The following is a 55,692-nucleotide window of genomic DNA, read 5'->3' on the forward strand; positions in this document are numbered from 1 at the left end:
CCGGTGCTCGACGGGCCGCCGTCGACGAAAAGCTTGTCCTTGTGCGAACCGTCGGAGCGCAGCTTGGCCGTGAGGACACCGCGATCGGCGGTCGTCCCCTCGCCTTCCTGGGCTTCGAGAATGAGTGCTCCGGCGCCGTCACCGAAGAGAACGCAGGTAGTGCGGTCCTTCCAGTCGAGAATGCGCGAGAACGTCTCGGCGCCGATGACCAGTGCGCGCCTTGCCATGCCGCCGCGGATGTGCAGATCCGCCGTGGCCATGGCGTAGACGAAGCCGGTACAGACGGCCTGCATGTCGAAGGCGTAGCCATGGCTCATGCCGAGGCGTCGCTGGATGTCGACGGCCGTGGCCGGGAAGGTATTGTCCGGGGTCGAGGTGGCGACCAGGATCAGATCGATATCGTCCGGCGTCAGGCCGGCATTGTCGAGGGCGGCGCGGGCCGCCTGCTCGCCGAGCGAAGCGGTCGTCTCGCCCTCGCCAGCGATATAGCGCTGGGTGATGCCCGTGCGCTGCACGATCCACTCATCGGAGGTTTCGACGATATCTTCCATCTCGCGGTTGGTCACCACCCGCTTGGGGAGTGCGGCTCCAAAACCGCGAACGACTGATCGGATCATTTTGGGCTCATATCCTGTCATCATGCCGCTTCAGGGCCGGCCGTAGGCTGGCGCTTGGCATGGTAAATCTTCAAATCCTGGGCGATCTTGGCATTCAGGTCGTTGCGCGCCATGTCGTAGCCGACGTCGATGGCCGCCGCGAAACCTTCGGAACTGGTGCCGCCATGGCTCTTGATGACGATGCCGTTCAGGCCGAGGAAGACGCCGCCATTGACCTTGTTCGGGTCCATCTTTTCGCGCAGGCGATCGAATGCCGGCTTGGCCAGCAGATAGCCGATCCGGGCGAGCCAGGTGCGCGACATCGATTCGCGCAGCAAGGTGGCGATCTGCTTGGCGGTGCCTTCGGCGGTCTTGAGCGCGATATTGCCGGTAAAGCCTTCGGTCACGACCACGTCAACGGTGCCCCTGCCGATATCGTCGCCCTCGACGAAGCCCTGATAGGCGATCGTCGGAAGATTGGCTTCGCGAATCAGACGACCCGCTTCCTTGACCTCTTCCTGCCCCTTCACCTCTTCGACGCCGACATTGAGGAGGCCGACCGTCGGACGGTCGATCTCGAAAAGCGCGCGCGCCATGGCGCCGCCCATCAGGGCGAAGTCCAGAAGCTGCTGGGCGTCGGCGCCGATCGTTGCGCCGATATCAAGGACGATGCTCTCGCCCTTCAATGTCGGCCAGATGCCGGCGATCGCCGGGCGTTCGATGCTCGCCATGGTGCGCAGGCAGAATTTTGCCATCGCCATCAGCGCACCGGTATTGCCGGCCGACACGGCAACATCGGCCTCACCGAGCTTCACCGCTTCAATCGCGCGCCACATCGACGAGACATAGCGGCCACGGCGCAAGGCCGCGCTCGGCTTCTCGTCCATTGTGACGGCCACTTCGCACTCGTGAAAAACGGAGTGCTCGCGCAGCTTCGGGTACCGGGCGAGCAGCGGCTCGCATTCGGCCTTTAAGCCGAATATGATGAAGGTCGCGTCGGGATGACGATCGAGAGCCTTGGCGATACCGGGTATAATAACCTCGGGACCAAAGTCGCCCCCCATTGCATCCACAGAAATTCTGACCACTATTTCCTGATCCTTATCTTGGCCCAGCCGGAGCTGCTTTTGGCACACATCCGGCGGCCGCGCCGTATCTTCGGCCACGCTCATGCGCGGCCCTGCCGGCGAAATCGTGGCCAAAATATAGTTTTCGGCCCCGCTTACAACAGGGTCAGTCCTTTTTCCAGTCTTTCAAGGCCGCGAAAGGGTTCGGCTTGTCGTCCTTGGCCGTTCCGTCGCTTTCAATCCGGTCGGCAAATTCTACCCCCGATTTACGCGGATAGGGATCAATCGCCAAAGCCGCGAACTCGGAGACGGCCTCGCCGACGTCGATCGTATCGCCGACAAACGATTCCGGCAGGTCCGGTCCATCCGGATCGAGGACCATTTCGGCAGCATCTTTGGCTGCAACGCGGGCGAGCTTGGAGCCTTCCGGCACGAAGATCTGCTCGAAATCCTCGGCGATTGCAGAGGAGACCGGTTCAAGCGAGACGACGCAGGCCTGGACGATCTCGGCCGTCACCTTGCCCTTGATCTTCACGCCGTCCTTCTTCCAGCGCGAGAGGTATACCTCCGCCTTGAAGGACTTCACCTCGACAACCTGCCAGAGTTCGGCCAGCCCCTGCAATTCGCGCTCATCCGCCGCCATTTTCACGGTGACGGCGTTTGCCGAGATGTTGCCGACCTTGACGGGATAGGAAAAGGGCGGCTTTTCCTGATGAATGTTCTCGTTGCTCATACTTCCTCGCTTGCGCGGCCCGGCTGCGGAATAACCGCGCCGCCGCGGGCAATATCGTCTTCGGCAGTGGCTGCCAGATGTGTTTCGGTTTCCACCATCCAGGCAGCCAGGGCCGCCATGTCCGGGGCCGGCTCCTCGCCGGGATGGATATTGCGGGCAAGGCTTGACGCCAGTTGCGGCACGTCGCCCGTATCCAGCGCCTTCGCGTAGGTCTCCAGCCGGCCATAGAACATGCCGGCCAGCTTCTTCATCCGCTTCGGCACGCCCTGGTCGCCGATGCCGAGTTCGCGGATCGAGTGATCGAGATCCTGAAAGAACGCATCGACGATCTCCTGTGCCAGTTCCTGACCGCTGGTGCCGGAGCGCGCCGTGCGGCGGAAAAACAGGATCATCACGATCGACAGCATCTCATAGCGGCCCATCACCGTGTCCGGCACACCGAGGTCGGTGTAGAAGACGGGCAAGCGCGCGGCCGATGTCAGCGCCGCATACTGACGCTCGACAATTGCCTGATTGTGTTTTTTCTTTTTGAACAGACCGAAGATCATCGATTAGTCCCGCGAATGACCGGACCCAATGTTGCATGGAAACGAAAGCTGGTTTACCGAAGCAGGCGCGAATTGCAATGCCGTTCGGCCAGGGCCGTCGACGGGGCGACCTCTTCCGGAAAACGTATGACGTTATCGGGACCGTCCCCGGAATAGCCACAATGGTGATGAACAGCGGATGCCGGCAGATATGCCGGCCTTGTTTACGGGGGATGCAGTTGAAGAAGCGGACTGCCGAGTACGGAATGAAATTCTTGAATAAAACCGCCATCAGCCTGATGCTTCTCGCCTCTGTCTCGGCCGCAGGATGCACGTCGATGAATATCGGCGACACGATGTATAACGGCTATGTGATCGATCAGGAATCGCTGGCGCTCATCCCCGAAGGATCGAGCCGCGAACAGGTTCTCCTGACCATGGGCACGCCGTCGACGACGGCGACGTTCGATGCGGAAGTGCTCTACTACATTTCCCAGAAGCGCGAGCGCTCGGTCGCCTTCATGAAACCGCGCCTCGTCGAGCAGAACATTCTCGCCATCTACATGAACCAGGAAGGCGTGGTTGCCCGCAAGGCGAACTATGCACTGCAGGATGGCAAGGTTTTCGATACGATCTCGCGCACGACGCCGACCGGCGGCCGCGACCTGACCTTCCTGCAGCAGATGCTGTCGGGTGCCGGCGGCGCGGGTGCCGGTGCGGCTGCGATGCGCAGCATGCTCGGTGGCGGTGGCGGCGGCGGCGGACCGGGCCTTTAAACGCCCCAACCGTTCTCCTTTTTTGCAGAAGCCCGCGGATGGCTCCGCGGGCTTTTTGTTTCGGGAAGGCCTGCCCTTCAGCCCGCAAGCACCGCCAGCAGCAGCAGGGCCACGATATTGGTGATCTTGATCGCCGGATTGACGGCGGGACCGGCTGTGTCCTTGTAGGGATCGCCAACCGTATCGCCGGTGACGGAGGCCTTGTGCGCTTCCGACCCCTTCATGTGGCGCACGCCGTCCTTGTCGACGAAACCGTCTTCAAAGCTCTTCTTGGCATTGTCCCAGGCGCCGCCGCCCGAGGTCATCGAGATCGCGACGAAGAGGCCGTTGACGATGACGCCGAGAAGCGAGGCGCCGAGGGCGGCAAAGGCGGATGCCTTGTCACCGCCGGAAATCAGCAGAACGCCGAAATAGACGACGATCGGCGCCAGCACCGGCAGGAGAGATGGAATGATCATCTCGCGGATGGCGGCTCGCGTCAGGATGTCGACGGCGCGGCCGTAATCCGGCGTGTCGGTTCCCTGCATGATGCCGGGCTTTTCGCGGAACTGGCGGCGAACTTCCTCGACGATTGAGCCGGCCGCCTTGCCGACTGCCGTCATGGCGATGCCGCCGAACAGATAGGGAATGAGGCCGCCGAAGATGAGACCGGCGACGACATAGGGGTTGGCCAGACTGAAGGAGATCGGGCCGACACCCTCAAAATAAGGATACTGTTGAGCGTTGGCGGCGAAATACTGCAGGTCGTTGGAATAGGCCGCAAACAGCACCAGCGCGCCGAGCCCGGCCGAACCGATGGCATAACCCTTGGTGACGGCCTTGGTCGTGTTGCCGACCGCATCGAGCGCGTCGGTCGACTTGCGCACCTCCGGCGGCAGATGCGCCATTTCCGCGATGCCGCCGGCATTGTCGGTGACGGGACCGAAGGCATCGAGCGCGACGATCATGCCGGCCAGGCCGAGCATGGCGGTGACCGCGATGCCGGTGCCGAACAGGCCCCCGAACTGATAGGTGGCAATGATGCCGCCAACGATGACGATGGCCGGAAGTGCAGTCGATTCGAGCGAGACGGCAAGGCCCTGGATCACGTTCGTGCCGTGGCCGGTAACGGAAGCCTGGGCGATCGAGTTGACCGGCCGCTTGTTGGTGCCGGTATAATATTCGGTGATCACGACGATCAATGCCGTTACCACGAGGCCAACGAGACCGCAGACGAACAGGCTGGAACCGGTGATTTCCTGACCGGCAACCGTTCCGACGACACCCCAGCCGACCGTCATCGAGGTGGCTATGGCAAGGCCGAGGATGGACAGGATGCCGGTGGCGATCAGGCCCTTGTAGAGCGCGCCCATGATCGAGCCGTTGGAGCCGAGCTTGACGAAGAAGGTGCCGATGATCGAGGTGACGATGCAGGCGCCGCAGATGGCAAGCGGATAGAGCATCGCCGCTTCGAGCGTCGGCGCACCGGCGAAGAAGATGGCTGCGAGCACCATGGTGGCGACGACGGACACGGCATAGGTCTCGAACAGGTCGGCCGCCATGCCGGCGCAATCGCCGACATTGTCGCCGACGTTATCGGCGATGGTGGCCGGGTTGCGCGGGTCGTCTTCCGGAATGCCGGCCTCGACCTTGCCGACCAGATCGCCGCCGACATCGGCGCCCTTGGTGAAGATGCCGCCGCCGAGACGGGCGAAGATGGAGATGAGGGATGCGCCGAAACCGAGCGACACGAGTGCATCGATCACTTCACGCGAGCCGCCGGGATGCCCCAGGCCCGCGGTCAGAACCCAGTAATAGATGGAGACACCGAGCAAGGCGAGACCCGCCACCAGCATGCCGGTGATCGCACCGGACTTGAAGGCGATGTCGAGACCCGCGGCGAGGCTATGCGAGGAGGCCTGCGCCGTGCGAACATTGGCACGGACGGAGACATGCATTCCGATAAAGCCTGCGGCGCCGGAAAGCACCGCACCGATTATGAAGCCCAAGGCGGCCGTGCCGGACAGAAACAGCCATGCGAGGATGGCGACAACGACGCCGACGATGGCGATCGTCAGATACTGGCGGGCCAGATAGGCCTGCGCCCCTTCGCGGATATAGCCGGCAATCTCCTGCATGCGCTCGTTGCCCTGATCGGCGGCAAGCACGGAGCGCGTGGCCCACACGGCATAAATGATCGACAGCAGACCGCAGACGATCACACTCAAAATCACCGTCATTCGATTTTCCTCTCCCAGATGCCGGACCAATATCCGGCCGTGCAGTCCCAAGGCGGCCGCCCTCCCCTCCCAAGGAAGCGTTGCCGCCGTGCGGGCGAGATTGCGGTGGAGATGAAATGCCGTCAAGCCCTGCAACCGCAAGAGGCGAAACGACGCAGGCAGCGCAGAACCGTCAGGCGGCTCTGGACGGCGCGCGCCTGAAGAGAAGAGCGGCGATCAAGACGAGGCAGAGGATGCTCACCGGCCAGATCACCATGTTGATGAAGGACCAGCCCCAGGTGACGAAGACCTTGCCGGAGGAGAAGGACGACAGCGCCACCGTGCCGAACAGGACGATGTCGTGAAAGCCCTGCACCTTGTCGGCTTCCTGCGGCCGGTAGCTTGAGGCGACGATGGCTGTCGAGCCGATGAAGCCGAAATTCCAGCCGATGCCGAGCAGTACGAGCGCGCCCCAGAAATTCCAGAGCTCGATGCCCATATGCGCGACAATGGCACAGGCCATCATGGTGAAGAGGCCGGCCGCAACGATCTTTTCCGCGCCGAAGCGTGCAATCAGCGCGCCGGTGAAAAAGCTCGGGCCGAACATGGCAAGCACGTGCCACTGGATGCCGAGCGTCGCCATTTCGGTCGGAAAACCGCAACCGATGACCATGGCGAGCGGCGCACCGGTCATGACGAAGGTCATCAGTGCGTAGATGCAGATGCCGCAGATCATGCCCGTCATGAACCGCTGCGTCAGGACGATTTCCTTCAGCGGTCGCGCCGGCTGATCCGCATGGGCAGCTGCCTTGGCCGTCGGAAGCCTGAGGAAGGCGAGAATGCCGATCGACGCGAGGCAGAGAGGGATCAGGGCAATAAAGGCGCCGGCAAAGGTGACCGGCCAGAGCAGGTCCTTGGCCCAGATGGCGATCTGCGGACCGATGACGGCGGAAACGATACCGGCGCCGAGTATCCAGGAGATGGCTTTGGGCTTGTAGGAAGACGGGGAAGCGTCGGCAGCGGCAAAGCGGATCTTCTGGGTGAAGCCCGCACAGGTGCCGATCATCAGAAGGGCTGCGGCAAACATCCAGAAGTCACCGCGAAAGAGCGCGATCGCGGCAACAGCGCCGCCGCAAGCGCCGACGAGGCAACCGAAGATGAAGGCCTCGCGCCGCCCCAGGAACCGCGACAGAATGGCGATGACGACGGCACCACAGGCGGTGCCGACATTGAATGCCGTGATCGGCGCGGTGGCCAGCGACTTGTCGTCGCCAAGCAACTGGTAGCCGGCAAGCGAGCCGATGGAAATGGAGAGCGGCGCGGCAGCGCCCAGAATGGCCTGGGTGCCGGCAAGCAGCGCGACATTGCGGCGGGCCGAACGCATCTGCGCCTGAAGACCGTCCGCCACGCCATCCATGTGCCTACCGCCTACTTCTTGTCGCTGCGAACTTGCTTGGCAATCCGGTCGAGAACCGCGTTGACGACGCGCGGCTCGTCCTCCTCGAAGAAGGCACGGGCGATCTCGACATATTCGGTGACGATGACCGGGATCGGAACATCCTTGCGCTCGAGCAGCTCGAACGTGCCGGCACGCAGGATGGCGCGCAGCGTCGTATCGAGGCGCGACAGCGGCCAGTCTTCCTGCAGCGAGGAGCGGATGATCGGATCGATCTTCTGCTGGTCGCGCACGACGCCGGAAACGATCGAGCGGAACCACGACGGATCGGCCTTCAGGTAGGTATCGCCGTCCAGTTCCTGGCCCAGGCGATGTGCCTCGTATTCGGCCACGACTTCGAGAACGCCCGTTCCGCCGATATCCATCTGGTAGAGCGCCTGCACGGCGGCGAGACGCGCCGCGCCGCGCTGGTTGACGGTCTTGACCAGCTTTTCAGGGGTCTGCTTTTCCTGCTCGTTGGACATCAGCGTGCACCATTCAGCTTTTCGCGGAGCGCGATCATCGAAAGTGCGGCGCGGGCTGCAAAGCCGCCCTTGTCCTTGTCTGAACGGCGAACGCGCGCCCAGGCCTGCTCATCGTTCTCGACGGTCATGATGCCGTTACCGATCGCAAGCGATTCGGACACGGCAAGGTCCATCAGCGCGCGCGAGGATTCGTTCGAGACGATGTCGAAGTGATAGGTTTCGCCACGGATGACCATGCCGAGCGCGACAAAGCCCTCGTATTCGGTGCCGCCCTGCTCCGCCGCGTCGAGCGCCATGGCGATCGCCGGGGGGATTTCCAGCGCGCCGGGAACCGTGATCACGTCATAGGTCGCGCCCGCGTCCTTGAGAGCCGTCGTTGCGCCGTCGAGCAGAGCATCGGCCATATCGTCGTAAAAACGAGCTTCGACGATCAGGATGTGAGGAGCGGGTTCAGATGACATGGGTAACCTCGGGTAGTTGGCCCGACACACAAACGGGGCCATAAGCTTGGGCGCGGTCAAAACATGCCGCGCGGCCGTTGGCAAGCGATTTTGCGCGCAGGAGGCGTGTGTCTGTCACATAGACCGACAAAAGCGCCCGTCCAAATATATTAACAATGTGTTTCTATGCATCCGCCATCTATTCTGAAATGAAACATCTGCTAAACTAGTAGAAATCGCTAATGTCGCCCTTGCCACATTCGACTTATTAGACATCTTCTATATAGATCACGGACATGGACGCGGCTATGACCACTGAGAGATTTGTCCTGGATGACATGGACACCCTGCTTCTGGATATTTCCATGGCGCGAGGCCTTGATGAGATCATGGCCGTCGTCAGGGGTTCGGCGCGCCGCCTGATCGGTGCGGACGGGCTCGCCTTCATCCTGCGCGAGCGCAACGAGTGCTATTATGTCGACGAGGATGCAATCTCGCCCCTGTGGAAGGGGCAGCGCTTTCCGATGGCGTCCTGCATTTCCGGATGGGCCATGGCGCATTCGGAAGTGGTCGTCATAGACGACATCTACAATGATGCGCGCATACCGCATGACGCCTACCGCCCGACATTCGTGAAAAGCCTGGCCATGGTGCCTTTGCGTCCCGGCGATCCGCTGGGCGCGATCGGCGCCTACTGGGCCGTTCCCGGACCGCCGCCTTCGGAAAGCGTCTACCGCCTGCAGCGCATCGCCAACACGGCGGCGGTCGCCATGGCCAATGTGGCCTTGACCAATTCGCTGGCTGCGGCCCGCGACGAAGCGGCGCGCGCCCGCGACGCGATGATCCTGGCGATGGCGTCGCTTGCCGAAACCCGCGACCACGAGACGGGCGACCATATCCGCCGCACGCAGCATTATGTGCGCGCACTCGCCGAAGCGCTCAATCGCCGGCAGCCGGAAACGGAAGGGCTGGACGAGGAATTCGTCGACCTGCTCTACAAGTCGGCGCCGCTGCACGATATCGGCAAGGTCGGCATTCCGGACCGCATCCTGCAAAAGCCGGGGCGGCTCGACCTGGAAGAATTCGCCATCATGAAGACCCATGCAGATCTCGGCCGGGCGGCGATCGCCACCGCCGAGCGCTATATCGGGTCGAGCAATCCCTTTCTCAGCCTCGCCAAGGAAATCGCCCATTGCCACCACGAGCGGTGGGATGGCAGCGGCTATCCGCGTGGCCTGAAGGGGGAAGACATTCCGCTCGCCGGCCGCATCATGGCCGTTGCCGATGTGTATGACGCGCTCGTCTCGGAGCGCATCTACAAGCCGGCGATGACGCATGACGAGGCTGTCGATATCATCACCCGCGAAAGCGGAAAACATTTCGACCCGGCCGTCGTTGCCGCTTTCGACGAGATCGCACCGCAATTTGCCGCGATCCACCGGCAGTTTAATCAGGCCGTCTGATCGGCTGCAGAACCTGGCGTTAAAAAGCCCTGGCCGATCAGGCCCTTGCCGGGAATTCGGCAAGGCGGGCGGCATAGCGCGCCATCGTATCGACTTCAAAATTGATGAAATCGCCCGGCTTGCGGTCACCCCATGTGGTAACGGACAGCGTGTGACGGATCAGCAGGATATCGAAATCGGTGCCGTTCACGGCATTGACCGTCAGCGACGTGCCGTCGAGCGCCACCGATCCCTTCGGTGCGACGAAGCGGGCCAGTTCTTCCGGTGCGCGCAGGGTGATGCGGACCGCCTCGCCTTCCGGCTCGACAGCGAGAATTTCCGCCTTTCCATCCACATGGCCGGAGACGATGTGGCCGCCGAGTTCGTCGCCGATCTTCAACGCCCGCTCGAGATTGATCCGCGTACCCTTGGTCCAGGAGGCGATCGTCGTCAGACGCAGCGCCTCTTCCCAGGCCTCGACCTCGAACCAGCGCTCGTTGCTGCCATCTTCCGGCAGCGTCGTGACCGTCAGGCAGACGCCGCCATGGGCGATGGAGGCGCCGAGATCGATGGTCTTCGGATCATAGTTGGTGGCGATGCGCAGCTTGACGCCTTCATCGAGGGGGGTCAGTTCCGCAACCGTGCCGACGTCCGTGACAATACCGGTAAACATAATCAGCCTCTTTCGTATTCGATCCAGCGATCGGCGCCGAAGCGCTCGTCGCGAACGCAATGAAATCCTGCCGGAATATCGGTTGGCGTGAACGGCGCTTCAAGCCCGCCCTCGCCGACGACGAGGTCGGAGCGGGAGAAGACCAGACGGTCAACCAGATCGGCCTTGATGAAATCACGGGCGACGCGCGCGCCTCCCTCGACCATCAGCGAGGAGATGCCGCGGGTCGCAAGGTTGGCGAGCAGATCGGCAAGGTTCGCCACTTGCAGGATCTCGACACCGGCGGACATCAGGGCGCGGAGCTTTTCCTCGCTCGACGGATGCGCCTCGCAGAAGGGATCGGTCACCGCGATCACCGGAACGGTCTTGGCGGACATGACGAGTTTCGACGTCAGCGGCAGCTCCAGCCGGCGGTCGAGGACGATGCGCAGGGGCGAGCGGCCCTCAAGCCCCGGCAGGCGCACCGTCAGTTCGGGATCGTCGGTCAGCGCCGTGCCGATGCCGACGAGAATGGCATCATTCTCGGCGCGCATCATGTGGACCTGTGCACGCGATCTAGGCCCTGTGACCACGACTTCCTCACCCGGCCTGCCCATCATGCCATCGGCGGAAACCGCAAGCTTCAGAGTCACATAGGGGCGACCCTTCGTCTGACGCTCGAGATAGGCTGCCAAGACGCGACGGCCCTCCTCTTCCAGAAGCCCGGTCTCGACGACGATACCGGCCTCCCGCAGGATGCCGAAGCCGCGGCCGGAAACACGCGGATCGGGATCATTGAGACAGACGACGACGCGGGCGATGCCGGCGGCAACGAGCGCATTGGCGCAGGGGGGGGTGCGGCCGTGATGGGAGCAGGGTTCGAGCGTGACATAGGCGGTGGCGCCCTTCGCCATGTCACCGGCGACGGCAAGCGCCTGAGTTTCGGCATGCGGGCGACCACCAAGGGCCGTCACCGCCTGCCCGACGATCGCGCCATCCTTGACGACGATGCAGCCGACGGAAGGGTTGGTCGCCGTCAGACCGGAGTGCCACATGGACAGCCGCAGGGCAGCTGCCATGAAGCGCTGGTCGTCCGGCGCACCGGTCAATTGTCCAGCCCCGGATCGCGGCCGATCCTGGCATTGATCTCCTCGATCACCTTCTCGAAATCCTCCGCGTGGGAGAAATCGCGATAGACCGAGGCATAGCGGACGAAGCCGACGTCATCGAGGCTTTTCAAGGCTTCGAGTACCTGCAGGCCGATCTGTTCGGACGAGATCTCCGCTTCGCCCGAGCTTTCCAGACGACGAACGATGCCGGAGACGGCACGCTCGATGCGGTCGGCATCGACCGGGCGCTTGCGCAGCGCGATCTGGAAGGATCGCACCAGCTTGTCGCGGGCAAACGGCACCTTGCGGCCGGTCTTCTTCAGCACCATCAGCTCGCGCAGCTGTACGCGTTCGAAGGTGGTGAAACGGCCGCCGCAATCCGGGCAGATGCGCCGCCGGCGGATGGAGGTGAAATCCTCCGCCGGACGCGAATCCTTGACCTGGGTATCTTCCGAGCCGCAGAAGGGGCAGCGCATGCCGTCTCCTCGTTTTTCTTAGAGGTAAGGGTACATCGGGAAACGGTCCGTCAGGGCGACGACCTTTTCACGAACGGCGGCTTCGACAGCGGCATTGCCTTCATCCGAATTGGCCGTCTTGAGGCCATCGAGAACCTCGACGATGAGGTTGCCGATTTCCTTGAACTCGGCTTCCTTGAAGCCACGTGTCGTGCCGGCCGGCGTGCCGAGACGGACGCCGGAGGTAACGAAAGGCTTTTCAGGATCGAACGGGATGCCGTTCTTGTTGCAGGTGATGTAACCACGACCGAGAGCCGCTTCGGCGCGCTTGCCGGTGGCGTTCTTCTTGCGCAGGTCGACCAGCATCAGATGGTTGTCGGTGCCGCCCGATACGATGTCGAGACCGCCGGCCACCAGCGTTTCCGACAGCGCCTTGGCGTTCTTGACGATCTGGGCTGCATAATCCTTGAAGTCGGGCTGCAACGCCTCGCCGAAGGCAACGGCCTTAGCGGCGATGATGTGCATCAGCGGACCGCCCTGCAGGCCGGGGAAGACGGCCGAGTTGAACTTCTTCGCCAGATCCTCGTCATTGGTGAGGATAACGCCGCCGCGCGGGCCGCGCAGCGACTTGTGGGTCGTGGTCGTGGCGACGTGGCAATGCGGGAACGGCGACGGATGCTGGCCACCGGCCACGAGACCGGCGATATGCGCCATATCGACCATCAGGTATGCGCCGACTTCATCGGCAATCTCGCGGAAACGCTTCCAGTCCCAGATGCGGGAGTAAGCGGTGCCGCCGGCGATGATCAGCTTCGGCTTGTGTTCGCGTGCCTTGGCGGCAACGTCGTCCATGTCGAGCAGGTTGTCGTCTTCACGAACACCGTAGGACACGACGTTGAACCATTTACCGGACATGTTGACCGGCGAGCCGTGGGTCAGGTGACCGCCCGAGTTGAGGTCGAGGCCCATGAACGTGTCGCCCGGCTGCAGCAGCGCGAGGAAGACGGCCTGGTTCATCTGCGAACCGGAATTCGGCTGGACGTTTGCGAAGTTGACGCCGAACAGCTTCTTGGCACGTTCGATCGCAAGTTCTTCGGCGATATCGACGAACTGGCAGCCGCCGTAATAACGCTTGCCCGGATAGCCTTCGGCATACTTGTTGGTCATGATCGAGCCCTGGGCTTCGAGCACGGCGCGGGAAACGATGTTTTCCGATGCGATCAGTTCGATCTCGTGGCGCTGGCGACCGAGCTCCTTCTGGATCGAACCGAAGATTTCCGGATCGGTTTCGGCAAGCGGGCGGGAGAAGAAGACTTCGGTATTCGACATTGACGAGGCTCCACGAAAGGGATGGCAAGCAGTGTGAGGCGTCTTAGCGCCCTGCCCGCGCAAGGGCAATACGGCGCGCGACATTTGCACGTCAGGGACGGCCATGGAGAGCAGAAACACAAAGGCCGCGCCCTCTTGCAAGGACGCGGCCTGTTGAAATCGGTCGGTAGCAAAAAGATTACTGCGGCAGCATGTCGCTTTCGGTGATCGCGCCCTGACGCTGTTCGATACCGGTCGTGGTCTGCAGCGCCAGTTCCTGGTTGCCGTCCTTCTGGTAGATATCGTCGCGGAACTGCACAACCTGGTCCTTGGCCGACCATGCGGTGATGTAGACGATATAGACCGGCACTTCCTGGGAGAGCTTGATCGGCGTGTTCTGGCGCGTCGCGATGACGCGTTCCATTTCCTGACGCGACCAGCCGGGCGTATCGCGCAGCAGCCAGGCGTTCAGGTCGCGGACGTTCTGGACGCGGATACAGCCCGAGGATTCGAAACGAATAAGCTTGTTGAACAGGCCCTGCTGGGGCGTGTCGTGCATGTATTCGTTGTTCGGGTTGTGGAAGTTGATCTTCGTCGAAGCCATGGCATTGATCTTGCCCGGATCCTGACGGAACATCAGGTTCGGTGCCTTCGGCGCGTTCCAGTCGACGGTCTCCGGCGAAACTTCCTGACCACGGCCATCGAACAGGCGGATCTGGTTGCGTGTCAGATAAGTCGGGTCCTTGCGCATCAACGGCACGATATCCTTCTCGATGATCGAGCGAGGCGCCGTCCAGTAAGGGTTGAGGATAACCTCGTAGACCTTCGAGTTGATGGCATGCGTCGGGCGGTCGATACGACCGACGACGGCGGTGTTGCGCAGGGCCACTCGGTCGTTCTCGACGGCTTCCACGTAGGCGGCCGGAATGTTGACCATCATGTAGCGAGGACCGAGGTCGCCGGACATCGACTGAAGCCGCACAAGATTGGTTTCAAGCTGCATCAGACGCGTCTGGGCAGGCACGTTCATCGCTTTGAGCGAAAATTCGCCGAGAACGCCATCGGTCGGCAGGCCGTGACGGGCCTGGAAACGCTTCACGGCGCCATCGACATTGCTGTCGAAGGAGTTCGACAGACCCGCAGACTGATCGAGGTCGCCAGCGATCATCAGGCGGCGACGCAGGTTCTGAACGCCCGGATCGACCACGCCGAGTTGCAGGCGGGTGCCAGAGCCGACTTCCGGCCAGCCACCGTTGGAGACGATCTGCTGGTAGGCGAAGATCGCCTGCTGGATGTTGGCAGGGCCTTCGGAGCCGAGAACAGGATTGTTGGATGCAACGCCTGCCGCAGAGCGCGAACCGCGCGCATCGAACTGATCATCCCAGCTTCCGCGACGCGGTGCGTTGATCAGGGCATCGATCGGGCTCTGGGCCATGGCCGGCACAGCGAGAGCTGCGGCACCCGCAGACGCGGCAGTGCGCAGCAGGGAGCGGCGAGAGAGAAGTTCAGGTCCGATCTTTTTCGACATCATCCTATCCATCTGATCCCGGTCAACACACGAGGGTTACAGGGATATGGTTAAAAAGACGCAAAAGCCAAGCCGCCGCACCTCGATCCTGTGCCAGCTGCCTGCCGAATAACGCCATCTCACCAATTGCTTGAACTTGCCGGGTCCCATAGCAATATGGCCAATTCGTGTCGGTAAACGCCGGTTCACGAACCCGTGTGACCGGGGTGGCATCCCCGCCTATGCCCCTACCGATACGCCGCCCGCGACCGAAAGCGCCCAGCGAAAGCTTCATGCAAGCCGACAGGACTAATTGTAACGGCTTGTAATAAGAGGGGGAACGTCGTGACCTGGAACCCAACACATACGTTGGCGCCGAACAAGCTTGTGTTTCTGTTGTTCGATCATCTCGCGAGCGCCCAGTGGGTCGGCTATGTCAACGAGGACGGCATATGCGAATGGCCGCAGCAGGTTCGCGGCTACAAGCCGACAGCATGGCAGGACGTGATCGTCGACGTGAGCCGGATCACCGCCGTCGAGGGCTGAGCATCGCGCCAGACGCCCCATTGCGACATGGGGCAAGCGGATGGAACGTACGAAAAAGCAAAACGGAGCGCCTGAAAACGCTCCGTTTTGCTTTGTGCGTCACCGCATGACTGGAGGAAATGAGTAACGCCGGACCTTCCGGATTGCCCTCAGTGGCTTGAGGGCACGCGTCTCATTACATCCGGTAGGCGATCGAGTCGTTCCAGAAGCGGTCGAGACGCTGGAGCAGCTTGTTCATCTGCGAGAACTCGCCTTCGCCGATGCCGCCGACCTTTTCGATCGAGCCGATGTGGCGCTCATAGAGCTTGGCGACGGTTTCGGCGATCTGCTGGCCGGCCGGCGTCAGGCTGATACGGACCGAGCGACGGTCGATGCGCGAGCGGGAGTGGTTGATGAAGCCGAGATCGACCAGCTTCTTGACGTTGTAGGAAACGTTCGAGCCGAGGTAGTAACCGCGGGAGCGAAGTTCACCGGCAGTCAGTTCCGAGTTGCCGATGTTGAAGAGAAGAAGCGCCTGGACTGCGTTGACGTCGTCGCGACCCTGGCGGTCGAACTCGTCCTTGATGACGTCGAGAAGGCGGCGGTGAAGACGTTCGACCAGATGCAGCGACTCCATGTAGAGCGAGCGGATGGTGTCTTCCTGGATGTCTGCGACTGCCGGTGCCTGCGGCTTGAGCTTGGTGTTCATGATAACTGCCTCACTGTTTTGTTTGGCGGTGTGTTTGTTTGTTCCCGCCTTGAGACAGACCCTATCGAATGCTTTTAAAATTCGACTTAAAACACCTGGTTAACAAAACCTTGCCTGCATTTTCCAATTCCGGCGGCACTGTGGCGACCACCCCCGAACACCGAATTCACACCATTATTTTCAATAGGTTACGTCGAAAAATTAGATAAAATCCAACCTATTTGCCTTTAGGATCATGGTAAATCAGTCCTTACCCGTTCCTCCTTGCGGCGCTCATCCAGCCACATGGAGACCCGGAAGACGACATAAAGGGTGGCCACAAGCACGTGCAGAATGGGCACCAGCGTGTTCTCTCCGAACAGATCCGGCCAGACGACATACATCAAAATCTGGATGATCGCGGCGATTGCCCAGAGCACGGCGCCCCAGGCGGCCGTCAGCCACAGACCGAGCGCGGTGACCGGGAAAAGCACGGCGAGCGTCGGCGCGACGACACGCCAGGGAAGATTGAGCAGGTCGAAGCGTGCCTGACCATCCAGCGAATAGCCGACGAGCATCGCCCAATATTGCAGACCGAACCAGAAACAGGTGATCGCGATCATCCTCAGGAAGAAGACGAAAAGAAGCTCGGTCAACGTGCGCCGCGGCGTAGAAGGTTTATCAGGTTCCATGACGACAATGATATACAGAGGCATGGCGGCAGCCGCCAGCCACGCGCATGGCAGCAATGCCTGATCCAGCCCATTCATAAACAACTTGTCGCATGCTATTGAGCCGGCAACTCAGCATGCAATGGAGCCACCGTCATGGACAAGACGCATCTCGTCGACGAAATCACCGGACATCGCCGCATGCGACGCAACCGCAAGGCGGACTGGACGCGTCGCATGGTGCAGGAAAACCGGCTGACAGTGGACGACCTGATCTGGCCGATCTTCATCACTCACGGCACCGGCGTCGTCGATCCGATCCCGGCCATGCCGGGCGTCAACCGGATGAGCGTCGACAAGGCGGTCGAAGCCGTCAGGCAGGCTGCCGATCTCGGCATTCCGGCAATCGCCCCCTTCCCCGACATCGAGATGGAACTGCGCGACCCGACGGGTTCGGCCATTCTCGACCGCGACAACCTGATGAACCGGTTCATCCGCGAGGCAAAGAAGGCGGTGCCGAATATCGGCCTGATCACCGACGTCGCGCTCGACCCTTTCACAAGCCACGGTCACGACGGCATCCTGCGCGACGGCGTCATCGTCAATGACGAGACGGTCGACCAGGTGGTCAAAGCCGCGATCATGCAGGCCGATGCCGGCGCCGACATCATCTCGCCGTCGGAAATGATGGACGGACGCATCGGCGCCATCCGCCGCGGGCTTGACGCGGCCGGCCACCAGGATGTCGGCATCATGTCCTATGCGACGAAATTCTCGTCAGGATTCTATGGCCCCTATCGCGAGGCGATCAACACCGGTGGGCTTCTGAAGGGCGACAAGAATTCCTATTACATCTCGCCGGCCAACGGCACCGAGGCGCTGCGCGATGCCGCACTCGATGTCGAGGAAGGCGCCGACATGATGATGGTCAAGCCCGGCATCGCCTATCTCGACATCTGTTGGCGCGTGAAGGAAGCCTTCGGGCTTCCAACCTATGCCTATCAGGTCTCGGGCGAGTATTCGCAGATCAAGGCGGCAGCTATGAACGGCTGGATCGACGGCGAGCGGATCATGATGGAGACGCTTCTCTGCTTCAAGCGCGCCGGCTGCGACGGTATCCTCACCTATTTCGCCATGGACGTGGCGAAGAAACTTGCCGGCAAATAGGCCGGGACTTGTGAAAATCCGGTTTCCCCACCATATCTCTGGGGAAACCCAAGGAGACTACGCGCCGATGAGTATCGAACCGAACCCGACCTATGCCGCACCGGAAGACTGGCGCGCCTATAGCGGCGTTCTTTCGCGCCGGGTGTTTGCCTTCATCATCGACTACGTGATCGTGCTTCTGCTGTGCATTCCCGCAGCGGTCATCGTCTTCTTCCTCGGCATCATCACGCTTGGCCTCGGCTTCATGCTCTACCCGGCGCTGTTCGTGATCGTCGCGATCCTCTATTTCGGCATGACGCTCGGCGGCCCATCACAGGCCTCGCCCGGCATGCGGGCCATGGGTATCATGCTGATGCGGATGGACGGACGCCGCCTCGACTTCATGACAGCCATGGTGCACACCGTCCTCTTCTGGCTGATCAACTCGGTGCTGACGCCGCTGATCCTGCTTGCCGGCCTGTTCACCGAGAAATCGCGCCTCGTGCACGACATGCTTCTCGGCACCGTCATCGTCCGGACCTCGTAAGAGACAATAATCACAGGATTGTTGCTGTCGACGGGCGCGCAATACCGCGCGCCTGCAGGCCCACGGTTGACGTTTTCCATATATGCGCCATGGTATGACTTTCCCATAACGACGACGGGACCGGCTACGACGAGATGAATACGCAGGCGACGCCTTCACCGCAGTTCTATCTGACGGCTCCGGCAGTTTGTCCCTATCTGTCGGGCGAGATGGAGCGCAAGGTGTTTACCCACCTCGTCGGCCCCCGCGCGGCGGAAATGAACGACCTTCTCACCCAAGGCGGTTTCAGACGATCGCAGAACATCGCCTACCGCCCCGCCTGCGAGGCCTGTCGCGCCTGCGTCTCGGTGCGCATCCTCGCCGGGGAGTTCGAGCCGACGCGATCAATGAAGCGGGTGATCAACTTCAACCGGGATATTGTCTCGACAATCCAGCCTGCCCAGCCATCCACCGAGCAGTTCGGCCTGTTTCGCCGCTATCTCGATGACCGCCACCAGCACGGCGGCATGTCGGACATGTCGGCTCTCGACTATGCGATCATGGTGGAGGACAGCCATGTGAACACGCGGCTGATCGAATACCGTATTCGCGAACCCGGCCACGGCATCAGCGATGACGCGAAAGGCGAATTGATCGCGGTTGCGCTGACCGACATGATGAGCGACGGGATGTCGATGGTCTATTCCTTCTTCAATCCGAAGGCCGACAGGCGCTCGCTCGGCACCTACATGATCCTCGACCATATCAGCCGCACCCAGGCGCTCGGCCTGCCGCATGTCTATCTCGGCTACTGGGTCAAGGGATCCTCCAAGATGGACTACAAGACGCGCTATCAGCCGCAGGAACAGTTGACGGCGCGCGGCTGGGAACGGGCATTCCCCTTCGCCTCCCAAGAAGCCGACAGGCGCTAGATCGATGAACATCCACCGCAGAGGCTTGCTGATTACGGGTCTCGGCGGCGTCGCGCTGTCCTTCGACGTACCGCTGGTGCGGCTCGGCGGCGGCGAACTGTGGCAGACGCTGGCGCTGCGCAGCCTCTCGACCTTCATCCTCGGCATGGCGATCTGGCTGCTGATCCGCAGGCTGAACCCTGCCAACACCGCACTCAGGCCCGGCAAGGCAGGATTGCTCGCAGGACTGTTCTACGGGCTCTCCACCATCACCTTTCTTGGCGGCGTGTTCAACACGGCAACCGCCAACGTCGTCTTCATCGTCGCTTTCACGCCGATGTTTGCGGCGCTTTTCGGTTGGCTCTTCCTTAGAGAGCGACCGACGCGGGCGACGTGGATCACAATGATCGTGATGGTGTTCGGTGTCGGCCTTATCGTCTCCGGCGGGCTGTCTAGCGGCGAGTGGCTCGGCAATCTCTCGGCGTTTCTGACCACATTGCTGCTTGCCGGCGCAATCAGCATCGGTCGCAAGACACGCATCGATCTCGGTCTCGTGCCGCTGGTCGCGACAATCATTCCGGCGATCGTCGGCCTGTCCATGATGCAGCCGGGCGGGCTGACCTCCATTCCCCTTCCCTTCTGGGTGCTGCTCGACGGCCTGGTGCTGTTGCCGCTTGCATTCTGGTGCCTCGCGACCGGTCCGAAATACCTGACGGGCGCCGAGGTCGGCATGTGCTACCTGCTCGAGACGGTGCTGGCGCCGATATGGGTCTGGCTGATCTTCGCCGAGGCAATGCACGGCCGCACGCTTTTGGGCGGCGCGATCCTGATCCTGGCGCTCATCGGCCATGCGGTGTGGCAGATGCGCTGGGAACGAACGATATCGCAGCAATCGTGACTTGATTGCCGCGCGTCACACCTCATGTTATAACGCAGTTAGAACATGAGGACGAAGATGAACACGACAATTCGCAAAATCGGCAATTCGGAGGGCGTGATCATTCCAAAGGAAGTTCTCGACCGGTTGGGCCTGAAGGCGGGCGACAGCGTGGAAATCCGGGAGGAAAAGGGCAGTATCACCCTTGTTCCCGAGGAGGCCGATCTCGCCGAACAGCTGAAAGCTGCACGCCTCGGCATGGAGAAATACAAGGTAGCGCTTCGGGAACTGGCAAAATGACGGCCATCAAGTGGCTGTCGCGTCTTGCAATCGAGATCATCCATCAGGAGCAGCTGGAAGAGCACGGCGGCCTTCCAGGCTTGAAGGATGAGAACGCGCTCGAAGCAGCTCTTGCACGCCCATTGCATAAAAACGCCTATGGCGAGGATGACCTCTTCGTCCTAGGCGCCGCTTATCTTTTTGGCTTCGCCCGCACCCCCCCATTTTCCGATGGTAACAAGCGGACTGCCTATCTGGCCGCCTTCACGTTTCTGCTGATCAACGGCCACTTGGTCGAGGCGAGTCAGGCCGATGTCATCGCGTTTGTACTCGCGGTCGCAGCCGGCGAGATCGACGAGGACGGCGCGACGCGTTTCTTGCGCGATCACACCGTCCCTTATCCCTGATTGCTTGCCGGCCCTTTGATTACCCGGCAAACTTGCCGCTGCGCGGGAATCCCTTGGGCACGGTGCGGCCGGCGGAGGCGCGATCGCCCATCCATTCCAGAAGCTCGTCCCTGCTGCGGTTGAAGGCGCGGCCGGCACTGTCCTCCCAGGAAAGGCCTGCGTCCATGGCAAAACACTTGATGTCGGAAATGCCGCCATCCTTGTAGCGCTGCAGGCGCACGCCCTTGCCGCGGGTCATTTCCGGCAGCTGCTCCAGCGGGAAGACAACCATCTTGCGGTTCTCGCCGACGATTGCGACGTGATCGCCCGAGACCGGTACGACAAGCTTGGTCTCGTCCGGCATCGACACGTTCATCACCTGCTTGCCCTTGCGGGTGTTGGCGATCATCTCGCTCTCGGCAACGATGAAGCCGTAGCCTGCAGTCGAGGAGACGATCATCTTGCGGCTGGCATCGTGGACGAAGGCGGTCAGGATGTCCTGATCGTTCTCCATGTCGACCATGATGCGGATCGGCTCGCCATGGCCACGGCCGCCGGGCAGCTTGTCGCCGCCGAGCGTGTAGACCTTGCCGCCGGTGGTGACGAGCAGCAGCTTGTCGGTCGTCTGTGCCGGGAAGGCGATCTTCGGCCCGTCGCCCTCCTTGAAGGTGAGGCCCGACGTATCGGCGACATGACCTTTCAGCGCGCGGATCCAGCCCTTCTGAGAAATGACGATGGTGATCGGCTCCTTCTCGATCATCGCCTGCTGGATGGCTTCGAGATCGGCTTCCGGTGCGTCGGCGAACTGGGTGCGGCGGCGGCCGAGCTCGGTCGCCTTGGCATACTTCTTCTTGACGTCCTGGATCTCGATCTCGATCATCCGCCACTGCTTGTCGTCGGATGCGAGCAGCGCCTCGATCTCGGCCTTTTCCTTGGTCAGGTTGTCGTGCTCGGTGCGGATCTCGAATTCCTCGAGCTTGCGCAATGCACGAAGGCGCATGTTGAGGATCGCCTCGACCTGGATGTCGGTCAGCGCCCAGCGCTCCATCATCACCGGCTTCGGCTCATCTTCCTCGCGGATGATGCGGATCACTTCGTCGATGTTGAGATAGGCGACGAGAAGACCGCCGAGGATCTCCAGGCGACGATCGATCGCGGCAAGACGATGCTGCGATCGGCGGACGAGCACCTCCTTGCGGTGCGCCAGCCATTCGACCAGCACTTCGTTGATCGCCATCACCCTGGGCACGCGGCCCATGGAGAGCACGTTCATGTTCAGCGGAATGCGGCTTTCAAGCTCGGTGAGCTTGAACATCGATTCCATCAGAAGCGTCGCGTCGACCGTGCGGCTCTTCGGCACGATGACGACGCGCACGTCTTCGGCCGACTCGTCGCGGATATCGTCGAGCAGCGGCAGCTTGCGGGCGATCAGCAGTTCGGCGATCTTTTCGATCAGGCGCGACTTCTGCACCTGATAGGGAATTTCGGTGACGACGATCTGGTAGCCGCCGCGGCCGAGGTCTTCCACTTCCCACTTGGCGCGAACGCGAAAACCGCCGCGGCCGGTCTTGTAACTTTCGATGATGCTTTCGCGACTGTCGATGATGATGCCGCCGGTCGGCAGATCCGGGCCGGGAATGAACTCGACCAGCTTTTCGACCGTTGCATCGGGATGCTTGATCAGATGCAGGGCCGCATCGCAAAGCTCGTGGGCGTTGTGCGGCGGGATCGAGGTCGCCATGCCGACCGCGATGCCGGTGGCACCGTTGGCGAGCAGGTTAGGAAAGGCGCCCGGCAAAACGACCGGCTCGGAATTCGACTCGTCGTAAGTATCGCGGAAATCGACAGCATCCTCACCGATACCCTCAAGCAGCAGCTCGGCTACCGCCGTCATCTTGCTTTCGGTGTAACGCATCGCGGCGGGACTATCGCCGTCGATATTGCCGAAATTGCCCTGGCCGTTGACCAGCGGGTAGCGCAGCGAGAAATCCTGCGCCAGACGGGCCAGCGCATCATAGATCGCCTGGTCACCGTGCGGGTGATAGTTACCCATCACTTCGCCGACGATCTTGGCGCATTTGCGGAAGGCCGTGTTCGGGCGAAGACCCATCTCGCTCATCGCATAGACGATGCGGCGGTGGACGGGCTTCAGGCCGTCGCGAACGTCCGGCAGTGCACGATGCATGATGGTGGAAAGCGCATAGGCGAGGTAGCGCTCTTCAAGCGCTGCCTTCAAGTCCACCGGTTGTATATTGTCGCCGCCGTCGCCGCCAGGCGGATTCACGATCTGTCCCATGCGTCCTGCCTAGCGGAAAGCCCGGTTTTCGGCAACAAAGCGCGCCATTCTGGCTGTGGAGAACCTCAGCTCAACGCCTTGTGTTTCCGGCCTGCCACAAAAAGGGCCTGATAGCCGGTTGACAAAGCCATGGACGTTTCATTTGCCCGACCTATAAATGCCATTGATTTCATGGGTAGTTCCCTGCCCTTCAGGAGGTTCTTCATGCGTTATGCTTCCAAGGCCCGGCTGCTCGCAGCCGGCACAGCGCTTCTGGCGTTCGGTACACCCGCCTTCGCACTCGATGGCAACGATCTCGTCAACAAGATCAACAAGGCGCTCTACATGGAGCCGGGTGCCGGCATCACGCCGGGTTCGGTCGAAGTGAACGGATCGAACGTGACGCTGCGCGACAGCCGTTTTTCAGCTCCCAACGGCCAGGGCAGCCTGCCGCTCGGCACGATCGAGCTGGAAGGCATCGAAGAGGTCGATGGCGGCGGTTACACGATCGACAGCATGACCTTCGACAACGTCGCCATCCGTCAGGACAAGACCGAGATCAATGCTTCGGACATTGCGATGACCGGCGTGACGGTGCCGGGCGACCCCAACGGCAACACGCTCGACGCGATCCTGCTCTATGACGAAGCGAGCACCGGCGCGCTGGATATCAAGGTCGACGGCAGGCAAGTGATGTCGATCGCCTCCTCGACGATCACCACCGAGGTCTCCGACGACGACAAGAATGTCGGCTTCGACATGAAGGTGAACGACATCAAGGCTGACCTCGGCACGATCGACGACCCGAATACGCGCCAGACGATCTCCGATCTGGGCATAAGCTCGCTGAACGGCAGCGCCAATCTGACCGGTAGCTGGAGCCTTGATTCCGGTACGCTGGCCGTCGAGGAATATGTGCTCGACTTCGCCAATGTCGGCAAGCTCGACATGGCTTTCAGCCTATCGGGCTACACGCTCGACTTCGTCCGCTCCTCCAACGAGGTGGCCAAGGCCATGGAGAGCAATCCGAACAAGCAGGAGGCCCAACAGGCGGCCAATCTGGCGATGCTCGGCCTGATGCAGCGCCTGACCTTCAACAGCGCGATGATCCGTTTCGAGGATGCCGGCATCACCCAGAAGGCGCTCGATACGGCCGGCAAGCAGCAGGGCACGAGCGGCAGCCAGATGGCCCAGATGATCAAGGCCATGACGCCGATCGTGCTGTCCCAGTACAACATTCCCGAATTGCAGAACGCGCTCAGCCAGGCGGTCAACACCTATCTGGACGATCCGGGCAGCTTCACGCTGACTGCACAGCCGCAGAACCCCGTGCCCTTCCCGATGATCCTCGGCGCCGGCATGGGCGCGCCGAACACGCTGCCGCAGGTGCTCGGCGTGACGGTGAAGGCGAACGACTGATCGACCGCCGGCCGCATAGCCAAAGAAGCCCGGCGGATGACTGCCGGGCTTTTCTCGTTTCAGTGGGCGGCTGAATTCGCCAGCGAGGCATGGTCCTTGTCGTGCAGGGCGAAACGGTCGATCATGCCGGCACTGGCCTCGTTTGCCCCTTCGACATCGACGGCGACGCCGCGGCGGCGGAATTTCAGCACGACCTGATCGAGCGCACCGACAGCCGAGATATCCCAGAGATGGGCTCGGCTGACATCGATCGTCACTTCGGCCAGCTTCTCCTCGAAATCGAAGGCCTGCAGCAGGCTTTGGGTGGATGCGAAGAACAATTGCCCCTCGACCCGGTAGGTTCGCACGGTACCGTCAGACGACAGCCAGGACGTGACCGTGACCATGCGCGCCACCTTGCCGGCGAAGAAGACGCCGGACAGCAGCACGCCGACGATGACGCCCTGAGACAGGTCGTGCGTGGCAAGCACCGTTGCCATCGTCGCCAGCATGACGATCGAAGAGGTGCCGGGATGGCGTTTCAGATCGACGAGCGATGTCCAGGAAAACGTGCCGATCGACACGACGATCATGATCGAAACGAGTGCAGCAACCGGCACGATACGCAGGATATCGTCGAGGACGAGAAGCAGGACGAGCAGGAAGGCGCCGGCGACGAAGGTGGAAAGCCGGCCGCGACCGCCCGACGAGACGTTGATCACCGACTGGCCGATCATGGCGCAGCCGCCCATGCCGCCGAAGAGGGCGGAGACGATATTGCCGCTCCCCTGGCCGTAGCATTCGCGCGTCCTGCTGCTCGTCGTATCGGTCATGTCGTCGACAATCTGGGCTGTCAGCAGCGATTCCAGCAGGCCGACTGCGGCAAGCGCCAGAGAATAGGGGAAGATGATCTGCAGCGTCTCGAAGGTCAGAGGCACCATCGGGAACGCAAAGACCGGCAACGCGGTCGGCATTTCGCCGAGATCGGCGACGGTCGGCACATGAATACCGAAGCTGAGAGCCGTGACCGTCACCACGACGATGGCGACCAGCGGCGAAGGCACCGCCTTCGTCAGGTAGGGAAACAGATAGATGACGGCAAGTGCCAGCGCGATCAGCGCATAGGTGACGGGCGGCACGTTGGTGAGCTGCGGCAGCTGCGCCATGAAGATCAGGATGGCCAGGGAGTTGACGAAGCCGGTCATCACCGATTTCGACACGAAGCGCATCAGGCGTGCAAGCTTCAGCATGCCGGCAACGATCTGCAGGATGCCCATCAGGATGGTGGCGGCGAAGAGATACTCGATGCCGTGCTGCTTCACGAGCGGGGCCATGAGGACGGCGGTCGCCGCCGTTGCAGCCGAGATCATCGCCGGACGGCCGCCGGTGATCGCGGTGGTGCAGGCGATGGCGACGGAAGCGAACAGCCCGATCTTCGGGTCGACACCGGCGATGATGGAGAAGCCGACGGCCTCGGGTATGAGGGCGAGCGCCACGACGACGCCGGACAGGATGTCGCCACGGATGTTGGAAAACCACTCGCGGCGGTAGGTTACAAATCGGTTCATGGAAAATCGCACAAATTCATGCATGCCGGAGGGAGGTATCCAGTGAGAAATCGCGGCTGATGCTTTGTGTTGTCCGGCGGATCGGCGGCCGGAAGAGCCACTCGGGGGTCTCACCCAAGTCCTTGTGATGCCCAAGCTATAGCGGCGGAATGGAGATATGCCAAGTCTGCCCCCACATCCGTGGGGCTTCAGTGAGGTGGCGTTTGCGGCTAGGATCGGGAAAGGGATTTCGGGGGGAATGCCGATGGATGATGACGCGCAGCGAAAGCTGGTCAACAACGAGCGGCTGAAGCTGCTGGCAACGTTCATGAATGGAATTGCGATCGCAATGTTTGCCGTTGGCGGCATCGCGCCAATGATTTCGAACTTCTACGGTCCGAATGGCTTGACCGGCTCGGTGGCAATCACAAGCACCGTTTGTATTCTGGCGGCCTTCGTCCTACATTACTGGGGAAGTCTGCTTCTCAGAAGGCTCGTACCATGAACATGTGGGAACTCTTCGGAATGCTGCTCATGCCGATTTCCGGTCTCCTGTTCGGAGCGGTCGCGCTATACATCGTCAATCGCAAGTTCGGCCCCGGCTATCGTGACTGACCAGCCAAATAGGCAGGAATTCAAGCCACGGCAAAAGGCCGAGCTGTGTAGGCTCGGCCTTCTTTAGTCGCAGCATCATAATCTCGATCACTCGAGAACCTGGATCACCGTGCGCGTTTCCGGGTTCACGATGACGCGGCGTTCGTTGACGATCGTGTAGCCGTAATCCGCATAACCATCGACGGGACGAACTTCCACCGCCTCAGGCAGAACGCGTCCGACGAGGACGTCGCCCTCATAGGGTACGGACTCAACCGGCTGCTCCATCACATAGGTGCGGACCTCGCCAGGCATGACCACAGTCGAGTTGGTGGTCATCGGGTCCTGGGTGATCACCGTCGTCTGGGCGAAGGCGGTGCCGGTAAAGGCCATCAGGGCCGCAGAGGCGGCCAGCAGGTGCTTACGCATGTTGTTTCTCCCTTGCTTCTGCTGGCAACAACAACACGCCTGTCCCACTATGGTTCCGACAAAATGCCCGCCTTAATTGTGGCGCTCCCGGCCACAATGTCGACATGGTTGCGAAAAACCCGGCGACGCAAGGCCTCTCACGCAGACCATCGTCACCAGCCCCCCGATCGTCGAAGGCAACTCCGCCTTTCTTCAAATCACAAGACGGCTTCGTCTTTTTGATTTGGCGCGTTTCCAAACGCAAAACCGCTACGCAGTTTTGCTGGATCGGCTTCAGGCGGCGCGATGGACGTTTTCCTGCGCCGTGCTTGTTGCCAGGTTCTCCCGCAGGCGGAACATGGCGACCAGTTCGCGCAAGCGCTGGGCCTCGTCCATCAGGAGGGCGCTCGCCGCATTGTTCTCCTCCACCATGGCGGCATTCTGCTGCGTGCCCTGATCGAGAAGGTTGACGGCACTGTTGATTTCTCCCAACCCGACCGACTGTTCGCGGGCCGAGACGGCAATTGCCTCCACCTGCAGGTTGATCGCCTCGACGCGGCTGCCGATGCCGCTCAGGGCCTCGCCGGTCTCGCGCACGGAGCGCACGCCGTCCTTCACCTCTTCGGCAGAAACCCTGATGAGCTGCTTGATTTCGCGGGCGGCATCGGCCGATCGGCCGGCGAGTGCGCGCACTTCCTGCGCCACGACGGCGAAGCCGCGACCGGCCTCGCCGGCCCTCGCCGCTTCGACGCCGGCATTGAGCGCGAGCAGATTGGTCTGGAAGGCGATCTCGTCGATGACGCCGATGATGCCGGAAATCTTTTCCGACGAGCCTTCGATGCGACGCATCGCCTCCAGCGCATTGCTGACGAGACAGCGTGTATGTTCGGCCGCCTTGTTGGCGTCGCTGGCGATACCATGGGCCTCCTGCGAGCGGCGCGAGGAATTTCCGACATTGGCGGTGATCTGTTCCAGCGCGGCCGCCGTTTCTTCCAGCGAGGCGGCCTGCTGTTCGGTGCGGCGCGACAGGTCGTCGGCGCTGCCGGCGATCTCGCGGCTGCCGCCCTCGATCGTGCCGCTCGCCCTGGCGATTTCGGCCATGACCTCGGCGAGACGCGCGACCGTCTGGTTGAGATCGGCGCGCAGCTGCTCGAAATCGGGCGCGAATGGCTCGGAGAGCGTGAAGGACAGATCCCCGTCGGCCAGACGGTTCAGGCCCGCCGCAAGGCCGCTCGTTGCCTGCTGCAGCCTTGCGCGGGCCTCGGCCTCGGCCGTCTCCTGCATCTCACGGCGCTCACTCTCGGCACGGGCGCGCGAAGCCGCGGCTTCCTCTTCCAGACGGCGGTTGGTGATTGCCGCCTGCCGGAATGTTTCGAGCGCCCCTGCCATCGCGCCGAATTCGTTGCGGGCGCCGAGCGAGGGCACCGCAATGTCCGTCTCGCCGCCGGCAAGGGTGCGCATGGCGCCTGTCATGGCGACGACGGGACGGGTGATGGACCGCCCGATAAGCCAGACGCCGATCGCCAGGATTACGATCGCGGCGGCGATCATGCCGGCCACGAGCATCAGATTACGTTCGGCGATCCGGGTGTTCTCGGCAAGCGTTGCGGCGCGACGCGCCTCATAGCTGGTGCTGACCGCAGACACTTGCGGTTCAAGCGCATCATAGGCGCTTGAGACAGCTGCTTGCGATGCCGCCTCCTTCAGACTGCCTTCGGCATAGAGCTTGAAGGCGGTGCGGTAAACTTCCAGCGCATCCATCACACGGCTGCGCTGCGCGCCCGGCCGGAACGCCTGCTTGACGAGGCCGATGAAGAGTTCCGATTCGACCGCATGCCTATCAAGATAGGTCGGGTCACGGCGCAGGATGAAATCCTTCTCGTGGCGGCGCAGCATCAGCATGCTGGCGCGGATGGCTGCATCATCGACGGCCTGAAGTCTCTGCTCGATGGAATGGACGGCCGAGCGCATGGCGCCTTCCAGACCGCTGTTCTGGTCGAGGCCAAGGTTCTGGTTGTCGGCGACAAGCGTGACGAAGGAGGCTTCATAGGTTGAAAGGCCGCGATCAAGCTGGCCGAATGCGCCTGAAAGCTCTTCGCCGGCGGTGAGGCGCAGGTCGTCCAGAAGGACTCGCACACCCTTCATCGCCGCCTGAAACTTCTCGACCGACGCCATATCCCTGTGGATCAGAAAATACTGCTCCCAAAGCAGCGTATCACGCACCCCGGCCGACATCCGGGCGACATCGGCCTGGCTCTGCGTCAGCGTTTCCGCGGTTGCCCTGTAGCCAGCTTCCACCTGCCGCTGCGCCAGGAATATAGCTGCGATCGTACCGATGCCCGCAAGCGCAAGGACTGCGAGAAGCAGAACACGGTGGGAAATCCGAAGATTGGAGAAAAAGGCCAAAAGGTCGATCCCGTAACAGTTGAAGGTCGACGGGATAAGTGCAGCTCAGGGCTTAAATAAACTTCAAACCGGGTGCGAAATTTCGATGACAGTTTTATGACTGTGGAAAAGGTAGCGTATGCCTCAAAGCAAAAACGGCGACCCGAAAGCCGCCGTTTTCAAACCTACCGAAGTGTTTCGGTCGAGAACCGAAATCAGTCCTTCTTGACCGGCGGGATCGGGCGGATCGCCAGTTCGCGCAGCTGCTGCGTCGTTGCTTCCGAGGGCGCGCCCATCAGCAGGTCCTGCGCCTGCTGGTTCATCGGGAACAGCGTGATCTCGCGCAGGTTCTTTGCACCGGTCAAAAGCATGACGACGCGGTCGACGCCGGCTGCCATGCCGCCGTGCGGCGGCGCACCGTACTGGAAGGCGCGGTAGAGGCCGCCGAAGCGGTCTTCCACGTCCTGCTGGGAAAGACCGACCATTTCGAAGGCCTTGACCATGACCTCCGGCAGCTGGTTACGGATCGAGCCCGAGGCGATTTCGAAGCCGTTGCAGACCATGTCGTACTGGTAGGCCTTGATCGTCAGCGGATCCTGGTTTTCCAGCGCGTCGAGGCCGCCCTGCGGCATCGAAAACGGGTTGTGGGCGAAATCGATCTTCTTGTCTTCTTCGTTGTATTCGAAGAACGGGAAGTCGACGATCCAGCACAGGGCGAACTGGTCCTTGTTGGCGAGACCCAGTTCGTCGGCAGCGCGGTTACGGGCTTCGCCTGCGAACTTGTAGAACTTTTCCGGTTCGCCGGCGACGAAGAAGCAGGCGTCGCCCGCTTCGAGGCCGAGCTGGACGCGCAGCGCTTCGGTGCGCTCTTCGCCAATGTTCTTGGCGAGCGGACCGGAGCCTGCAACCTTGCCCTCTTCTTCCTTCCAGAAGATGTAGCCGAGACCCGGCTGGCCCTGTTGCTGCGCCCAGGCGTTCATACGGTCGCAGAATGCGCGGCTACCGCCGGTCTTGGCCGGGATCGCCCAGACTTCGACCTTCGGGTTGGAGGCGATCATGCCGGCGAACACCTTGAAGCCGGAGCCGGCAAAGTGCTCGGTGACGGCCTGCATCTCGATCGGGTTTCTGAGGTCCGGCTTGTCGGAACCATATTTGCGGATCGCAACGTCATACGGGATGCGCGGGAATTCCTGGGTGACCGGCTTGCCTTCGGCAAACTCTTCGAAGATGCCGCGCATGACCGGCTCCATCGTTTCCCAGACTTCTTCCTGGGTGACGAAGCTCATTTCGAGGTCGAGCTGGTAGAATTCGCCCGGCAGACGGTCGGCGCGCGGGTCTTCGTCGCGGAAGCACGGAGCGATCTGGAAGTAGCGGTCGAAACCGGCAACCATCATCAGCTGCTTGTACTGCTGCGGCGCCTGCGGCAGGGCGAAGAACTTGCCGGGATGGATACGCGACGGCACGAGGAAGTCGCGTGCGCCTTCCGGCGAGGAGGCGGTCAGGATCGGCGTCGAATATTCGGTGAAGCCACCGGCGGTCATTTCGCGGCGCATGGCAGCGATGATCTGGGTGCGCTTGACGATGTTCTTGTGCAGCGTTTCGCGGCGCAGGTCGAGGAAGCGGTACTTGAGGCGCACGTCTTCCGGATATTCCGGCTCGCCGAAGACCGGCAGCGGCAGTTCCTTGGCGGCGCCGAGGACTTCGATTTCCTTGGCGTAAAGTTCGATTTCGCCGGTCGCCATCGTCTTGTTGACGGTCTCTTCCGAACGCGCCTTGACGGTGCCATCGATGCGGATGACCCATTCGCCACGCACGGTTTCGGCAGCCTTGAAGGCCGGGCTGTCGGGGTCGCAGACGACCTGGGTCATGCCGTAATGGTCGCGCAGGTCGACGAACAGGACGCCGCCATGATCTCGCACGCGATGGACCCAGCCGGAAATGCGGACATTGGAGCCGACATCCGACTTGCGGAGGGCGGCACAGGTGTGGCTGCGGTAACGATGCATGACTTCAATCCTGGACTGATGCTTTTGAACGGCTTTTCCGGCATGCGAAGCGACGCCGCCGACCGTCATGGAAAATCGGCGCGAAAAGCGCATGGGCGGCCCGATTTGTCAAGGCTTGAGGGGTGCCGGACGCCCGCAAGACGGCATTTGGGCGGCTGCCGGGATGTTTTGCGGAGCCGTTATCCGCAAGTTGCCGAGACACGCGACGTCCGTGAGAGCTTGACGACTCACACCTGCCAGCCGCCGGGGTGCGGGGATATGTCCCCTTGGCGCCCTCTTCCCATGCAGCGGCCGGAATGCGATCTTTCGCGCATGGTCACGATGTTGCGGTTTGCATGTATGCTTCTGGCCGCGCTCTTCATCGCGCGGGGGCCAGTCGTTCATGCGTTTGAACCGACGCCATCGTTTGCCGGGCACATTCATGCCGATGCCGCGGGGCTGTTGCGTCACAGGAGCCACCTGCCCGTCGATGCCCACCTCTTAGATAACCGGTGCTCGAAGGCCGGCTGTCTGCTCGCCGCCTGCCAGATGCAGGTTACGGCTGTACTTGTCCCGACCCACCTGTCTGTAATGGCCCCTGCTTTGTCACCCGTGGTTTATGCCGAAGGCAGGTACGGCCCGCTCACATCGCTCAGGCGGGCGCCACCTGCTCCACCACCGAAATCGCCCTTCAGCCGAACCCGGACGGCATGACCGTCCGATCACCACTACCGTTCGCTGAACAAGGGAGATCATCCTTATGAACACTCAAACTCTGCTGGCGAGATCGCTCGCACTTGCGCTGACGGCCGGCGCGGCGCTCAGTGTTGCCAATGCCGCCCTGGCCGACATGGTCATGTACAAATCGCCCTATTGCGGCTGCTGCGAGGAATGGGGCAAGGCGCTCAAGGCATCAGGCATCGCGCTGACCGTCGAAAATATCGAGGATATGGATGCGCTGAAATCCAGCCATGCCGTTCCATCCGAGGCACAGAGCTGCCACACGGCGGTTGCCGATGGCTATGTCTTCGAAGGACACGTACCGCTCGAAGCCGTCAACAAGGTCCTGAGCGAAAGGCCGGACATAGCCGGTCTCGCCGTGCCCGGCATGCCGACCGGCGCGCTCGGCATGGGCGAGGATGCCGATGCCTCCTACGACGTGATCGCGCTTCATCGGGATGGCAGCCAGAGCGTCTATATGGAAATACGCCCGTAACGCCTCAGTCCTTGAAGGCGGGATCCGCCCCTTGTCGCAGGCGGGGCGGATCTTTTCGCATGAATGGAACGGACACGTCGTTTCAGACCTGTCGCTTTGCCACGTGCCGCGCTACAGCTTCTGGCAACATTTCCGCGGCACAGATTCCCTTCGCATCACCATGAGCCACATCCGCCCCCTCGTACCTCTCCTCGTCACCGCCGGCATCCTGATCGGCGGCAACGGTCTGCAGGGTACGTTCATCGCCTTGCGCGGCACGGCGGAAGGGTTTACCCCCTCGATCATCGGCCTGATCGGTGCTGCCTACAGTATCGGCTTTGCGATCGGCTGCATCTATGTCGGGCGACTGTTGCGATCCATCGGCCATATACGCACCTTCGCCGCGATGGCCGCAATCGGCGCATCCTGCTCGATCGTGCTGTCGCAGATCATCGATCCGGTCGCATGGGCGCTGATGCGCTTCTTCATCGGCATGGCAGTCGCCAGCCTCTTCGCTACCGTCGAGAGCTGGATCAACGCCAAGGTGACCAACGCCAACCGGGCGCGAACGCTTTCCATCTACCGTTTCGTCGATCTCGGCTCGGTCACGGCAGCGCAATATCTCATCCCGACGGTTGGCATAGAAGGACAGGCGATCTTCTCGATCATCGCAATCGCCATGACCCTTTCGCTGGTGCCGATCTCGGTTGCCGACAAATCCAGCCCCGCGCCGCCCGACGCGATCACCTTCGACCTCAAGGCTGTGTGGAAGATCTCGCCGCTTGCCGTCGTCGGCGTCGTGGCCGTCGGCCTCTCCATGGCCGCGTTCCGTAATATCGGCCCCGTTTATGCGCATGAGATCGGCATGGACATCACCTCGATCGCCACCTTCATGAGCGCCGGCATCATCGGTGGCGTGGTGCTGCAATATCCGCTCGGCCTCTATTCGGACCGGCTCGACCGGCGTCGGGTGATCATCTGGGCGACGATCGGGTCTATCATCACCGGCAGCTATCTTTCCTTCGGCGCCGGTGACAGCGAAACGGCCAATATCATCGCAATCTTCCTTTTCGGCGCGTTCTCGATGCCGCTCTATTCACTCTGTTCGGCGCATGGCAACGACCACGCCAAGCCCGGTGAATATGCGCTTGTCGCTGCCGGCCTTTTGTTCTTCTGGTCGGTCGGAGCAACCTTCGGCCCGTTGCTGGCCGCAACGCTGCTCGAATATTACGGCCCGCGCGCCTTCTTCGCCTATACGTCCTTCATCTTCCTCGGCTTCCTCATATTCACCCTGCGGCGCATGCGCGTGCGGGCGCCCGTACCGCCGAATGAGCGGCATTCCCGGTTCCGCGCCCTGTTGCGAACCTCAGCCTATTTCAACCGTCTTGCGGCGCCGACAGACAAAGATCGCCGGGACTAGAACCGCCCGATCCCTTGCAGCTATTGACATCAGCAGCTCAAAGGGAAAGGAAGGTGGATTACCGCACGTGAACGGAACGATGATCGATACAACCGCAGCTCTCGCCCAAGCCTGTCACCAACTGGCCCAATCGGATTTCATCACAATCGACACGGAGTTTCTGAGGGAAACGACGTTCTGGCCGGAACTCTGCCTGATCCAGATGGCGAGCCCGGACACGGAAGTGCTTGTCGATCCGCTCGCCAAGGGCCTGGATCTGACGCCCTTCTTCGAGCTGATGGCAAACCCGGCGGTGGTGAAGGTGTTTCACGCCGCGCGGCAGGATATCGAAATCATCCACCATCTCGGCAAGCTGGTGCCACACCCGATCTTCGACACGCAGGTCGCCGCCATGGTCTGCGGCTTCGGCGACAGCGTCTCCTATGACCAGCTCGTCAGCCGGGTGAAGAACGTCCAGATCGACAAGTCATCGCGCTTCACCGACTGGAGCCGCAGGCCACTGTCGGAAAAGCAGCTCGACTATGCGCTGGCCGACGTCACCCATCTGCGCGACGTCTACCTGCACCTCAAGGAACAGCTTGAGCGCGAAGGCCGCGCCCTGTGGCTGACCGAGGAAATGGCGATCCTGGAAAATCCGGGCACCTACGACCTGCATCCGGACGACGCCTGGCAGCGTCTCAAGGCGCGACTGCGCAAGCCGAGCGAGCTTGCAATCTTGAAATTCGTCGCCGCCTGGCGCGAGCGAGAGGCCCGCAGCCGCAACGTACCGCGGTCTCGCGTGCTGAAAGACGATGCGATCTATGAGATCGCCCAGCAGCAGCCGAAGGATAGCGAAGCGCTGGGCCGCCTGCGCACCATCCCGAAGGGTTGGGAACGCTCGGCATCGGGGGCTGCGATCGTCGAGGCGGTCAACGCGGCACTTGCGCTGCCGAAGGCCGACATGCCGCATCCGCCCAAGCACGCCCACGTGCCGGAAGGAACAGCCGCAGCCGTCGAACTGCTCAAGGTTCTGCTGAAGCTCGTCTCCGACAAGCAGGGCGTCGCCGCCAAGGTGATCGCCAATACGGATGATCTGGAAAAGATCGCGTCGGAAGGCGAGAGCGCACAGGTTGCCGCCCTTTCCGGCTGGCGTCGCGAGCTTTTCGGCGACACGGCGCTGAAGCTGATCGAAGGCGGCGTGGCGCTGCGCTTCGTCAACAAGAAGGTCGAGGCGGTCGAACTCTAAGACCGCCCGTCATTTCCACGGATCGATGACCGGCACACCGGCCGCGTCGAAAGGGGCGGTATCACGTGTTGCAATGGTGAAGCCGTGGACTTTGGCGATAGCTGCAATCTGGCCATCAGCGATCAGGATCGCCTTGCCCCTGGTGCGCGCTGCGGCAACGGACACACCGTAAAGATACGCGGCACGATCGTCGAAGGGCAGGATGCGAGAGCGAAAGTATCTTACGAAGACCTCCGCCATACCCCTCTTCAAACCAATTTTCCGTTTTCCATCGCTCAAAATCTCGATGCCGTAGAGCACTTCAGCAAGGCTAACCGAGGTTGCGAACAATGATTGCGGCGATTGTGCGCGCAGCCAAGTCCTTACATTGGCATCGACATTTTGCTTGTTGATCTCCGAAATAACATTCGTGTCGAGAATGATCATTCGAACGATGCAGCTCTGGCCGGGGTCTGGTCACGCTTGAACTCGATCTCTTCAAGCTCCGGATATTCCTCGCGCAACTTCTGAAAGGCCAGGATGAGGTCCTCCCCTGAGGCAGGCGTGTCATCCGGATCACCGTTGTCCGCATCCACGGCCAATGCCTCCTGTAATATCCGCTCTGCTTCGACGTCGGCTGTCGTGCCATTCTCGGCTGCGCGCGCTTCGAGCGCCTTTGCCGCCGCATCGGACAGGTTTCTTATCGTGATGGCATTCATCATCGCACCTCCGATCGGGTCACTTCGGTGGCCCAATGATAGGCGTTCCTCCCGCCCTTTTCAACGCGGCCGGCGCGTTCCGTGCGACGCAGCAGCTTGATCCTTCGCGCCACCGAAATTTCATCCAAGCTTCAAGATACCATCACCCACCCGTCATGCACGACGCCTATCGAGGCTTGCAGTTCAATGCGAGACAAGCGGGTGTTTTCATGACCAAAACCTTTATCACTTCCGTTGCAATCGCGGCCCTGATGGCCGGTTCCGCGCTGGCTGACGGCACGGAATTTCCGGCCAAGCTCGCCGGCCAGGCGATCCTGCCGGCCAACACGATCGAACAGGCGCCGGCCGATGCGCCGGAATTTCTCAAGGCGTCCGGCAAGTTCACCGCGCCCGGCAAGCGCGTCGAAGCGCTCGGCACGATCGACGGCAAGGATGGCGCGCGCGTCACCGACGTCAAGCTGCCGCTCGACGGCCAGCCGATCCAGGGTTTTTCCGGCATCAAGGCGATGGCCGACGGGACATTCTGGACCCTGTCCGACAACGGCTTCGGCTCCAAGGCCAACTCGTCCGACGCCATGCTTTTCCTGCATCAGGTGAAGTTCGACTGGGCAACCAACAAGGTCGAGGTGGTCAAAAATATCTTCCTGTCCGATCCGAACCGTATCGCCCCCTTCCCGATCACCATGGAGGGTTCGGAGAAGCGCTATCTGACGGGTGCGGATTTCGATATCGAGTCGATCCAGCCGGTGGCAGACGGCTTCTGGCTCGGTGAGGAGTTCGGCCCCTACCTGATGAAGGTCGATGCCGAAGGCCGTCTGACCGATGTCGTCGCGACGATGGTCGATGGCAAGCCGGTCAAGTCGCCCGACAACCAGACGCTTTCGATGCCGGCGAACCCGGCCGCCAAGCTGCCGGTGTTCAACCTGAAGCGTTCAGGCGGCTATGAGGGCATGGCGATGTCGAAGGACGGGTCGAAGCTCTACGGCATGCTGGAAGGCCCGCTCTTTCTCGAAGACGGCAAGGTCGAGCAGATCGATGGTCGCACGGCGCTGCGGGTCATAGAATTCGACGTCGCGTCGAAAGGCTGGACCGGCCGCTCCTGGCTTTATCCGCTGGCTGAAAAGGGCGTAGCGATCGGCGACTTCAACATGCTGGATGCAACGACCGCTCTCGTCATCGAGCGCGACAACGGCGCCGGCACCGCGGACAAGGCCTGCGCCGATCCGAAGCAGCCGAAGCCGGACTGCTTCGAGGCACCGGCCGAATTGAAGCGCGTCTACAAGATCGAGATGAGCGACGCCAATGTCGGCAAAGCTGTGCGCAAGATCGGTTATATCGACCTGATGAACATCAAGGACCCCGACAACAAGAAGAAGGCGGGTTCGAAAGATGGCGTCTATGACATGCCGTTCGTGACGATCGAGAATGTCGATCAGGTGGACGCCACCCATCTCGTCATCGGCAACGACAACAACCTGCCTTTCTCGGCCGGCCGCGCCGTCGACAAGGCGGATGACAACGAATTCAGCCTGATCGAAGCGGCAGAGTTCCTGTCGGCGAAGTAGCCGGCGCGATCGGCGCATCAGGTAACGCGGCCGGCTACCCGGTCGCGTTTTCTTTTTGCCGAAATACTGAGATTATTCTCATGCCGCCGGTCAGGAACCATCGGACAAGGTTCTTGGAGGAGAGAGCGGCACAGGAGGAGGATTTCAAAATGCCGAGCACGATCAGATTGCATCGCGTTCTCGCCGCAGGCCCGGAGAAGGTCTATCGCGCCTTTCTCGAGGCCGATGCGCTGACAAAATGGTTTCCGCCAAACGGCTTCACCTGCACGGTGCATCACCTCGATGCAAAAATCGGCGGCGCGTTCAGAATGTCATTCCGCAACTTCACGACGGGTGACAGCCACTCTTTCGGCGGCGAATTTCATGAACTCGTGCCGGCGAGCCTGATCCGCTATACGGATCGCTTCGACGATCCGAACCTGCCCGGCGAGATGGACGTGACGATTTCCCTGAAGGCGGTCTCCGTCGGCACCGATCTGGAGATCACGCAAGCCGGCGTGCCGGACGTCATTCCCGCCGAGGCCTGCTATCTGGGCTGGCAGGAATGCCTCAACAACCTGGCGCGGCTGGTGGAGCCGAATATCGAACAGTGAAAGGTCTCAAACATCACCTTTCACTGTTGTCAGCAAGGCACCCTATTCGAACCTGAAGGCCAGGCGCTTGCCAGTCAGCCTGGCCAGCTGCTGCAGGCGACCATCGAGACGCTCGCCGGCGAAATTGGCATAGCGATGCGGCACGACGAATTCGAGATCGAGATCCGGCGAGGCCGACTGACGGAAGGTCAGGTGGTTGACCAGCCCCGGCATCGATGCCGAGAAGAGATAGACCACGCGCAGCAGGCCGCCGAGCAGCTTGGCGAGCTCGAGAAGACGCGGTGTCGCGATCGTCGTCAGCGGCCCTGTGGCGCCGTTGTCGGACAAGCCCTCGAAACGGTAATAGTTGGCGAGCGCCAGATAGGCGCGACCGGGATGGCTGATGCCGACGAAGGACGAGTGGGCGATCACGTTGAGCGCCTGAGCGCCGCGGTAATCGGGATGAGCGCGCCAGCTGATGTCGGCGACGAGGCAGGCAGCCTCGCGGTAGCGGCGCTCCTCTTCCGTTTCCGTGATGCCGAAGAAGGACACCATGCGGCCGGTCCAATCGGCCAGTTCGCGGGCGTGCTCCGGCGAACGGGCACGCAGGATCGCCAACTGGTCGGCGGCGACGAGCAGCGGATCGGCCTGACGCTCTTCCTCCGACATCAGCGAATAGAGATAGCCTTCACGCACGCCTTGCGCGGAAAAGGTGATCGTTGCCGGCTTCATGACGCTCAGCACTTCCTGCATGGCGATGGCGCCATAGGGAAGAAGCGAGCGGCGGTTCTTCGACACGGCCTGCCAGGCGCTGTCCTTGCTGTCCCTTGCGGTCACCACCTCATTGAGGAAGCGCTGCATCTCGTCCAGCGAAAGCTCGTAGCCCTGCATCATGTGCAGCGGATAATCGGTCATTTCCATGTGCAGCTTGGCGATGTTGCGCCATGTGCCGCCGACCGCATAGAAGGTGCGCCCTGCGCCCTTCTCCAGAAAGCGGGCGGTATTGACCTGCTTGCGGGCGAAGGTACGAGCCTTGACCAGCGAGTTGCCGGAACTCTCCGATAGTCGGATACCGCCGAGCGGCAGGGTGATGCCGCGGCCGAATTCGTGGCCCTTGATGTCGATCAGTTCCAGCGAGCCGCCGCCGAGGTCGCCGGCAATGCCGTCGACATCGTGAAAGCCGCTGATCACACCGAAAGCGGAATAGCGCGCTTCTTCCTCGCCGGAAAGGAGCTGGATTTCCTGACCGAGAATTTCCTCGGCATCGCGAATGAAGGCCGGGCCGTTGCTCGCCTCGCGGGCGGCAGCGGTCGCCAGAACGTAGATTGCCGTGGCACGGGCCTGATCGGAGAGCGCCTTGAACCGCTTGAGGGCCGCAAGTGCGCGCGCTACGCCTTCATCATCCATTCGGCCATTGGAGCCGAGCCCCTTGCCGAGGCCGCACAATACCTTCTCGTTGAAAAGAACGGTGGGTGCGCGAGACAGGCCTTCGTAGATGACGACGCGAACCGAGTTCGATCCGATATCGATAACCGTAACAGGGGCGATGCCGGGCAGCCGCCCCTGAGCTTCTGATCGTACCATACTGCCTATTCTTGCCTGACTACTTCTTGCGGCCTGACATCACGCCTGCAATCAGTTTCGGTGCGCTCGACTTCAAGGCTTCGCCCCGGCCGGAAAGGCTCGGGTTAGTCATGAAATAGTGCTGGGCGTTGAATGGTTCCTCACCCTGCCGCACCTCCATGCGCCTTGACGTCCCATCGGGCAGTATCTCGTAGCTCTGCTGGTTGTCAATCAGATTGCCCAGCATAATCTGTGATAGAACCTGCTCGTGCACCGTCGGGTTCAAGAGAGGCACCAGTGTTTCGACGCGACGGTCGAGGTTGCGCGGCATCATGTCGGCCGAGCCGATATAGACGAGCGCCTTGTCGGACGGCAGGCCCTGGCCGTTGCCGAAGCAGAAGATGCGGCTGTGTTCGAGGAAACGGCCGACGATCGACTTGACGCGGATGTTGTCAGACAATCCCTTGACCTGCGGGCGCAGGCAGCAGATGCCGCGGATGACCAGATCGACCTCGACGCCGGCATGGCTCGCACGATAGAGCGCATCGATGATTTCCGGGTCTACCAGCGAATTCATCTTCATCCAGATCGCCGCCGGCCGGCCCGCCTTGGCGTGTGCGATCTCCTCCTCGATATGGCGGAGGATGCGCGGACGCAGCGTGTAGGGCGAGACGGCAAGCTTCATGCTTTCCTTCGGCTCGCCGTAACCGGTGATGAAGTTGAAGATATTCGCCATGTCATGGGCGATCTTCGGATTGCAGGTGAAGAAGGACAGGTCGGTGTAAATCTTCGCCGTGATCGGGTGGTAGTTGCCGGTGCCGAGGTGGCAATAGGTCCTGAGCTTGCCGTCTTCACGGCGCACGACCATCGACATCTTGGCGTGGGTCTTCAGCTCGATGAAGCCGAACACGACCTGCACGCCGGCGCGTTCAAGGTCGCGCGCCCAGCGGATGTTCGCCTCTTCGTCGAAGCGTGCCTTCAGCTCGACCAGCGCCGTCACCGACTTGCCGGCTTCGGCGGCATCGATCAGGGCTCGGACGATGGGGCTGTCGTTGGAGGTTCTGTAGAGGGTCTGCTTGATGGCGAGGACGTCCGGGTCGCGGGCCGCCTGCAGAAGGAACTGCACCACCACGTCGAAACTCTCGTACGGATGGTGGACCACCATGTCCTTTTCGCGGATGGCGGCAAGGCAGTCTCCGGCGTGTTCACGGACGCGTTCGGGAAATCGCGCATTGTAGCTTTCAAAGCGCAGGTCGTCCCTGGGCGCCTTGGTGATTTCCGACATCGTGTTGAGGGCCAGCAGACCGGGCAGAACCGCGACGCGGTTTTCCGGCACACCGAGTTCCTGAACGACGAACTGGCGCAGCGACGCCGGCATTTCACTGTCCGTCTCGATGCGGATGACCTTGCCGCGGCGGCGGCGCTTCAGTGCCGTTTCGAAGAAACGAACGAGATCTTCGGCCTCTTCCTCCACTTCAAGATCGCTGTCGCGGATGATGCGGAACGTGCCGGCACCCTTTACCTCGTAACCGGGGAAAAGACGGTCGGTGAACATGCCGACGACATCTTCGAGCGTGATGTAGCGGGTCGTCGTACCCGCGTCCGGCAAGCGGATGAAACGGTCGAGCGTGGTGGGCAGGCGCAGAAGCCCCGTCATCGGCTCCTTGCCGTGCAGGCTGTGCAGCTGCAGGCCCATAGTGAAGCCGAGGTTGGGGATGAACGGGAAAGGATGCGCCGGATCGATCGCCAGCGGCGTGAGAACGGGGAAGAGATCATCCTCGAAATCGGTTGCAAGCCAGATCCGGTCTTCCTCGGACAGCGCCGCAGGGCGGACGATCAGGATGTCTTCCTGCGCAAGATACTGCTGCAGCACGGCAAGCGAAGCCTGCTGTTCCATCTGCAGGTTGTCGATTTCCTGCAGGATCGAATCAAGCTGTTCGGCAGGCGTCTTGCCGTCGGGGCTGCGGATGACGATGCCCTGACGGACCTGTCCTTCGAGGCCCGCGACGCGGACCATGAAGAACTCGTCGAGATTGGCGGCAGAGATCGACAGGAAGCGGACACGCTCCAGCAGCGGGTGCGCGGTATTCAACGTCTCTTCCAGAACGCGACGGTTGAACTGCAGCCAGGAAAATTCGCGGTTGATGAAGCGTTCGGGGCTTGAGAGCAACTCCTCGAAGCTCGGTGTCGCCTCGACTTCCTTGACGTCCTGTGGTTCGGCGATCTGATCCATGGCTGCGGCGGCTCCGTCCTCAAATGTTAAGCCTTTCGGCCGTATAATGTTTTGACGACGGAACTGTGACAGTCAATCGCCCGCGTCGGCTTGCCCGAGGCTCTCCAGCACTTCCGCAGCCAAGGCACGGTTGATGCGGGTGCCGCGTGACAGCGCCAGATGATCGAGCTGCTCGACGACGCGCTGGGCGATCTCCAGAGAGCGTTCCATCCGCGTCACGATATAGCCTATCAGTTTGTCATCAATGTTAAGCTGCCGGTCGGAAAACAGCTTGATCATCACCTGTGCCAGAAGCTCCTCGTCCGGCTCGCCGATTTCAACGACGGTCGCCGCCTTCAGCCGCGACTTCAGGTCCGGCAGATCGACATTCCAGGAGGTCGGCCAGAGGCGCGAGGTCATCAGCAGGGTCTGCCCGTGCTGGCGAACCGCATTGATGACGTGAAACAGTTCGGCAGCGTCGAAGCCGCGACGGTCGGCGTCCTCGAACAGGACCGGCCCTTGCGCCGCTATCTGCGAGGCGTTGGAGCCGGCGAGCGGGTGGATTTCGGTCGCACCCGACTGTTCGCGCCAGATATGGGCGAGATGGGTTTTTCCCGAGCCGATCGGGCCGGCAAGCACGACGACCGGCGACGGCCAGTTCGGCCACTCGTCGACGATCGACACGGCGGCAGCCATGCGCTCGGATACCATCAGGTCATCGCGGCCGCGGGCGGCATCGTGGGAAAATTGCAGGGGCAATTGCTCGCCCTTGCCGTGCGGGCGGTCTTTGGTCTCGGTCATCAGGTTCAGTTGTTCTTCGGTGCTTCGATTTCACGCAGATCGTCCTTGTGGTCGACTGCGTGGGGCGCACCTTCCTCCCAGGGAAGTTCGGTGGACCGGCCATAGTAGATATCGCTGTCAAGATACCGCGACAGGGCGAAACGGACAAGCACGCCGACGACGGCCGCGGCCGGAACTGCAATCAGCAGGCCGACAAAGCCGAACAGCGCGCCGAAGGCAAAGAGCGCGAACATCAGCCAGACCGGGTGCAGGCCGACGCTCTGGCCAACCAGTTTCGGCTGCAGGATGTTGCCTTCGATGAACTGGCCGGAAAAGAACACGGCAGCGACGGCGAGGATCCAGGGGAAGTCAGGCCAGAACTGCACGAGCGCCACGCCGATCGCCATGACGAGGCCGAGCAGCGAACCGATATAGGGGATGAAAGAGATCATGCCGGCGACGAAGCCGATCAAAAGGCCAAAGTTGAGGCCCACCAGCGACAGGCCGACGGCATAGTAAATGCCGAGGATGAGGCAGAGCGTGCCCTGTCCGCGAATGAAACCGGCGACCGACTGATCCATTTCACGGGCGATCTGGCGCACCACCACCACCTGATCGCGCGGTATCCAGCTGTCGACCTTGCGGACCATCCGGTCCCAGTCGAGCAGGATATAGAAGGCGACGACCGGCGTGACGACGAGAAGCGACATGACGTCGACGATCGCCTTGCCGGAGTTCCAGATCTGGCCGAGCAGCGAGCCGATGAAGCCGGCCCCCTGGCTCAGGACCTGCGAGAAGTTTTCCTTCACCGTCTCGATCTGCGATGAGATCCATGGCGGCAGGAAGGTGGTCTGCGGACTGGAAATGATCTGCTGCAATTCGGTGATGTAACCGGGCAATGCCGCCGCGAGCTGGGTGAACTGATTGATGATGATCGGAATGACCAGCATCAGCGCCAGCGCGAAAATGGTGACGAAGCAGACGAGGATGACCACGGTTGCCATGGTGCGGCTCAAGCCGCGGCGCTCCAGCCAGTCGGCGACCGGATCGAGAAAGTAGGCGAGCGCCATGCCGGCCACGAAGGGCAAGAGGATGGAGGAGAAGAACCAGAGGAACAGGATGAAGCCGACAAGGACGCCAAGCCAGAAAAGGATGTGACGCTTCAGGCTTGCGCCACTGACGTGGTATGGCATGTCTGCTCCTTATAAAAATGATAGACCGGGATAAAAATCATAGTCCGGCTTTAGCCATGGCATATGAGGGGCTTAACGGACGAGGTCAAGTTCACGTCTCACTTCACCACCCTGCCTGTGAAATGCCTTCAAAACATGGCCGAAACGCTTGCATATCCGGGCCGGTCGTGCAATTGGCGGCAACTTACAAGTTCCCATTGGTGCCGGACTGGAGATGGATATGAGCGAGGCGGGCAAGAACGGTCTCACCTATAGCGATGCAGGCGTCGATATCGATGCGGGCAACCTGATGGTCGAGAAGATCAAGCCGGCGGTGCGTTCGACCCGTCGTCCGGGCGCCGACGGTGAGATCGGCGGCTTCGGCGGCCTGTTCGATCTGAAGGCCGCGGGCTTCAACGACCCGATCCTGGTTGCGGCAAACGACGGCGTCGGCACCAAGCTGAAAATCGCCATCGATGCGGATTTCCACGATACGGTCGGCATCGACCTCGTCGCCATGTGCGTCAACGACCTCGTCGTGCAGGGCGCAGAGCCGCTGCTTTTCCTCGATTACTACGCCACCGGCAAGCTGGACCCTGATCAGGGTGCGGCGATCGTCAAGGGTATTGCTGCAGGCTGCGTCGAATCCGGCTGCGCGCTGATCGGCGGCGAGACGGCCGAAATGCCGGGCATGTATTCCGATGGCGATTATGACCTTGCAGGCTTTGCCGTCGGTGCTGCCGAACGCGGCCAGCTGCTGCCGGCCGGCGATATCGCACCCGGCGACGTCATCCTCGGCCTCACCTCTTCCGGCGTCCATTCCAATGGTTTCTCGCTGGTGCGCAAGATCGTGGCACTCTCCGGCCTCGGCTGGGACGCTCCTGCCCCGTTCGCGGCGGACAAGAAGCTCGGTGAAGCCCTGCTGACGCCGACCCGCATCTATGTGAAGCCGCTTCTGAAGGCGATCCGCGAGACGCATGCCTTGAAGGCGCTCGCCCACATCACCGGCGGCGGTTTTCCGGAAAACATTCCGCGCGTGCTGCCGAAGCATCTCGCGGCCGAAATCGAACTCGGCAACATTCCGGTTCCGGCCGTCTTCTCCTGGCTTTCGAAGACCGGCGGCGTCGAGCCGAAGGAAATGCTGCGCACCTTCAACTGCGGCGTCGGCATGATCGTCGTCGTTTCGGCTGAAAACGCTGAGGCCGTCACGAAGGCGCTTGCCGCCGAAGGTGAAACAGTCGTTCAGCTCGGCCGCATGGTCGAGCGCGCGGAAGGCGACGCCGGCGTCATCTACAAGGGCACGCTCGGCCTCTGATAGCTTCAAGCCTGACAAAGGGTGAGATCATGAATTCGGCCAGGAAGCGCGTCGTCGTCTTCATTTCCGGCGGCGGCTCCAACATGGTGTCGCTGGCGGATGCCTGTGCGGCACCGGATTTTCCGGCCGAAATCGTCGCGGTGATCTCCGACAAGCCGACCGCCGGCGGGCTTGAAAAGGCACGCGCGCGCGGCATTGTCACTCACGTCTTCGAGCGCAAGGCCTATGCCGGCAAGGCCGAGCACGAGGCCGCCATTCTGGCGGCACTTGCCGAAATTGCGCCGGACATCATCTGCCTTGCGGGCTATATGCGGCTGATCTCGGGCGATTTCATTCGCCCCTATGAGGGCCGCATCCTCAACATCCACCCTTCGCTTCTGCCGCTTTTCCCCGGCCTTCACACCCATGAACGCGCCATAGAGGCCGGCATGAAGATTGCCGGCTGCACCGTGCATTTCGTCACCGAAGGCATGGACGAGGGCCCGATCGTGGCGCAGGCCGCCGTGCCTGTTCCGGCAGGCGATACGGCCGATACGCTTGCGGCGAGAGTACTCACCGTCGAGCACAGGCTCTACCCGGCGGCGCTGAAGCTCATGGCCGAGGACAAGGTGAGGATGGAAGACGGCAAGGCCGTTTTCGCCGATACCGCAGATGGCCCACTGGCGGATCAGCGCATCCTCAGCGCCTGATATTCAGCCGCAATTGACGGCTTTTCCGGCCGGCTCTATCCTGCGACATCAGGTGGAGAGACGCCATGACGATCACCGTCAACATCGCAGACGCCGATCTGAACGAACTGCTTGCCAGGGTGGAAGCCGGCGAGGAGGTCATTCTTGTCAGAGACGGCATGCCCGTCGCGCAATTCAAAGGCCTCGCCAAGCCGGCGTTTGATCCGGAGAAACGACGGAAGGCGATCGAGGACATCAAAGCCTTTCGTGCAACGATGCCCAGCATCACGCAGGAAGAGATCGCGGAATGGAAGGCGATCGGTCGTAAATGACGGATAGCTTCGTCATAGATGCATCCGTCGTCTGCACATGGATATTGCCTGACGAAGCCTCGGCAAAAACCGAAGCTCTTCTCGCGCAGATAGAGGTGACGGGAGCGACCGCGCCGGACCTTCTGTGGCACGAAGTACGAAATGTCCTCATGATGTCGTATCGGCGCAACCGCATTCCGTTCGACAAGGTGGTCGAAGGGATGGGCAAGGTGCGCAACCTGCCGATCGACACCCACATCCCGCAAAGCGATATCGCAATCCTCACCCTTGCGGAACGCCACGATCTCACCGCATATGATGCGGCCTATCTGGCGCTTTCGATCGAAACGGGCCTGCCGCTTGCAACGCTCGACAAGAAATTGATGTCAGCCGCCCCGAAAGAAGGCGTGAGGCTCCTAAGCTGATGGCTAACCCACCAACCTTGCCCTATTCATCGCCGCCCATTGCAGCAACATGATCGTCTTGGCGTCGAATATTTCGCCGCTTGCGATCATCGCCATCGCCTCGTCGAGCGGCAGTTCCAGCACCTCGATATCCTCATGCTCTTCGGCCAGCCCGCCACCTTCCTCGACGCGATCGGAAAGGTCGATTGGCGCATGGAAGCAGTGGATGAGTTCGGTCACCGATCCGGGCGACGGCATCGACCTGAAGAGGAAGTTGACGTCTCGAACCCGGTAGCCCGTCTCTTCCATCGCCTCGCGACGGATGGCGGCCTCCGGATTGTCACCGTCGAGCAGGCCCGCCGGCACTTCGATCATGAACGGAACCTCGCCGATCAGATGCGCGGGAAGGCGGAATTGCCGGACCAGCACCACAACATCCCGCCTCGGATCATGAAGGAGAATGCAGGCGGCCGGGGTGCGGTGGAAGATTTCGCGATGGAGCCGATGGGTTTCGCCTTGACGGTCGGTGTAATCGAGCTGGTAGTCGGCAAGCCTTGTCCAGCCATCAGACAACGTCTTCTCGCCAACGATCTTTACCCGCCCGTTCACATCGCTCATGCCTGCACGTCTCCGGCAACGTCCTTGCGCAGCCAGACCTTGTTGTCGTGGACGGCAGCGCCGCCGAAGGGGGCGACCGGGTCGGCACCGGTCAACACATTGATGCCCTCGCCATCCAGATGCGCATCATTGGGCCAGAGCCCTTCGGCAATCAGGACACCGGGCCTTGCACCCGTTACCAGCTTGGCATGAAGGCGGATCTCGCCTCGCCCGTTGCCGAGACAGACGACATCGCCATCGACGATGCCCAACCGCCCGGCGTCGGTCGGCTCGATCATCACCTCCGGCCGGCCTTCCTTCTGAACCGAGCTTTTCGTTTCGGCGAAGGACGAGTTGAGGAAGCTGCGCGATGGCGAGGTCGCAAGCCGGAACGGATGTTCGGCATCCACGGTCTCGATCACGTCGACATGATCGGGGAAGCGCGGCAGTTGCGCATAGGGACCGAGCGGCCCGACGCTTTCGGGCGTGCGATCCGGCGATGGGCCGTTCAGCCAGTCCGGCGAGAAGTGGAATTTTCCATCGGCATGGCCGAAGCCATTGATGTAATGCGCCGTATCGAAATCCGGCTGCGCATCGATCCACTTGTCCGCCTTGAGCGTGTCATAGCTGCCCCAGCCGCTATCGCCCAGTATCCGGTCGATATGGCTTCGCTCGTCGTGACCGAAGCCGGCGAAGTGATCGACGCCAAGGCGCTTTGCCAGTTCCTCGATGACGAAGAGGTTGGTGCGCACCGTATCCGGAGGCTCGACCAGCTTGGGGCCGAGCAGGATATGCTGCTGGCCGCCGGCACGGTAGAGGTCGTCATGTTCGAGGAACATGGTGGCCGGCAGGACGATATCCGCCACCTTTGCCGTATCGGTCATGAACTGCTCGTGGACCGCCGTGAACAGGTCGTCGCGCAAAAAGCCTTCGCGGACGAGGCGTTGTTCCGGCGCGATGTTCATCGGGTTGGTGTTCTGGATCAGAAGCGCCGTGACCGGCCCGCGGTGGCGCAGCGCCTCCGCATCACCGGTCAGCACGCGGCCGATCTGTGACTGGTCGAGCATGCGGATATTCGGGTCGCAGTAGGCGGTGCCCATCAGTTCGGACTTGTTGAGCCGAAAAATCTCGCCGTTGTTGTGGAAGGCGCCGCCGCCCTCATATTGCCAGGAGCCGAGAACGGTTGCGACGGAAAGGGCTGCGTGCATGGCGGCCGTGCCGTTGCGCTGGCGCGAGAAACCGTAGCCAAGGCGGAAGAAGGTTTTCTTCGTCGTACCGACCAGTCTGGCGAAATCCTCGATCTCCTCGACCGACAGACCGGTGATCGCGGACGCCCATTCCGGCGTGCGGGTGACGAGATGCGCCTCCAGGCCTTTCGGATCATCGGCATATTTCGCCATGTAGTCGCGGTCGGCATGGCCGTCGCGGAAGGCGATGTGCATCACGGCGCAGGCGAGCGCCGCATCGGTGCCGGGGCGAAGCACGATCTTCACATCCGCCTGCTTCATCGTCGGATTGTCGTAGATGTCGATGACGACGATCTTGGCGCCGCGCTCCTTGCGGGCCTTTACCGCATGGGTCATGACGTTGACCTGGGTTGCCACCGCATTGGTACCCCAGATGACGACGCAGTCGGATTTCGCCATCTCGCGGGGATCGGGTCCGCGCAGCGCGCCGGTGCCCATCACATAGCCGGTCCAGGCCATGTTGGTGCAGATCGTGCCCATGAAGCCCGAATATTTCTTTGCATGGCGCAGGCGCTCGATACTGTCACGCTGCACCTGCCCCATCGTGCCGGCGTAGAAATAGGGCCAGACGGCCTCCGACCCATGTCTTGCCTCGGCCTTGACGAAGGCATCGGCGATCTCGTCGAGCGCCGCTGCCCAGGAAATCTCCTGCCAGCTCCCCTCGCCCTTCGCTCCCTTGCGACGCTGAGGCACCATCAGGCGGCCCGGATGGTAGATGCGCTCCGAATAGCGCGCGACCTTGGCGCAGATGACGCCGGCCGTATAGCTGTTGTCAGCGGCGCCGCGCACCCGGCCGATCCTGCCATCCTCGGTCAGATCGACATCGAGCGCGCAGGCCGACGGACAGTCATGCGGACAGACGGTATGGCCGACGGAATTGTGGCCGGACTTGCTTTTGACGGAGATGGGGGTCGCGATGTTCATGGCTTTTCTATATTGCAAGCTAAGGCGCGCCAAAAGCGGCATTTGGCAGCCATCAATTTAATTCAAGCGAGAAACAGGCCCAGATGAACTACCGGCATATCTATCACGCGGGCAATTTTGCCGATGTCCTCAAGCACGCCGTTCTGGCGCGGCTGGTGCGTTATGCGCAGAACAAGGACAAGGCGTTTCGCGTGCTCGATACGCATGCCGGGATCGGGCTCTACGACCTGTCTTCGGAAGAGGCGCAGAAGACAGGTGAGTGGATCGACGGGATCGGGCGGGTTCTCGACGCGGAACTGCCGGCCGATGTCGCCGAGATACTGGACCCCTATCTGGCCGCTGTCCGGGAGCTGAACCCGAAGGGCGGGATCAAGCTTTATCCCGGCTCGCCGAAACTTTCCCGCATGCTGTTTCGGCCACAGGATCGGCTATCGGCGATGGAACTTCACCCGGAAGACTATAACCGCCTGCACAACCTGTTCGAAGGCGATTATCAGGTTCGGGTAACCGAACTGGACGGCTGGCTGGCGCTTGGCGCACACCTGCCGCCGAAGGAAAAGCGCGGCATCGTTCTGGTCGACCCGCCGTTCGAGGAAGCCGGCGAATACGAGCGGCTGGTCAAGGGCCTTGCCGGCGCGCACAAGCGTTTTTCGGGCGGCACCTATTGCCTGTGGTACCCGATCAAGAAGGGTGCGCCGATAAAGGCCTTCCATGAGGAACTGCAGGCGCTGGAGATTCCGAAAATGCTCTGCGCCGAACTTTCGGTGAAGAGCGACCGGGAGATAACCGGCCTTTCCGGCACCGGCCTGATCATCGTCAACCCGCCCTTCACGCTGAAGGACGAGCTGCACACGCTGCTGCCGGCGTTGAAGACGATACTGGCGCAGGACCGTTTCGCCTCGCAGCGCGCCTTCTGGCTGCGCGGCGAGGACTGACGGTCGCGTTCAGGCCTCTTCCCGCTGCTTGCCGCGCTCGATATCGGGCAGGTGCTCCTGCTTGAACTGCGAGCGTTCGAAGACGAAGATCACCACCAGCGCCATGATGAACGGGATGATCAGGTAGAACAGCCGGAACACAAGCAGCGCTGCGATCACATCCGCCGGGTTCATTTCCGGCAGGCCCATGACGAAGACCAGTTCCAGCACGCCGAGCCCGCCCGGCGCATGCGACAGAAGTGCCGCCGAGAACGAGACGAGGAAGATGCCGAGGACGATCATGTAGCCCGGATTTCCCGCCTCCGGCAGGGCGAAATAGATGATGCCGGCGGCGCCGATCAGCTCGATCGGGGCGACGACGAGCTGGGGCAGCACGACGCGCGGCAGCGGATAGACGAGATTGAAAGAGCCGATCTTCCACGGCTTAAGCTTCAGGAAGCTGGCGACGATATAAAGCCCGATCAGCGCCAGGATGACGAACCCGGTCGCCGCCGTCGCCTCGACCGGCACCAGATCGCCGAACCGCTCGACCACTTCCGGCTCGATGACAAGGATGAAGCCGATCAGCAGCAGCGTTCCAAGCACGAAGGTCAGCGAGCACATGGCGATCAGCACGCCGATCTCGGCCGGCGTCAGGCCCTTGGTGGAATAGGCGCGGTAGCGAACGACGGCGCCGGAAACCACCGATGCACCGACATTATGCGATAGCGCATAGGTGGTGAAGGAGCAGACGGTGATGAAGAACCAGTCGATCTTGCGGCCCAGATGCATGAGGGCGATGCGGTCATAGCCGGCAAGTGCGGCATAGGCGAGCAGGCTCGATGCGGCCGCCAGCAACCAATGGCTGGCCTCGATCGCCGTCAGGCTGCCCCAGACCTCGTCGAGCGAAAGCCCTCTCAATTCCTTGTAGAGAAGCCAGCCCGAAAGCGCTATCGTCAGGCCGCCGACCGTTGGCCAAAGGTATTTCTTGAATGTCATTCCGCCGCTTCGCTCTTTGCTCCTCACCACGATCACTGCATGCAGCCATCAGCGAATTTCCAGTCTACCCGTCTGGACACTGAACATTCAACATTTACAAAGCCGTCGTGTTCCCTCGGCGAGGATTCGTGAACAAGATGAAGAAATTACCAACCCGGCGCGAGTTTCTTTTTGCCGCAGCGACAACGCTGGCGGCAATCTCCGCGACGCATCCGGCCACCGCCCAGGAGCGACGCCCTGACCAGGCCGGCCAGTTCGACTTCTACGTCCTGTCGCTCTCGTGGTCGCCGACATTCTGTGCCAGCGACAAGGGCGAGCGCAACGGCCAGCAATGCGGCCTGGACAAGGATTTCCGTTTCGTCGTGCACGGGCTGTGGCCGCAATACGAGCGCGGCTACCCGGATTTCTGCCGCACGTCGGAACCGGAACGGGTGCCGCGCGCGCTTGGCGAGACGATGTTCGACATCATGCCATCCATGGGCCTGGTCGGCCACCAGTGGCGCAAGCACGGCAGCTGCTCCGGCCTCGGCCAGAAGGCCTATTTCGACAAGACCCGTCAGGCCTTCGAGCGGGTCAAACTGCCGGCCGAGCTTTCGCGCGGCGAGCAGGCGGTCCGCTTTTCGGCAGACGAGATCGAGCAGAAATTCATCGACGCCAATCCGGGGCTTTCCCGCCGCGGCATCGCTGCAAGCTGCGAGGGGCGGCAGCTGGAGGAAATCCGCATCTGCCTGTCCAAGGACCTGAATTTTCGCGATTGCGCGGAAGTGGACCGCCGTGGCTGCACGATTACGCAGGTCACGCTGCCGCCGGCACGCTAAAAATATTTCGATTGAGGAAATGTCATGAAAATTCTCTATTCCCCCGCCTCTCCGTATTCCGCAAAGTGCCGCATGGCAGCCCGCCATCTCGGTATCGAACTGACCGAGGTAAAGACGGACACGAATGCCGCGCCGGCGGAACTGACCGACAACAATCCGCTCGGCAAGATCCCGGTGCTTTTGCGCGACGGCGAAGCGTCGATCTATGACAGTGTCGCGATCATGCATTTTCTCGACCGCAAGTCGGGTGGCAAGCTCTACCCGAAGAAGGACGAGAAGCGCACCGAGGCGGAAGTGCTGGAAGCGCTGTGCGACGGCGTGATGGACAGCCTTCTGTCGATCGTCTACGAGCGCCGCTTCCGCGAGGAGGGCATGGTCTACCAGCCATGGATCGACAAGCAGTGGGCCAAGGTCGTCAAGGCTCTGGACTATCTGGAGACGAACCTGCCCAAGACCGGCAAGAAGCTGCATGGCGGCCATTTCGCACTTGCTGCGATGATCGGCTATCTCGACCTGCGCTTCGAAGGCCAATGGGCCGAAGGCCGCCCGGAACTGGCCTCGTGGCCGGATGTCTTTGCCAAGCGCTTTGCGCAATATGCGGAAATGAAAGCGGCGAGCTGAGCTGCGAGCCTGCGCGAGCCAAATGCAAGGACCGTAATTGATGGTGAGCAGAGAGGTTCGAAGCTTCTCGTTGATCAGTCGGCCCACCCCGGCCCCTCTGCTCACCGAGACATTATCAGCTTTGCCATTTTTGGCAAAGCTGACCGTCCTCCCAAAAGAGTGCCACGGCATAAATTAACTGAGGCGTCACGACACTTAGACTTTCCTCCTATGCCGCAAAGCGGTTGAAAAGCTTGCCCCTCACCTCGCCTCCGCTACTATGAGACGAACGGCGAGGAGGCCGTGATGGAGGAAATTCAATGACGCTCTCTGCTTTGTCGCGGCGTGCCGCACTCGTTCTTGCCGGTTCGGCGCTGTCTGCCCTTTCGTTCGGGTTGCCTGCCACCGCGCAATCCTTCCCCGAACAGACGATCACCCTCGTCGTGCCGTTTGCGGCCGGTGGATCGACCGATGTCGTCGGCCGTGTCATCGCTCAGAAGATGGGCGACATCCTGGGCCAGCAGGTGGTGGTCGAGAACGTCGCCGGCGCCGGCGGCAATCTGGGTGCCGACCGCGTCGCCCGCGCCGAGCCTGACGGCTACACGATCCTGATGGGCACCGTCGCGACACACGCGCTCAACCCGCTGATCCTGAAACAGAAACCGTACGACCCGGAAAAGGATTTTGCGCCGGTCTCGCTGCTCGTCGTGGTGCCGAACGTGCTCGTCGTCAACCCCAAGCTCGGGGTCAATACGGTGGCCGAACTGGTCGACCTTCTGAAGAAGGAACCAGACAAGCATTCCTACGCGTCTTCCGGCAACGGCACGCCGCTGCATCTGTCCGGCGAACTGTTCAACAGCATGGCCGGGGTGACGATGCAGCATGTGCCCTACAAGGGCGCCGGGCCGGCACTCAACGATCTGATCGGCAACCAGATCTCGATCATGTTCGACAACCTGCCCTCCTCCTCCGGCCACATCAAGGCCGGGACTTTGAAGGCGCTCGGCGTGACGACGAAGGAACGAGCGCCGTCCTTCCCCGACGTGCCGACCGTGGCGGAGACGGTGCCGGGCTACGAGACCTATACGTGGAACGCGCTGTTTGCCCCGGCCGGCACGCCGCCGGAGGCCGTGGCAAAGCTGAACGAGGCCGCCAATGCAGCGCTGAAGGACCCGGCCGTCGTCGCGCGGATGAACGAATTCAGCGCCACGATCGTCGGCTCGACGCCCGAGGAACTGGGCAGCCATGTCACCGCCGAACTGGCCAAGTGGACGCCGGTTGTCAAGGACGCCAATATCCAGATGGATTGAGCGTCAGGTATAACGAAAAAAGCCCGCGGCATTCGCGCCGCGGGCTCCCCAGCCTGTACAGGCTCTATTCGATTGGCACGGATCAGAACTTGACGCCGATACCGACCTTGACGCTGTGATCGTCATAGCCCTTCGAGAAGGAACCGCTGTCGAGATCATAGTCCTCCGCACCGAAGTCGGTGTAGCGGTATTCGAGGCGGGCCGTGATGTTGTCGGTCACGAAGGCTTCCGCACCGGCACCGACCGTATAGCCGACGGCGGTCTTGCTCTGGGACGACGTGTCGTCGGAAAGCTCGTTGTCCTGAATGGCGACACCGGCCGTACCATAGATCAGGAAGGGGTTCATGTCGTAACCGACGCGACCGCGCAGCGAGCCGTTCCAGCCTGCCTTGCCTTCCAGATCCGGCGACGTGCCGTCCTTTTCGCCATTATAGCCGACATCGGCTTCGACACCGTAGACGATCTGGCCACTCTGCCAGTTGTAACCGGTGTAGAGACCGCCGCCGAGCTTGTCGCCATCGCGATCACCACCGCCGAAACGACCCCAGTCGTAAGCGCCGGTTGCACCGAGGTAGTAGCCCTGCCAGTTGCCGACTGCCGGAGCAGGTTCTTCGACCGCGATCGGTGCCTGCGGGATCTGCTCGACCGCGTCAGCCGCGTTCGCCGCGGAAAAGGCCGTGAGAGTGGCAGCCGAGGCCATCAGAGTTGCGACGAGGATACGCATACATATTTCTCCTTTTAATGCTGCCGGGAGGCGCCACATCAACTCGAAAGGTGACGCATTGGTTCCCTGCTGGCTGAGGAGAAACTTGATACCCAAATGAGGAATTGAAAGAGCCGAAATGTGAATTGATTGCGGCGGCCGAATGGCTAAATTTCGATGTTGCTTCAACGCAACATGTATTTCGTTAACACTAACAAAATACTAATTCGACAATTAACTCTTTTACATTTGTTACTTATTTCTTACCAGCCACCGGAATCCAAGTCAATACGTTCACAGCCGCATCCCTCGACGTAGGGAACCGAATGGAATTACTCTTATGCGGAGTTTATCCCCGATCTTTCCGGATATGGACCGGGTTTTTGTTCCGCCGATATACATTGAGCCACGCCATCTTCGAGGCCCATTCGGACGCGCTGATCCGATTGCCGCCGCAATTGGCGGAGCGATCGCCTACGCGTTGGCCGCAGACGTCGGCTTCCAAACCAACACGGCGGACACTATCTGTGGGTCAGAATGACGGGCCTCGATTCGAGACCGCCTGAGACACTGCCAGAGAGACGACGGAATGAACGACAAGAAGCTGCCGGATGGCGGCGTCCTTTATGACGAGATCGATGACGACGAGGATGATGCCGCGGCACCGGAGACGGTTGCCGACGTGCTGACCGCGTCGATCGACTGGAACGAGGCGGTGAAAAACGAGAGCGGCCTGAAAGGCGCCGAACTGATCGGTGAATTCGTCAAGCATCTGCCGAATTCACCGGGCGTCTACCGCATGTTCAACGAAGCCGGCGACGTCATGTATGTCGGCAAGGCGCGCAGCCTGAAGAAACGCGTCGGCAATTATGCGCAAGGGCGGCTGCATTCGAACCGCCTGACGCGCATGGTGCGAGAGACGACCCATATGGAATTCGTCACGACACGGACGGAAACCGAAGCGCTGCTGCTGGAAGCCAACCTGATCAAGCGCCTGCGGCCGCGCTTCAACGTGCTGTTGCGCGACGACAAGTCGTTTCCCTATATCCTGATCAGCGGCGATCACCGTGCCCCTGCCCTCTTGAAGCATCGCGGCGCGCGGGCGCGCAAGGGGCAGTATTTTGGCCCGTTCGCTTCGGCCTCGGCCGT

The 55,692-nt window shown here is 61.5% G+C and carries 55 protein-coding genes and 1 other annotated feature (2 of these 56 running past the window's edge); of the genes, 25 read left to right on the top strand and 30 right to left on the bottom strand.

Annotated elements, in window-relative coordinates:
- The 4 genes from AC0JZ4_RS17235 to AC0JZ4_RS17250 all read right to left on the bottom strand — a co-directional run.
- Positions 1–617: the 5' portion of a beta-ketoacyl-ACP synthase III gene (locus tag AC0JZ4_RS17235; protein ID WP_471887536.1), read on the bottom strand. It extends 355 nt beyond the left edge of the window; the window shows 617 of its 972 coding nt (coding positions 1–617); the start codon lies at positions 615–617; its stop codon lies off the left edge, out of view.
- Positions 618–637: 20 nt separating this feature from the next.
- Entirely contained in the window at positions 638–1,684 is a 1,047-nt protein-coding gene (gene plsX / locus AC0JZ4_RS17240; RefSeq protein WP_471887537.1) for a phosphate acyltransferase PlsX, read from the bottom strand.
- Between the two features lie 145 nt (positions 1,685–1,829).
- Complete coding sequence (locus AC0JZ4_RS17245) at positions 1,830–2,396, bottom strand: YceD family protein (RefSeq protein ID WP_471887538.1); 567 nt, start codon at positions 2,394–2,396, stop codon at positions 1,830–1,832.
- Entirely contained in the window at positions 2,393–2,944 is a 552-nt protein-coding gene (locus AC0JZ4_RS17250; RefSeq protein WP_471887539.1) for a ubiquinol-cytochrome C chaperone family protein, read from the bottom strand. Before AC0JZ4_RS17250 ends, AC0JZ4_RS17245 begins: the two co-directional genes overlap by 4 nt.
- A 212-nt stretch (positions 2,945–3,156) precedes the next feature.
- On the opposite strand from AC0JZ4_RS17250, the gene AC0JZ4_RS17255 reads away from it, so the two are divergent.
- Positions 3,157–3,699 carry an outer membrane protein assembly factor BamE gene (locus tag AC0JZ4_RS17255; RefSeq protein WP_471887540.1) on the top strand — a complete coding sequence of 181 codons (543 nt, stop codon included), beginning with the start codon at positions 3,157–3,159 and terminating at the stop codon, positions 3,697–3,699.
- 77 nt (positions 3,700–3,776) lie between these two features.
- On the opposite strand, the gene AC0JZ4_RS17260 is transcribed toward AC0JZ4_RS17255, so the two are convergent.
- The 4 genes from AC0JZ4_RS17260 to ribH form a co-directional block, all read right to left on the bottom strand.
- The gene (locus AC0JZ4_RS17260) at positions 3,777–5,918 is read right to left on the bottom strand and encodes a sodium-translocating pyrophosphatase (protein WP_471887541.1); all 2,142 of its coding nucleotides are present in this window, start codon (positions 5,916–5,918) and stop codon (positions 3,777–3,779) included.
- Positions 5,919–6,090: 172 nt separating this feature from the next.
- Positions 6,091–7,314: an MFS transporter gene (locus tag AC0JZ4_RS17265; RefSeq protein WP_471887542.1), complete on the bottom strand. Its 1,224-nt coding sequence runs from the start codon at positions 7,312–7,314 to the stop codon at positions 6,091–6,093.
- 11 nt (positions 7,315–7,325) lie between these two features.
- The gene (gene nusB, locus AC0JZ4_RS17270) at positions 7,326–7,817 is read right to left on the bottom strand and encodes a transcription antitermination factor NusB (RefSeq protein ID WP_471887543.1); all 492 of its coding nucleotides are present in this window, start codon (positions 7,815–7,817) and stop codon (positions 7,326–7,328) included.
- Complete coding sequence (gene ribH / locus AC0JZ4_RS17275) at positions 7,817–8,278, bottom strand: 6,7-dimethyl-8-ribityllumazine synthase (protein ID WP_471887544.1); 462 nt, start codon at positions 8,276–8,278, stop codon at positions 7,817–7,819. The genes nusB and ribH overlap by 1 nt, the downstream gene beginning before the upstream one ends.
- 287 nt (positions 8,279–8,565) lie before the next feature.
- Here ribH and AC0JZ4_RS17280 point away from each other — a divergent pair, with 287 nt between their 5' ends.
- Positions 8,566–9,720, top strand: a complete 1,155-nt coding sequence (locus tag AC0JZ4_RS17280; RefSeq protein ID WP_471887545.1) for a GAF and HD-GYP domain-containing protein — start codon at positions 8,566–8,568, stop codon at positions 9,718–9,720.
- 37 nt (positions 9,721–9,757) lie between these two features.
- Here the strand turns inward: AC0JZ4_RS17280 and AC0JZ4_RS17285 are convergent, their stop codons facing one another.
- The 5 genes from AC0JZ4_RS17285 to AC0JZ4_RS17305 all read right to left on the bottom strand — a co-directional run bounded on the left by AC0JZ4_RS17285 (position 9,758) and on the right by AC0JZ4_RS17305 (position 14,751).
- Entirely contained in the window at positions 9,758–10,372 is a 615-nt protein-coding gene (locus AC0JZ4_RS17285; protein ID WP_471887546.1) for a riboflavin synthase, read from the bottom strand.
- Positions 10,373–10,374: 2 nt separating this feature from the next.
- Positions 10,375–11,430, bottom strand: coding sequence for a bifunctional diaminohydroxyphosphoribosylaminopyrimidine deaminase/5-amino-6-(5-phosphoribosylamino)uracil reductase RibD (gene ribD, locus AC0JZ4_RS17290; RefSeq protein ID WP_471887928.1), 1,056 nt, complete (start codon positions 11,428–11,430; stop codon positions 10,375–10,377).
- A gap of 26 nt (positions 11,431–11,456) precedes the next feature.
- On the bottom strand, positions 11,457–11,936 hold the full coding sequence (gene nrdR / locus AC0JZ4_RS17295; RefSeq protein WP_471887547.1) for a transcriptional regulator NrdR: 480 nt from the start codon (positions 11,934–11,936) through the stop codon (positions 11,457–11,459).
- Positions 11,937–11,954: 18 nt separating this feature from the next.
- Entirely contained in the window at positions 11,955–13,244 is a 1,290-nt protein-coding gene (glyA, locus tag AC0JZ4_RS17300) for a serine hydroxymethyltransferase (RefSeq protein ID WP_471887548.1), read from the bottom strand.
- Between the two features lie 178 nt (positions 13,245–13,422).
- Positions 13,423–14,751, bottom strand: coding sequence for a L,D-transpeptidase family protein (locus AC0JZ4_RS17305; RefSeq protein ID WP_471887549.1), 1,329 nt, complete (start codon positions 14,749–14,751; stop codon positions 13,423–13,425).
- Between the two features lie 324 nt (positions 14,752–15,075).
- Between AC0JZ4_RS17305 and AC0JZ4_RS17310 the strand changes: the two genes are divergently transcribed.
- Entirely contained in the window at positions 15,076–15,276 is a 201-nt protein-coding gene (locus tag AC0JZ4_RS17310; protein WP_471887550.1) for a hypothetical protein, read from the top strand.
- A 175-nt stretch (positions 15,277–15,451) separates the two neighbouring features.
- On the opposite strand, the gene ldtR is transcribed toward AC0JZ4_RS17310, so the two are convergent.
- Together ldtR and AC0JZ4_RS17320 are read right to left on the bottom strand one after the other, a co-directional pair.
- Complete coding sequence (ldtR, locus tag AC0JZ4_RS17315) at positions 15,452–15,964, bottom strand: transcriptional regulator LdtR (RefSeq protein ID WP_471887551.1); 513 nt, start codon at positions 15,962–15,964, stop codon at positions 15,452–15,454.
- A 233-nt stretch (positions 15,965–16,197) separates the two neighbouring features.
- Entirely contained in the window at positions 16,198–16,635 is a 438-nt protein-coding gene (locus AC0JZ4_RS17320) for a DUF6163 family protein (RefSeq protein ID WP_471887929.1), read from the bottom strand.
- A 135-nt stretch (positions 16,636–16,770) separates the two neighbouring features.
- Here AC0JZ4_RS17320 and hemB point away from each other — a divergent pair, with 135 nt between their 5' ends.
- From hemB to AC0JZ4_RS17350, 6 genes are all read left to right on the top strand, one after another.
- Complete coding sequence (hemB, locus tag AC0JZ4_RS17325) at positions 16,771–17,781, top strand: porphobilinogen synthase (protein WP_471887552.1); 1,011 nt, start codon at positions 16,771–16,773, stop codon at positions 17,779–17,781.
- Between the two features lie 67 nt (positions 17,782–17,848).
- On the top strand, positions 17,849–18,307 hold the full coding sequence (locus AC0JZ4_RS17330) for an RDD family protein (protein WP_471887553.1): 459 nt from the start codon (positions 17,849–17,851) through the stop codon (positions 18,305–18,307).
- Between the two features lie 134 nt (positions 18,308–18,441).
- Positions 18,442–19,218 carry an arginyltransferase gene (locus AC0JZ4_RS17335; protein ID WP_471887554.1) on the top strand — a complete coding sequence of 259 codons (777 nt, stop codon included), beginning with the start codon at positions 18,442–18,444 and terminating at the stop codon, positions 19,216–19,218.
- 4 nt (positions 19,219–19,222) lie between these two features.
- Complete coding sequence (locus tag AC0JZ4_RS17340; RefSeq protein ID WP_471887555.1) at positions 19,223–20,095, top strand: DMT family transporter; 873 nt, start codon at positions 19,223–19,225, stop codon at positions 20,093–20,095.
- Positions 20,096–20,152: 57 nt separating this feature from the next.
- Positions 20,153–20,374 carry an AbrB/MazE/SpoVT family DNA-binding domain-containing protein gene (locus AC0JZ4_RS17345; RefSeq protein WP_471887556.1) on the top strand — a complete coding sequence of 74 codons (222 nt, stop codon included), beginning with the start codon at positions 20,153–20,155 and terminating at the stop codon, positions 20,372–20,374.
- A complete protein-coding gene (locus tag AC0JZ4_RS17350) occupies positions 20,371–20,760 on the top strand; it encodes a type II toxin-antitoxin system death-on-curing family toxin (RefSeq protein WP_471887557.1) in 390 nt (129 codons plus the stop codon). Before AC0JZ4_RS17345 ends, AC0JZ4_RS17350 begins: the two co-directional genes overlap by 4 nt.
- 19 nt (positions 20,761–20,779) lie before the next feature.
- On the opposite strand, the gene parC is transcribed toward AC0JZ4_RS17350, so the two are convergent.
- Positions 20,780–23,035, bottom strand: a complete 2,256-nt coding sequence (parC, locus tag AC0JZ4_RS17355; protein WP_471887558.1) for a DNA topoisomerase IV subunit A — start codon at positions 23,033–23,035, stop codon at positions 20,780–20,782.
- A 204-nt stretch (positions 23,036–23,239) separates the two neighbouring features.
- Here parC and AC0JZ4_RS17360 point away from each other — a divergent pair, with 204 nt between their 5' ends.
- Positions 23,240–24,433, top strand: a complete 1,194-nt coding sequence (locus tag AC0JZ4_RS17360) for a hypothetical protein (protein ID WP_471887559.1) — start codon at positions 23,240–23,242, stop codon at positions 24,431–24,433.
- Between the two features lie 59 nt (positions 24,434–24,492).
- On the opposite strand, the gene AC0JZ4_RS17365 is transcribed toward AC0JZ4_RS17360, so the two are convergent.
- Positions 24,493–25,980, bottom strand: coding sequence for a SulP family inorganic anion transporter (locus AC0JZ4_RS17365; protein ID WP_471887560.1), 1,488 nt, complete (start codon positions 25,978–25,980; stop codon positions 24,493–24,495).
- A 67-nt stretch (positions 25,981–26,047) separates the two neighbouring features.
- Positions 26,048–26,105 (bottom strand) — a sequence feature (sul1 is cis-regulatory element that is thought to sense ions involved in sulfur or methionine metabolism; They are found in Alphaproteobacteria).
- 119 nt (positions 26,106–26,224) lie between these two features.
- On the opposite strand from AC0JZ4_RS17365, the gene AC0JZ4_RS17370 reads away from it, so the two are divergent.
- Positions 26,225–26,464: an amino acid transporter gene (locus tag AC0JZ4_RS17370; RefSeq protein WP_471887561.1), complete on the top strand. Its 240-nt coding sequence runs from the start codon at positions 26,225–26,227 to the stop codon at positions 26,462–26,464.
- Positions 26,465–26,661: 197 nt separating this feature from the next.
- Here the strand turns inward: AC0JZ4_RS17370 and AC0JZ4_RS17375 are convergent, their stop codons facing one another.
- From AC0JZ4_RS17375 to aspS, 3 genes are all read right to left on the bottom strand, one after another.
- Complete coding sequence (locus AC0JZ4_RS17375) at positions 26,662–26,982, bottom strand: DUF1236 domain-containing protein (protein ID WP_471887562.1); 321 nt, start codon at positions 26,980–26,982, stop codon at positions 26,662–26,664.
- A gap of 273 nt (positions 26,983–27,255) precedes the next feature.
- Complete coding sequence (locus AC0JZ4_RS17380; RefSeq protein WP_471887563.1) at positions 27,256–29,367, bottom strand: methyl-accepting chemotaxis protein; 2,112 nt, start codon at positions 29,365–29,367, stop codon at positions 27,256–27,258.
- Positions 29,368–29,561: 194 nt separating this feature from the next.
- Positions 29,562–31,352 (bottom strand): aspartate--tRNA ligase, encoded by a 1,791-nt coding sequence (gene aspS / locus AC0JZ4_RS17385; RefSeq protein ID WP_471887564.1) that lies wholly within the window; start codon positions 31,350–31,352, stop codon positions 29,562–29,564.
- Between the two features lie 739 nt (positions 31,353–32,091).
- Here aspS and AC0JZ4_RS17390 point away from each other — a divergent pair.
- The 3 genes from AC0JZ4_RS17390 (at position 32,092) to rnd (ending at position 35,171) form a co-directional block, all read left to right on the top strand.
- On the top strand, positions 32,092–32,547 hold the full coding sequence (locus AC0JZ4_RS17390) for a DUF411 domain-containing protein (protein ID WP_471887565.1): 456 nt from the start codon (positions 32,092–32,094) through the stop codon (positions 32,545–32,547).
- Positions 32,548–32,707: 160 nt separating this feature from the next.
- Positions 32,708–33,946, top strand: coding sequence for an MFS transporter (locus AC0JZ4_RS17395; protein ID WP_471887566.1), 1,239 nt, complete (start codon positions 32,708–32,710; stop codon positions 33,944–33,946).
- A gap of 79 nt (positions 33,947–34,025) precedes the next feature.
- A complete protein-coding gene (rnd, locus tag AC0JZ4_RS17400; protein ID WP_471887567.1) occupies positions 34,026–35,171 on the top strand; it encodes a ribonuclease D in 1,146 nt (381 codons plus the stop codon).
- Between the two features lie 9 nt (positions 35,172–35,180).
- Here rnd and AC0JZ4_RS17405 read toward each other — a convergent pair whose 3' ends face one another.
- Together AC0JZ4_RS17405 and AC0JZ4_RS17410 are read right to left on the bottom strand one after the other, a co-directional pair.
- The gene (locus tag AC0JZ4_RS17405; RefSeq protein ID WP_471887568.1) at positions 35,181–35,597 is read right to left on the bottom strand and encodes a PIN domain-containing protein; all 417 of its coding nucleotides are present in this window, start codon (positions 35,595–35,597) and stop codon (positions 35,181–35,183) included.
- Positions 35,594–35,869, bottom strand: a complete 276-nt coding sequence (locus AC0JZ4_RS17410) for a FitA-like ribbon-helix-helix domain-containing protein (RefSeq protein ID WP_471887569.1) — start codon at positions 35,867–35,869, stop codon at positions 35,594–35,596. The genes AC0JZ4_RS17405 and AC0JZ4_RS17410 overlap by 4 nt, the downstream gene beginning before the upstream one ends.
- A gap of 209 nt (positions 35,870–36,078) precedes the next feature.
- Here AC0JZ4_RS17410 and AC0JZ4_RS17415 point away from each other — a divergent pair, with 209 nt between their 5' ends.
- The gene (locus AC0JZ4_RS17415) at positions 36,079–37,434 is read left to right on the top strand and encodes an esterase-like activity of phytase family protein (protein WP_471887570.1); all 1,356 of its coding nucleotides are present in this window, start codon (positions 36,079–36,081) and stop codon (positions 37,432–37,434) included.
- Positions 37,435–37,583: 149 nt separating this feature from the next.
- Positions 37,584–38,027 (top strand): SRPBCC family protein, encoded by a 444-nt coding sequence (locus AC0JZ4_RS17420; RefSeq protein WP_471887571.1) that lies wholly within the window; start codon positions 37,584–37,586, stop codon positions 38,025–38,027.
- Between the two features lie 42 nt (positions 38,028–38,069).
- Here AC0JZ4_RS17420 and ppx read toward each other — a convergent pair whose 3' ends face one another.
- From ppx to AC0JZ4_RS17440, 4 genes are all read right to left on the bottom strand, one after another.
- A complete protein-coding gene (gene ppx, locus AC0JZ4_RS17425) occupies positions 38,070–39,590 on the bottom strand; it encodes an exopolyphosphatase (protein ID WP_471887572.1) in 1,521 nt (506 codons plus the stop codon).
- Between the two features lie 19 nt (positions 39,591–39,609).
- The gene (locus tag AC0JZ4_RS17430; RefSeq protein WP_471887573.1) at positions 39,610–41,802 is read right to left on the bottom strand and encodes an RNA degradosome polyphosphate kinase; all 2,193 of its coding nucleotides are present in this window, start codon (positions 41,800–41,802) and stop codon (positions 39,610–39,612) included.
- Between the two features lie 72 nt (positions 41,803–41,874).
- Complete coding sequence (gene hdaA, locus AC0JZ4_RS17435; protein WP_471887574.1) at positions 41,875–42,582, bottom strand: DnaA regulatory inactivator HdaA; 708 nt, start codon at positions 42,580–42,582, stop codon at positions 41,875–41,877.
- Between the two features lie 5 nt (positions 42,583–42,587).
- Positions 42,588–43,754: an AI-2E family transporter gene (locus AC0JZ4_RS17440; RefSeq protein WP_471887575.1), complete on the bottom strand. Its 1,167-nt coding sequence runs from the start codon at positions 43,752–43,754 to the stop codon at positions 42,588–42,590.
- Positions 43,755–43,974: 220 nt separating this feature from the next.
- On the opposite strand from AC0JZ4_RS17440, the gene purM reads away from it, so the two are divergent.
- The 4 genes from purM to AC0JZ4_RS17460 all read left to right on the top strand — a co-directional run bounded on the left by purM (position 43,975) and on the right by AC0JZ4_RS17460 (position 46,452).
- A complete protein-coding gene (purM, locus tag AC0JZ4_RS17445; protein WP_471887576.1) occupies positions 43,975–45,048 on the top strand; it encodes a phosphoribosylformylglycinamidine cyclo-ligase in 1,074 nt (357 codons plus the stop codon).
- A gap of 29 nt (positions 45,049–45,077) precedes the next feature.
- Positions 45,078–45,737: a phosphoribosylglycinamide formyltransferase gene (gene purN, locus AC0JZ4_RS17450; RefSeq protein ID WP_471887577.1), complete on the top strand. Its 660-nt coding sequence runs from the start codon at positions 45,078–45,080 to the stop codon at positions 45,735–45,737.
- A 65-nt stretch (positions 45,738–45,802) separates the two neighbouring features.
- Positions 45,803–46,048 carry a type II toxin-antitoxin system Phd/YefM family antitoxin gene (locus AC0JZ4_RS17455; protein ID WP_471887578.1) on the top strand — a complete coding sequence of 82 codons (246 nt, stop codon included), beginning with the start codon at positions 45,803–45,805 and terminating at the stop codon, positions 46,046–46,048.
- Positions 46,045–46,452 (top strand): type II toxin-antitoxin system VapC family toxin, encoded by a 408-nt coding sequence (locus AC0JZ4_RS17460; protein ID WP_471887579.1) that lies wholly within the window; start codon positions 46,045–46,047, stop codon positions 46,450–46,452. Before AC0JZ4_RS17455 ends, AC0JZ4_RS17460 begins: the two co-directional genes overlap by 4 nt.
- Before the next feature lie 3 nt (positions 46,453–46,455).
- Here the strand turns inward: AC0JZ4_RS17460 and AC0JZ4_RS17465 are convergent, their stop codons facing one another.
- Together AC0JZ4_RS17465 and AC0JZ4_RS17470 are read right to left on the bottom strand one after the other, a co-directional pair.
- A complete protein-coding gene (locus tag AC0JZ4_RS17465) occupies positions 46,456–47,049 on the bottom strand; it encodes an NUDIX domain-containing protein (protein ID WP_471887580.1) in 594 nt (197 codons plus the stop codon).
- Positions 47,046–49,199 (bottom strand): molybdopterin-containing oxidoreductase family protein, encoded by a 2,154-nt coding sequence (locus tag AC0JZ4_RS17470; RefSeq protein WP_471887581.1) that lies wholly within the window; start codon positions 49,197–49,199, stop codon positions 47,046–47,048. The genes AC0JZ4_RS17465 and AC0JZ4_RS17470 overlap by 4 nt, the downstream gene beginning before the upstream one ends.
- An 83-nt stretch (positions 49,200–49,282) precedes the next feature.
- On the opposite strand from AC0JZ4_RS17470, the gene AC0JZ4_RS17475 reads away from it, so the two are divergent.
- Positions 49,283–50,134 (top strand): 23S rRNA (adenine(2030)-N(6))-methyltransferase RlmJ, encoded by an 852-nt coding sequence (locus AC0JZ4_RS17475; RefSeq protein ID WP_471887582.1) that lies wholly within the window; start codon positions 49,283–49,285, stop codon positions 50,132–50,134.
- A gap of 9 nt (positions 50,135–50,143) precedes the next feature.
- Here AC0JZ4_RS17475 and AC0JZ4_RS17480 read toward each other — a convergent pair whose 3' ends face one another.
- The gene (locus tag AC0JZ4_RS17480) at positions 50,144–51,112 is read right to left on the bottom strand and encodes a lysylphosphatidylglycerol synthase domain-containing protein (RefSeq protein ID WP_471887583.1); all 969 of its coding nucleotides are present in this window, start codon (positions 51,110–51,112) and stop codon (positions 50,144–50,146) included.
- A 137-nt stretch (positions 51,113–51,249) separates the two neighbouring features.
- Between AC0JZ4_RS17480 and AC0JZ4_RS17485 the strand changes: the two genes are divergently transcribed.
- The 3 genes from AC0JZ4_RS17485 (at position 51,250) to AC0JZ4_RS17495 (ending at position 53,840) form a co-directional block, all read left to right on the top strand.
- Positions 51,250–51,930, top strand: coding sequence for a ribonuclease T2 family protein (locus AC0JZ4_RS17485; RefSeq protein ID WP_471887584.1), 681 nt, complete (start codon positions 51,250–51,252; stop codon positions 51,928–51,930).
- Between the two features lie 24 nt (positions 51,931–51,954).
- Positions 51,955–52,551, top strand: coding sequence for a glutathione S-transferase family protein (locus tag AC0JZ4_RS17490; protein WP_471887585.1), 597 nt, complete (start codon positions 51,955–51,957; stop codon positions 52,549–52,551).
- A 299-nt stretch (positions 52,552–52,850) separates the two neighbouring features.
- Complete coding sequence (locus AC0JZ4_RS17495) at positions 52,851–53,840, top strand: Bug family tripartite tricarboxylate transporter substrate binding protein (RefSeq protein WP_471887586.1); 990 nt, start codon at positions 52,851–52,853, stop codon at positions 53,838–53,840.
- An 82-nt stretch (positions 53,841–53,922) separates the two neighbouring features.
- On the opposite strand, the gene AC0JZ4_RS17500 is transcribed toward AC0JZ4_RS17495, so the two are convergent.
- Positions 53,923–54,564, bottom strand: coding sequence for an outer membrane protein (locus AC0JZ4_RS17500; RefSeq protein WP_471887587.1), 642 nt, complete (start codon positions 54,562–54,564; stop codon positions 53,923–53,925).
- A 568-nt stretch (positions 54,565–55,132) separates the two neighbouring features.
- Between AC0JZ4_RS17500 and uvrC the strand changes: the two genes are divergently transcribed.
- Positions 55,133–55,692: the 5' portion of an excinuclease ABC subunit UvrC gene (uvrC, locus tag AC0JZ4_RS17505; RefSeq protein ID WP_471887588.1), read on the top strand. The gene runs 1,507 nt beyond the window's last position; 560 of the gene's 2,067 nt are visible here — the first part of the coding sequence; the start codon lies at positions 55,133–55,135; its stop codon lies off the right edge, out of view.

The organism is [Rhizobium] kunmingense, from assembly GCF_977018605.1.

Coding starts and splice junctions, on each gene's coding strand:
- AC0JZ4_RS17440 (WP_471887575.1), bottom strand. CDS start 43,754: ATGCCATACCACGTCAGTGGCGCAAGCCTGAAGCGTCACATCCTTTTC.
- ribD (WP_471887928.1), bottom strand. CDS start 11,430: ATGGCAGCTGCCCTGCGGCTGTCCATGTGGCACTCCGGTCTGACGGCG.
- AC0JZ4_RS17470 (WP_471887581.1), bottom strand. CDS start 49,199: ATGAACATCGCGACCCCCATCTCCGTCAAAAGCAAGTCCGGCCACAAT.
- aspS (WP_471887564.1), bottom strand. CDS start 31,352: ATGCATCGTTACCGCAGCCACACCTGTGCCGCCCTCCGCAAGTCGGAT.
- AC0JZ4_RS17485 (WP_471887584.1), top strand. CDS start 51,250: ATGAAGAAATTACCAACCCGGCGCGAGTTTCTTTTTGCCGCAGCGACA.
- AC0JZ4_RS17250 (WP_471887539.1), bottom strand. CDS start 2,944: ATGATCTTCGGTCTGTTCAAAAAGAAAAAACACAATCAGGCAATTGTC.
- AC0JZ4_RS17285 (WP_471887546.1), bottom strand. CDS start 10,372: ATGTTTACCGGTATTGTCACGGACGTCGGCACGGTTGCGGAACTGACC.
- AC0JZ4_RS17415 (WP_471887570.1), top strand. CDS start 36,079: ATGACCAAAACCTTTATCACTTCCGTTGCAATCGCGGCCCTGATGGCC.
- glyA (WP_471887548.1), bottom strand. CDS start 13,244: ATGTCGAATACCGAAGTCTTCTTCTCCCGCCCGCTTGCCGAAACCGAT.
- AC0JZ4_RS17420 (WP_471887571.1), top strand. CDS start 37,584: ATGCCGAGCACGATCAGATTGCATCGCGTTCTCGCCGCAGGCCCGGAG.
- AC0JZ4_RS17265 (WP_471887542.1), bottom strand. CDS start 7,314: ATGGATGGCGTGGCGGACGGTCTTCAGGCGCAGATGCGTTCGGCCCGC.
- rnd (WP_471887567.1), top strand. CDS start 34,026: ATGATCGATACAACCGCAGCTCTCGCCCAAGCCTGTCACCAACTGGCC.
- AC0JZ4_RS17465 (WP_471887580.1), bottom strand. CDS start 47,049: ATGAGCGATGTGAACGGGCGGGTAAAGATCGTTGGCGAGAAGACGTTG.
- AC0JZ4_RS17370 (WP_471887561.1), top strand. CDS start 26,225: ATGGATGATGACGCGCAGCGAAAGCTGGTCAACAACGAGCGGCTGAAG.
- AC0JZ4_RS17365 (WP_471887560.1), bottom strand. CDS start 25,980: ATGAACCGATTTGTAACCTACCGCCGCGAGTGGTTTTCCAACATCCGT.
- AC0JZ4_RS17430 (WP_471887573.1), bottom strand. CDS start 41,802: ATGGATCAGATCGCCGAACCACAGGACGTCAAGGAAGTCGAGGCGACA.
- AC0JZ4_RS17350 (WP_471887557.1), top strand. CDS start 20,371: ATGACGGCCATCAAGTGGCTGTCGCGTCTTGCAATCGAGATCATCCAT.
- ribH (WP_471887544.1), bottom strand. CDS start 8,278: ATGTCATCTGAACCCGCTCCTCACATCCTGATCGTCGAAGCTCGTTTT.
- AC0JZ4_RS17460 (WP_471887579.1), top strand. CDS start 46,045: ATGACGGATAGCTTCGTCATAGATGCATCCGTCGTCTGCACATGGATA.
- AC0JZ4_RS17360 (WP_471887559.1), top strand. CDS start 23,240: ATGCGTTATGCTTCCAAGGCCCGGCTGCTCGCAGCCGGCACAGCGCTT.
- hdaA (WP_471887574.1), bottom strand. CDS start 42,582: ATGACCGAGACCAAAGACCGCCCGCACGGCAAGGGCGAGCAATTGCCC.
- parC (WP_471887558.1), bottom strand. CDS start 23,035: ATGGGACAGATCGTGAATCCGCCTGGCGGCGACGGCGGCGACAATATA.
- nrdR (WP_471887547.1), bottom strand. CDS start 11,936: ATGCGCTGCCCCTTCTGCGGCTCGGAAGATACCCAGGTCAAGGATTCG.
- AC0JZ4_RS17405 (WP_471887568.1), bottom strand. CDS start 35,597: ATGATCATTCTCGACACGAATGTTATTTCGGAGATCAACAAGCAAAAT.
- AC0JZ4_RS17255 (WP_471887540.1), top strand. CDS start 3,157: ATGCAGTTGAAGAAGCGGACTGCCGAGTACGGAATGAAATTCTTGAAT.
- AC0JZ4_RS17280 (WP_471887545.1), top strand. CDS start 8,566: ATGACCACTGAGAGATTTGTCCTGGATGACATGGACACCCTGCTTCTG.
- AC0JZ4_RS17375 (WP_471887562.1), bottom strand. CDS start 26,982: ATGCGTAAGCACCTGCTGGCCGCCTCTGCGGCCCTGATGGCCTTTACC.
- AC0JZ4_RS17260 (WP_471887541.1), bottom strand. CDS start 5,918: ATGACGGTGATTTTGAGTGTGATCGTCTGCGGTCTGCTGTCGATCATT.
- AC0JZ4_RS17305 (WP_471887549.1), bottom strand. CDS start 14,751: ATGTCGAAAAAGATCGGACCTGAACTTCTCTCTCGCCGCTCCCTGCTG.
- AC0JZ4_RS17345 (WP_471887556.1), top strand. CDS start 20,153: ATGAACACGACAATTCGCAAAATCGGCAATTCGGAGGGCGTGATCATT.
- AC0JZ4_RS17500 (WP_471887587.1), bottom strand. CDS start 54,564: ATGCGTATCCTCGTCGCAACTCTGATGGCCTCGGCTGCCACTCTCACG.
- purM (WP_471887576.1), top strand. CDS start 43,975: ATGAGCGAGGCGGGCAAGAACGGTCTCACCTATAGCGATGCAGGCGTC.
- AC0JZ4_RS17410 (WP_471887569.1), bottom strand. CDS start 35,869: ATGAATGCCATCACGATAAGAAACCTGTCCGATGCGGCGGCAAAGGCG.
- AC0JZ4_RS17245 (WP_471887538.1), bottom strand. CDS start 2,396: ATGAGCAACGAGAACATTCATCAGGAAAAGCCGCCCTTTTCCTATCCC.
- AC0JZ4_RS17495 (WP_471887586.1), top strand. CDS start 52,851: ATGACGCTCTCTGCTTTGTCGCGGCGTGCCGCACTCGTTCTTGCCGGT.
- AC0JZ4_RS17320 (WP_471887929.1), bottom strand. CDS start 16,635: ATGGAACCTGATAAACCTTCTACGCCGCGGCGCACGTTGACCGAGCTT.
- AC0JZ4_RS17480 (WP_471887583.1), bottom strand. CDS start 51,112: ATGACATTCAAGAAATACCTTTGGCCAACGGTCGGCGGCCTGACGATA.
- AC0JZ4_RS17475 (WP_471887582.1), top strand. CDS start 49,283: ATGAACTACCGGCATATCTATCACGCGGGCAATTTTGCCGATGTCCTC.
- AC0JZ4_RS17335 (WP_471887554.1), top strand. CDS start 18,442: ATGAATACGCAGGCGACGCCTTCACCGCAGTTCTATCTGACGGCTCCG.
- ppx (WP_471887572.1), bottom strand. CDS start 39,590: ATGGTACGATCAGAAGCTCAGGGGCGGCTGCCCGGCATCGCCCCTGTT.
- AC0JZ4_RS17490 (WP_471887585.1), top strand. CDS start 51,955: ATGAAAATTCTCTATTCCCCCGCCTCTCCGTATTCCGCAAAGTGCCGC.
- AC0JZ4_RS17395 (WP_471887566.1), top strand. CDS start 32,708: ATGAGCCACATCCGCCCCCTCGTACCTCTCCTCGTCACCGCCGGCATC.
- purN (WP_471887577.1), top strand. CDS start 45,078: ATGAATTCGGCCAGGAAGCGCGTCGTCGTCTTCATTTCCGGCGGCGGC.
- nusB (WP_471887543.1), bottom strand. CDS start 7,817: ATGTCCAACGAGCAGGAAAAGCAGACCCCTGAAAAGCTGGTCAAGACC.
- AC0JZ4_RS17390 (WP_471887565.1), top strand. CDS start 32,092: ATGAACACTCAAACTCTGCTGGCGAGATCGCTCGCACTTGCGCTGACG.
- hemB (WP_471887552.1), top strand. CDS start 16,771: ATGGACAAGACGCATCTCGTCGACGAAATCACCGGACATCGCCGCATG.
- AC0JZ4_RS17455 (WP_471887578.1), top strand. CDS start 45,803: ATGACGATCACCGTCAACATCGCAGACGCCGATCTGAACGAACTGCTT.
- AC0JZ4_RS17340 (WP_471887555.1), top strand. CDS start 19,223: ATGAACATCCACCGCAGAGGCTTGCTGATTACGGGTCTCGGCGGCGTC.
- AC0JZ4_RS17330 (WP_471887553.1), top strand. CDS start 17,849: ATGAGTATCGAACCGAACCCGACCTATGCCGCACCGGAAGACTGGCGC.
- ldtR (WP_471887551.1), bottom strand. CDS start 15,964: ATGAACACCAAGCTCAAGCCGCAGGCACCGGCAGTCGCAGACATCCAG.